Annotated in this window: 44 protein-coding genes; 23 read left to right on the top strand and 21 right to left on the bottom strand. The window is 50.5% G+C overall.

The features are described 5' to 3' along the window. Positions 1 to 121: 121 nt before the first annotated feature. The 3 genes from IV54_RS04700 to IV54_RS04695 all read left to right on the top strand — a co-directional run bounded on the left by IV54_RS04700 (position 122) and on the right by IV54_RS04695 (position 1,288). Positions 122 to 664: a hypothetical protein gene (locus IV54_RS04700; RefSeq protein ID WP_057878246.1), complete on the top strand. Its 543-nt coding sequence runs from the start codon at positions 122 to 124 to the stop codon at positions 662 to 664. A gap of 73 nt (positions 665 to 737) precedes the next feature. Further along, on the top strand, positions 738 to 905 hold the full coding sequence (locus IV54_RS11695) for a hypothetical protein (RefSeq protein WP_157054355.1): 168 nt from the start codon (positions 738 to 740) through the stop codon (positions 903 to 905). Positions 906 to 982: 77 nt separating this feature from the next. Next, entirely contained in the window at positions 983 to 1,288 is a 306-nt protein-coding gene (locus IV54_RS04695) for a hypothetical protein (protein WP_057878245.1), read from the top strand. Positions 1,289 to 1,367: 79 nt separating this feature from the next. Here the strand turns inward: IV54_RS04695 and IV54_RS04690 are convergent, their stop codons facing one another. The 5 genes from IV54_RS04690 to lepB form a co-directional block, all read right to left on the bottom strand. Beyond that, positions 1,368 to 1,907, bottom strand: a complete 540-nt coding sequence (locus IV54_RS04690) for a TetR/AcrR family transcriptional regulator (protein ID WP_057878244.1) — start codon at positions 1,905 to 1,907, stop codon at positions 1,368 to 1,370. A gap of 105 nt (positions 1,908 to 2,012) precedes the next feature. Next, complete coding sequence (locus IV54_RS04685) at positions 2,013 to 3,344, bottom strand: C1 family peptidase (RefSeq protein WP_057878243.1); 1,332 nt, start codon at positions 3,342 to 3,344, stop codon at positions 2,013 to 2,015. 166 nt (positions 3,345 to 3,510) lie between these two features. Beyond that, complete coding sequence (locus IV54_RS04680) at positions 3,511 to 3,966, bottom strand: MarR family winged helix-turn-helix transcriptional regulator (protein ID WP_057878242.1); 456 nt, start codon at positions 3,964 to 3,966, stop codon at positions 3,511 to 3,513. Positions 3,967 to 4,025: 59 nt separating this feature from the next. Next, positions 4,026 to 4,697: a YczE/YyaS/YitT family protein gene (locus IV54_RS04675; RefSeq protein ID WP_057878241.1), complete on the bottom strand. Its 672-nt coding sequence runs from the start codon at positions 4,695 to 4,697 to the stop codon at positions 4,026 to 4,028. A 273-nt stretch (positions 4,698 to 4,970) separates the two neighbouring features. Continuing rightward, positions 4,971 to 5,555 (bottom strand): signal peptidase I, encoded by a 585-nt coding sequence (gene lepB, locus IV54_RS04670; RefSeq protein ID WP_057878240.1) that lies wholly within the window; start codon positions 5,553 to 5,555, stop codon positions 4,971 to 4,973. 258 nt (positions 5,556 to 5,813) lie between these two features. Between lepB and IV54_RS04665 the strand changes: the two genes are divergently transcribed. Both IV54_RS04665 and IV54_RS04660 read left to right on the top strand, forming a co-directional pair. Continuing rightward, positions 5,814 to 7,028, top strand: a complete 1,215-nt coding sequence (locus IV54_RS04665) for a multidrug effflux MFS transporter (RefSeq protein ID WP_057878252.1) — start codon at positions 5,814 to 5,816, stop codon at positions 7,026 to 7,028. Positions 7,029 to 7,261: 233 nt separating this feature from the next. Continuing rightward, complete coding sequence (locus IV54_RS04660; protein WP_057878239.1) at positions 7,262 to 9,097, top strand: DUF5776 domain-containing protein; 1,836 nt, start codon at positions 7,262 to 7,264, stop codon at positions 9,095 to 9,097. 44 nt (positions 9,098 to 9,141) lie between these two features. On the opposite strand, the gene IV54_RS04655 is transcribed toward IV54_RS04660, so the two are convergent. Then, positions 9,142 to 10,353 carry a phthiocerol/phthiodiolone dimycocerosyl transferase family protein gene (locus IV54_RS04655; protein WP_057878238.1) on the bottom strand — a complete coding sequence of 404 codons (1,212 nt, stop codon included), beginning with the start codon at positions 10,351 to 10,353 and terminating at the stop codon, positions 9,142 to 9,144. Positions 10,354 to 10,510: 157 nt separating this feature from the next. Between IV54_RS04655 and IV54_RS04650 the strand changes: the two genes are divergently transcribed. Then, positions 10,511 to 11,035 carry an acyl-CoA thioesterase gene (locus tag IV54_RS04650; RefSeq protein WP_057878237.1) on the top strand — a complete coding sequence of 175 codons (525 nt, stop codon included), beginning with the start codon at positions 10,511 to 10,513 and terminating at the stop codon, positions 11,033 to 11,035. Between the two features lie 107 nt (positions 11,036 to 11,142). Here IV54_RS04650 and IV54_RS04645 read toward each other — a convergent pair whose 3' ends face one another. The 4 genes from IV54_RS04645 to IV54_RS04630 all read right to left on the bottom strand — a co-directional run bounded on the left by IV54_RS04645 (position 11,143) and on the right by IV54_RS04630 (position 15,078). After that, positions 11,143 to 12,639: a zinc ribbon domain-containing protein gene (locus tag IV54_RS04645; protein ID WP_057878236.1), complete on the bottom strand. Its 1,497-nt coding sequence runs from the start codon at positions 12,637 to 12,639 to the stop codon at positions 11,143 to 11,145. Positions 12,640 to 12,656: 17 nt separating this feature from the next. Continuing rightward, positions 12,657 to 13,097: a zinc ribbon domain-containing protein gene (locus tag IV54_RS04640; protein WP_057878235.1), complete on the bottom strand. Its 441-nt coding sequence runs from the start codon at positions 13,095 to 13,097 to the stop codon at positions 12,657 to 12,659. An 18-nt stretch (positions 13,098 to 13,115) separates the two neighbouring features. Further along, the gene (locus IV54_RS04635) at positions 13,116 to 14,234 is read right to left on the bottom strand and encodes a TcaA second domain-containing protein (RefSeq protein WP_157054354.1); all 1,119 of its coding nucleotides are present in this window, start codon (positions 14,232 to 14,234) and stop codon (positions 13,116 to 13,118) included. Positions 14,235 to 14,532: 298 nt separating this feature from the next. After that, positions 14,533 to 15,078 (bottom strand): GNAT family N-acetyltransferase, encoded by a 546-nt coding sequence (locus tag IV54_RS04630; RefSeq protein ID WP_057878233.1) that lies wholly within the window; start codon positions 15,076 to 15,078, stop codon positions 14,533 to 14,535. Between the two features lie 127 nt (positions 15,079 to 15,205). Here IV54_RS04630 and IV54_RS04625 point away from each other — a divergent pair, with 127 nt between their 5' ends. The 3 genes from IV54_RS04625 (at position 15,206) to IV54_RS04615 (ending at position 17,752) form a co-directional block, all read left to right on the top strand. After that, a complete protein-coding gene (locus IV54_RS04625) occupies positions 15,206 to 15,856 on the top strand; it encodes an NAD(P)-dependent oxidoreductase (RefSeq protein WP_057878232.1) in 651 nt (216 codons plus the stop codon). Between the two features lie 102 nt (positions 15,857 to 15,958). After that, positions 15,959 to 17,296 (top strand): branched-chain amino acid transport system II carrier protein, encoded by a 1,338-nt coding sequence (brnQ, locus tag IV54_RS04620; RefSeq protein ID WP_157054353.1) that lies wholly within the window; start codon positions 15,959 to 15,961, stop codon positions 17,294 to 17,296. 180 nt (positions 17,297 to 17,476) lie between these two features. Beyond that, on the top strand, positions 17,477 to 17,752 hold the full coding sequence (locus IV54_RS04615) for a hypothetical protein (RefSeq protein WP_237756663.1): 276 nt from the start codon (positions 17,477 to 17,479) through the stop codon (positions 17,750 to 17,752). A 60-nt stretch (positions 17,753 to 17,812) separates the two neighbouring features. Here IV54_RS04615 and IV54_RS11690 read toward each other — a convergent pair whose 3' ends face one another. Next, a complete protein-coding gene (locus IV54_RS11690) occupies positions 17,813 to 17,977 on the bottom strand; it encodes a hypothetical protein (protein ID WP_157054352.1) in 165 nt (54 codons plus the stop codon). Positions 17,978 to 18,079: 102 nt separating this feature from the next. On the opposite strand from IV54_RS11690, the gene IV54_RS04610 reads away from it, so the two are divergent. Next, entirely contained in the window at positions 18,080 to 18,766 is a 687-nt protein-coding gene (locus IV54_RS04610; RefSeq protein WP_057878230.1) for a YjjG family noncanonical pyrimidine nucleotidase, read from the top strand. On the opposite strand, the gene IV54_RS04605 is transcribed toward IV54_RS04610, so the two are convergent. From IV54_RS04605 to rpmH, 8 genes are all read right to left on the bottom strand, one after another. Further along, on the bottom strand, positions 18,763 to 18,972 hold the full coding sequence (locus IV54_RS04605) for a hypothetical protein (protein ID WP_057878229.1): 210 nt from the start codon (positions 18,970 to 18,972) through the stop codon (positions 18,763 to 18,765). The genes IV54_RS04610 and IV54_RS04605 overlap by 4 nt on opposite strands. 18 nt (positions 18,973 to 18,990) lie before the next feature. After that, the gene (locus IV54_RS04600; protein ID WP_057878228.1) at positions 18,991 to 19,371 is read right to left on the bottom strand and encodes a hypothetical protein; all 381 of its coding nucleotides are present in this window, start codon (positions 19,369 to 19,371) and stop codon (positions 18,991 to 18,993) included. A 286-nt stretch (positions 19,372 to 19,657) separates the two neighbouring features. Next, complete coding sequence (mnmG, locus tag IV54_RS04595; RefSeq protein WP_057878227.1) at positions 19,658 to 21,568, bottom strand: tRNA uridine-5-carboxymethylaminomethyl(34) synthesis enzyme MnmG; 1,911 nt, start codon at positions 21,566 to 21,568, stop codon at positions 19,658 to 19,660. Positions 21,569 to 21,625: 57 nt separating this feature from the next. Further along, positions 21,626 to 23,020 (bottom strand): tRNA uridine-5-carboxymethylaminomethyl(34) synthesis GTPase MnmE, encoded by a 1,395-nt coding sequence (gene mnmE, locus IV54_RS04590; RefSeq protein ID WP_057878226.1) that lies wholly within the window; start codon positions 23,018 to 23,020, stop codon positions 21,626 to 21,628. Positions 23,021 to 23,231: 211 nt separating this feature from the next. Beyond that, a complete protein-coding gene (gene jag, locus IV54_RS04585; RefSeq protein ID WP_057878225.1) occupies positions 23,232 to 24,020 on the bottom strand; it encodes an RNA-binding cell elongation regulator Jag/EloR in 789 nt (262 codons plus the stop codon). A gap of 148 nt (positions 24,021 to 24,168) precedes the next feature. After that, a complete protein-coding gene (gene yidC, locus IV54_RS04580) occupies positions 24,169 to 25,002 on the bottom strand; it encodes a membrane protein insertase YidC (protein ID WP_237756662.1) in 834 nt (277 codons plus the stop codon). An 11-nt stretch (positions 25,003 to 25,013) separates the two neighbouring features. After that, a complete protein-coding gene (gene rnpA, locus IV54_RS04575) occupies positions 25,014 to 25,370 on the bottom strand; it encodes a ribonuclease P protein component (RefSeq protein ID WP_057878224.1) in 357 nt (118 codons plus the stop codon). A gap of 98 nt (positions 25,371 to 25,468) precedes the next feature. Then, complete coding sequence (gene rpmH, locus IV54_RS11480; RefSeq protein ID WP_011668979.1) at positions 25,469 to 25,603, bottom strand: 50S ribosomal protein L34; 135 nt, start codon at positions 25,601 to 25,603, stop codon at positions 25,469 to 25,471. A 535-nt stretch (positions 25,604 to 26,138) separates the two neighbouring features. Here rpmH and dnaA point away from each other — a divergent pair. The 6 genes from dnaA (at position 26,139) to gyrA (ending at position 35,190) form a co-directional block, all read left to right on the top strand. Then, on the top strand, positions 26,139 to 27,512 hold the full coding sequence (gene dnaA / locus IV54_RS04570; RefSeq protein WP_057878223.1) for a chromosomal replication initiator protein DnaA: 1,374 nt from the start codon (positions 26,139 to 26,141) through the stop codon (positions 27,510 to 27,512). A 268-nt stretch (positions 27,513 to 27,780) separates the two neighbouring features. Next, positions 27,781 to 28,920 (top strand): DNA polymerase III subunit beta, encoded by a 1,140-nt coding sequence (dnaN, locus tag IV54_RS04565; RefSeq protein WP_057878222.1) that lies wholly within the window; start codon positions 27,781 to 27,783, stop codon positions 28,918 to 28,920. A 367-nt stretch (positions 28,921 to 29,287) separates the two neighbouring features. Continuing rightward, positions 29,288 to 29,515 carry a S4 domain-containing protein YaaA gene (gene yaaA, locus IV54_RS04560; protein WP_057878221.1) on the top strand — a complete coding sequence of 76 codons (228 nt, stop codon included), beginning with the start codon at positions 29,288 to 29,290 and terminating at the stop codon, positions 29,513 to 29,515. Beyond that, the gene (gene recF, locus IV54_RS04555; RefSeq protein ID WP_057878220.1) at positions 29,515 to 30,669 is read left to right on the top strand and encodes a DNA replication/repair protein RecF; all 1,155 of its coding nucleotides are present in this window, start codon (positions 29,515 to 29,517) and stop codon (positions 30,667 to 30,669) included. Before yaaA ends, recF begins: the two co-directional genes overlap by 1 nt. 3 nt (positions 30,670 to 30,672) lie before the next feature. Then, entirely contained in the window at positions 30,673 to 32,619 is a 1,947-nt protein-coding gene (gyrB, locus tag IV54_RS04550; RefSeq protein WP_057878219.1) for a DNA topoisomerase (ATP-hydrolyzing) subunit B, read from the top strand. Positions 32,620 to 32,694: 75 nt separating this feature from the next. Further along, positions 32,695 to 35,190, top strand: a complete 2,496-nt coding sequence (gene gyrA / locus IV54_RS04545; protein ID WP_420806170.1) for a DNA gyrase subunit A — start codon at positions 32,695 to 32,697, stop codon at positions 35,188 to 35,190. A 50-nt stretch (positions 35,191 to 35,240) separates the two neighbouring features. Here the strand turns inward: gyrA and IV54_RS04540 are convergent, their stop codons facing one another. Next, on the bottom strand, positions 35,241 to 36,644 hold the full coding sequence (locus tag IV54_RS04540) for an aminotransferase-like domain-containing protein (RefSeq protein ID WP_057878217.1): 1,404 nt from the start codon (positions 36,642 to 36,644) through the stop codon (positions 35,241 to 35,243). Between the two features lie 120 nt (positions 36,645 to 36,764). Between IV54_RS04540 and thiD the strand changes: the two genes are divergently transcribed. The 7 genes from thiD (at position 36,765) to IV54_RS04505 (ending at position 40,781) form a co-directional block, all read left to right on the top strand. Continuing rightward, positions 36,765 to 37,562, top strand: a complete 798-nt coding sequence (gene thiD / locus IV54_RS04535; RefSeq protein WP_057878216.1) for a bifunctional hydroxymethylpyrimidine kinase/phosphomethylpyrimidine kinase — start codon at positions 36,765 to 36,767, stop codon at positions 37,560 to 37,562. After that, positions 37,559 to 38,062: an ECF transporter S component gene (locus tag IV54_RS04530; protein ID WP_057878215.1), complete on the top strand. Its 504-nt coding sequence runs from the start codon at positions 37,559 to 37,561 to the stop codon at positions 38,060 to 38,062. Before thiD ends, IV54_RS04530 begins: the two co-directional genes overlap by 4 nt. Before the next feature lie 13 nt (positions 38,063 to 38,075). After that, a complete protein-coding gene (locus IV54_RS04525; RefSeq protein WP_057878214.1) occupies positions 38,076 to 38,633 on the top strand; it encodes a TIGR01440 family protein in 558 nt (185 codons plus the stop codon). A gap of 389 nt (positions 38,634 to 39,022) precedes the next feature. Beyond that, positions 39,023 to 39,319 (top strand): 30S ribosomal protein S6, encoded by a 297-nt coding sequence (gene rpsF / locus IV54_RS04520; protein WP_057878213.1) that lies wholly within the window; start codon positions 39,023 to 39,025, stop codon positions 39,317 to 39,319. A gap of 41 nt (positions 39,320 to 39,360) precedes the next feature. Then, positions 39,361 to 39,927, top strand: coding sequence for a single-stranded DNA-binding protein (ssb, locus tag IV54_RS04515; RefSeq protein ID WP_057878212.1), 567 nt, complete (start codon positions 39,361 to 39,363; stop codon positions 39,925 to 39,927). Positions 39,928 to 39,955: 28 nt separating this feature from the next. Then, complete coding sequence (gene rpsR / locus IV54_RS04510; protein ID WP_057878211.1) at positions 39,956 to 40,192, top strand: 30S ribosomal protein S18; 237 nt, start codon at positions 39,956 to 39,958, stop codon at positions 40,190 to 40,192. Positions 40,193 to 40,313: 121 nt separating this feature from the next. Continuing rightward, positions 40,314 to 40,781, top strand: coding sequence for a VOC family protein (locus tag IV54_RS04505; RefSeq protein ID WP_057878210.1), 468 nt, complete (start codon positions 40,314 to 40,316; stop codon positions 40,779 to 40,781). Between the two features lie 66 nt (positions 40,782 to 40,847). Here IV54_RS04505 and IV54_RS04500 read toward each other — a convergent pair whose 3' ends face one another. Next, positions 40,848 to 41,609 (bottom strand): MerR family transcriptional regulator, encoded by a 762-nt coding sequence (locus tag IV54_RS04500; RefSeq protein WP_057878209.1) that lies wholly within the window; start codon positions 41,607 to 41,609, stop codon positions 40,848 to 40,850. Positions 41,610 to 41,647: the final 38 nt, after the last annotated feature.

Genomic DNA, 41,647 nt, shown 5'->3' with positions numbered 1-41,647 from the left:
ATTGTGTATAAATATTTGGTTGATTATAAGGCACCTAGGAAAACTTGACACATACATAAAATGGCACCATTTGTACGTTACTGTAAAAACTGTTATCATTTTTAGATGAGGTGATTGGATAATGAAGAAGTCCCGGATGTTCACTGCCACCCTAGGTTTACTGGCGATTTTAACCATTGGCCTAGCGGGTTGCAGCAGTAAGAGTAGTGACTCAGGCAGTACCCAACAAGCAAGCTTTAAAAACAAAACCACTAAGAAGGCTGACGTGAAGTCTACCCTGACTCAGTCCAAACAACTTTGGTATGTGACCGGTTCGGTCAACGCCAAGAGCAATTCTGGCCTAGAAGCCTACAAGTTTAACAAGGACGGCAAGGTCACCGTCTACAACGTTAATAAGTTCTACAAGACTTTCAGCGCGGCTAAGAAGGCCGATGCCCTCAACAAAGAAGGCACGTTGGCCACGACGTTTAAGACCAAGGGTCAAAAAACTGAAATCTCCTTTAAGGGGAAGCTGTCGGATATTCCGATGACCCAGAAGTTTACGGTTAAGACGACCCTGACGGGCAAGAACAAGGCAACCCACTTGAAGGTTGCCGGCTATCACATCGCCCGTGACGTCGACGAAGACGTGACGAAGGCCGTGTTGGTTAAGGTTGCTGAATAACCAATGAATCATTGAGCCCGGGATGTTTCCGGGCTTTTTTCGTGACTGAGATCGCAGGAGGTGCCCCATTAAAATGCAAAAATTATTGGCCTGGATCGGTGGCGTTGTGGTTACGGGGAGCATCCTCGCCTACGAATACTATCGCCATCTGGGAATCATCCCCATGTTGGAAACGGTCGTTCTCGGAATCGCCGCTGTTCTCAGCATCTTACACCTGTTGAGCTATTGGCACCGGCGTTAATGCTGTTTCACGTGGAACAGGTTGGCTGACAGGGCCGCCCCTTTGGGTTATGATGAGTCAAAGGAGTGTGATTGCTGATGTTAAAGCATAAACTGATAACAGATGTTGCCGAACCACTAGCCACTCACCACGATGATATGAAAGCCCTCGTGACTGAGAATCCTTGGCTGATCCCCGCGACCCTGTTCATGGAAGTTCTGCCCGCCACGGTAATTATTCACGGTTATTGGAAGACTCGTCAACTCAAGAAGCAACTCCAAATCGAACGAGAACGTACGAAGCAGCTCCAGCTGGAACAACTTAACCAGCTACGTCCCGGCCACCACGCCGATGATCGCCCTCGGCCACTAGCTCATCACCGGCCATTCCATCACGATAGTTAAACCTAAAATCAAATCAAAAATCGGTCAACAGCCCTGGGTAACAACAGGTGGTGTTGACCGATTTTAATTTACGCCCCGACTACAGACCCTTTTCGATTAACCGCCAGATAGCGTCAAACCGATCCCCATAGTCCGGGTCGTTCCACGTTTCCTTAAAACTCGGTACCGTGAAGATGGCAAAGGCCGACATAATCGCCTCGGCTTTTAAATGAGTCGGATCGTCATAGCCCATGATGTCATTGATCTGGGCGTAGGAACCTTGAAGCAACTCGCGTAAAACCAACGGCCGTTCGTCGATATATTTGGTATTCAACGCGAACATCCTCGGGTCCTGATTATAGATGTTCTTTTTAAGCGTCACGAACTGCCACAACCAGTCCCGCAACGCTAACTTGGAATTTTCCGTCTGTTGCGTCACGTCAATCTGATTAAAAACTTCGGTGGTAAACCATTTCGTCAAAACGGCCGTCCAGAGTTCATCTTTATTTTTAAAATGCTTATAGAGCGCCGGATGCGTAATGTCTAATTTCTCAGCCAGCTTAGCGAGGGTCACCGTTTCATTATTTTTTAAAAGCGCCTCGGCCGTTTTAATAATGGTGTCATTAGTTACACGGGCCATCCTGTCACCTTCTTAATCTTTTCCATTTAGTGTAGCACAATCGACATCCCTCTCCCCAGCAAAAAACGATAATCACCAGACACTCGGCGATTATCGTTTTATTGACTATTGTAAGGAATCCCAAGCAGGCAAAACCTCTGGCGTCGTGGCCAACAAAGCTTGTTGGTCAGCGGTCAGGAAGCGTTTGTGCACGACGACTTCGTAGACGAAATCATCCATCCACTCGTCGGTCATGACAAAGTACCCTTTGTCGCCGTTCTTCTCGCCCCAACTGTTTTCAACTTTCCAGCGGGTCGATTCATCATCAACCAGGTCAACCCCGGTCAAGGTCATCGCGTGGGTCACCTCGGCCTCATGGGTAGCGAGACGGTCAGCTTTACTCAGACTCAGATCAACCCCGAAGAGTTCCGCCGTCCGATAAAGTTGGCTATCGAGGAAGCCTCGTTCCCGACTCATCTGTTGGAGGACATCATTCCCAAACCACACGGCTTCTCCGGCTTGGAGTTTCGCACTGGCGGCTTTCTTCAACACGTCCATCGGTTCGTTGAGGAAGGTAATGTTCTTCCCACCAACGACGTTATCCTGGCTAGGCAGGCTGTAGAAGTGATCAAAAGGCTTGTCAGGTGAGTTGGACAGCACCACGTAGTCATCTAAGTCGACGTCGAAGTACTGGTCGAAGAAGTCCTTAGGCGTGAGGCCCGGAACTCGGTGGTAACCTTGCTTGTCATCTTTGTATTCTAAATCAAAGGTGGTTGGTGGTTCACCGAAGGCATAGGCCGCCATCCGGTAAACTTCTTTCAAGGCTGCCTTCCGGGCGGCTGCAATGTCAGCCTCACTGGCATCATCGGCAACTAACTGGCGAAGATGTAAGGCATCCTTGCGCAGCTTCAAGTTTAAGGCCGCTGCAAAGGCCGTGGTGTTGTTGGCACTGAAGGATTCTGGCATGACGCTGGTAGGCACCACTCCGTACTTTTGAACCAGTGCCGCACCCATGGCCCATTGGCCACCGTCATCGTCGGGACGGCTCAGGTAGTAGGCCACCTCGCGGTCATCAAGAGGCCGGTCAGCTGTTTTCAAAATGTTGGCGTAGAACATATTGGCCCGTTCTACTTTATCCCAGAAGAAAAGGTAACTCTGAGATAATTCGAAGTCTTTTACGTTGTATTGGGCCGCGAATTGGTGGCGAATCGTGTTTAATACGGAGAAGAGCCAGCAACGACCAGAGTGTTTCTGGTTGGCGACTTTCCCGGTATCGAGTTCAACGGAAAAGGTCCGGTTTAATCGCGTGACAGCTTGTGGATCCTCAGCAGCCGCTAAGACCCCGTTTTTAATGACGGCGCGCCCAATGACATCGTGAGCGGGTTGTGTCTGTAAATCAGCATGTAAGGCCGCAATTTCGGCCGCCGTTAAAGGATAATTCGTTTGCGTTTCTGGCATAAAATAACTCCTCTCTCCTGTTTCATGAGAAATCTCATGAAAATCTCATAATAAAGCATGAATTCATTCTACCGCTTTCCGGTAGCGGACGCAACGGGGAGTTATCTCTAAAAAAGTGGGAAAACAAAAGAGACCCGGACAGCTGTCCCAGTCCCCCTACTACAACTTAATCTTGATCCGTGACCGTTTCATTAGCCACAGCCTGTAAGGCCACTTGCCGAATAGCCGCAACCAGTTTATCATGCTGGTCCGTTGGAAATTTCGCCAGCAGGTCATCGGCCACCGTCTGCCGCAGGCGTAAGATATCGGGATAAATCCGCTTCCCCCGTTTGGTCAGGGACAACTCGTAGACGCGTTTATCCGCCTTAGACTGTCGCTTACGGACATAGCCCAGGTCTACCAACTGGTTGACCGCCCGCGTCACATTACTGGGATTCAGGTAGGTCATACTGATTAACTTGTCCTGCGTCAGGCGAGGCTGCTCGTACAATCTCAAAATATAATAATACAGACTGGCATTCAACCGATACGGCTGTAAACACCGGTCTAGTGCGATTCTCGTATAGCGGTTGGCAATCGACAACCACTTAATAATATCCGAATCATTCCTCGTGGTAGCCAATGCCACCACCTCCCTTACTCTAATTACGTGCGCAAGCATATTCTAAATATCCTTAAAAGTCAAGCTGCTGAATGGGGCGTCATCCCCGTCGATTTCGTCTGAAAATTATGATGGAGCCGCGGCCAAACGAGGCGATCTGCCAGGCCAATCAGGACCCCATTGAAGAGTAACGTAAACAGCGTTCCCCAGTTAACAGCATACAATTGATGGGTATTCAGCCAACTCACCAGAATAATCACGACCGGTGGCGTAAAGCTCAACAGTTGCGCCTTCACAACATTCCCATGACAATACAGGAATCGAAGAATATTGGTGGTATCGTCGTTAGGATGCATCACCAAGTTGGCCCGCTGATAGAGCGAAATAGCCGTACAGAAGATACAAATCCCAGTAAGGGCCAGCAACAGGCGAACCCCTGCATTCAATCGCATGATGCCCAGCCGATCGAAGAGCCCAACGAAGAGATCCACGAATGAACTGAAGAAGAGAATGAACCCAATCTCCCCAAATAGGCGACGGGGATCCCAACGACGAATCAGAAATTGATTGGCGACCGCCGCTAGACTACTAATAATGGCGATCCATAGGCCGACACTGCCGCCGAGCCAGTGACTCAAGTTAACCTCAGACGCTGTCCAAGGGCTCGTTCCCATGTTCGAGGCTACCGAGAGACCGTTGCCAAAGGCATTGACCACTAATCCCAGGATCAGCGCCAGCCAACGTTGTTGCATTGAATTTTTAATGACGACTCATCTCCAACTTTCAAAACTTTTATGCGATTAGTTTAGTCCCGCTATTGGCTTGACGTAAAGGGTAAAACCAAAAAGAGTGGGAAAAAACGCGGTTAGTCAATGAGCATTAACGTCGATAGACGAATAATCTCGGTCTTGGATTGTTTATCTATCGGGGTTAAATGGAGTTGACTGCCTGTTGTCCCACGTTTCGACTATAGATATTCAAAACGCAAAAAGGTCCCGAGACTTTTGTCTCAGGACCTTCTAATTTTAGTAAGCCAGTGAATTCACATTGGCCCGTTTCGTCTTGCTAGAAGCCCAGACTGGCACCTTAACCACGCCTAAGACCTTATCTTTCTTGACAAAGCCCCAGTAACGAGAATCGTTGGAAACACTCCGGTGATCCCCTAAGACAAAGTACCGACCCTTAGGCACAACCGTGGTCCCACTGCCCCAGTGATAGGTCTTCTGCAAGCTAGCCAGCGTCCAATTCCCAGTGCCGGCAGTTCGTTCACTATCGCTGATGAAAGACTGTTTAATCTTCTTGTTATTAACGTAAATGTACCCGTTTTTGCTGCTAACCTTGTCACCAGGTAAACCAATGACCCGCTTGACATAGTTGGTTTTAACCTTGGCCGAAGGATCTTCACCATGGGCATCGAAAACGATGACACTCAGGTGTTTGACCTTGGATTGCTTCAAAGCAAAGACCTTTTCGTTGTTATTCAGGTTGGGCTCCATGGAAGGCCCATCCACTCTGACACGGGTAAAGACAAATGCTTTCAGTGCTCCAGCAATGGCTAACCCAATAATGATGGGGATGAGCCAACTGGCAACTTCCTTTAAGACTTTCATACTGGCACTCCTTATTTCTCAACTAGTTTATATTTGTTATCATCATACACCACTCCGGGAACTTGTCCCATCTCCCAGTTTAGCGGTCGCTTCTAATCTTACCATTTACACGGAAAAAATACCCCCGCTTTCCGCGAATTTAATCCATTTGATATGGAATTGCCAACTGACCGTAAGAACCACCTTGCAAATTCCCGAATTTCCGTCAATAATGAAGCATACGTGCCAACTTACATACTAACCACGACTTACTATGATATGAAAGGGCTGACCTATTTGAATCCTACTCTTACACGGCGCCGCCAACTCTGGCTGACCCTCCTCTTAGGGACAGTCAGTGCGACCGGTCCGTTGGCTATTGACCTCTATCTGCCGGCCCTGCCCCAGATGCGTACCCAATTCGGCACCAGCGCCTCGCTCATGCAGCTCAGCATCACGGCCTGCCTGATTGGTCTGGCCTTGGGCCAACTCATTGCCGGCCCCCTATCGGACCAATATGGACGACGGCGGCCACTCATCGCGGGCTTCATTATCTTCGGCCTGGTCTCGCTGGCTATGGCCTTTATTCAGTCGATTACGTTACTTATTATTCTCCGCTTCATTCAAGGATTAGCCGGGGCAACCGGCCAGGTCATGGCTAGAGCCGTGGCCCGCGACCTCTTCTCGGGGAAACGGCTGACCCGCTTCTATGCCCTGCTCAATACGGTGAATGGGGTGTTCCCCATCATTGCTCCAATTATCGGGGGCTTTATGATTCACTACGTAGACTGGCAAGCCATCTTCATGTTATTGGCCGGAATTGGATGGGTCATTGCGTTGGCTGTCGCCTTAGGACTCAAGGAATCTCTGCCAGTTGACCAGCGTCAAACTGGTGGCTTCCACGCCTCACTGACGTCGATGGCCCAGCTGGTGGTCAAACCCGCCTTCTGGCCGTTGATTCTCGCAACTGGCCTGGTCTACGGGGCCCTCTTCAGTTACATCTCGGCTTCGACGTTTGTCTTTCAAACGGGCTTCGGTATGGCCCCGCAGATGTTTAGTCTCCTGTATGCCTTTCATGGCCTGGGAATCGTCGTCGGCAGTAACCTGCCAGGACAGTTGGCCAAACGCTTCACCAATCGCCAACAGGTGACGCTCTTCCTATCACTTGCCTCTGGGTTCAGTGCGCTACTAGTGGGGACCTTGCTATTTCCAGCCAACGTCTGGGTCGTCAGCGTCTTCATTCTGATTCTAGTCGTCCTCATCGGAGCACTTCTGACCCTCACGGTAACCCTCATCATGGACCGTGCCACCAGCAATGCTGGTGGGGCCTCAGCCGTGATTGGTTTGGCGCAGAACGCCTGTGGGGGTCTCGCATCCCCATTGGTCGGCCTATCCGGTCAATCCTACGCGGCCATGGCTATCATGCTCTTCGTTTGTTCCGAAGGGGCCTTGGGTCTGGTCACTTATCAAGAAAAACATACACCGGAAGTTTAACAATTTTATGAAATAACTCCCCGAACGATCACCGATTGGTGGTCGTTTTTTATTGGTTGGATGACCGTTTCTAAACGTCATTAGTCACCACTGCCCAATTATGTAAATTGAATTTGTGAACTAAATCACGATATCGGAATTTATCGTTAATCATGTGTTATGATGAATGGTGTAAGCGCTTTATTTATTGCTACTATTTATTCATTTAAAAGATAGGATTGAGGGAGATCTCTATGAAAGCATGGTTAAAGTTTCGGGCACTTTTCTTGAGCCTCGGCATTATTCTCGGCATCTTCAGTTTGTTTTTGATTGCCACACCGCTCCCAGTCAAGGCTGCCACGGACCCCGACTATGCGGGGGTCATGACTCGTCAAAATGCCAGTGGGATCCCGGTTTCTTGGACGTTAACGGATGGGATACTAACTCTAAATAGTGGATTTCTAGGCGATTATGACAATAATTCTGTGGCCACTAGCACGAGCGGCCAACTCATTAAAAACCTAAAAAATTCGACCATGACTGGTGGAACATCTCTGCCAGTTGACGAAGACGGTCATCCAGTAACTAGTCTGGTTGGCACTGACTTCACTGACATGATTGATGCTATTACCAAAATCGAGTTAGCCGGTCCCATTCATTTAGGATTTAAGGGAAATAGCGATGGCAACTACGCCAGCTACCTCTTTGCGGGACTGCCCAACGTCAAGACCTATAGTGGCCTAGACAATCTTGACCTCTCTGCCGTAGACGGTACAACTGGACTCCAGTACATGTTTGCCAACAATCCCAGTCTAGTCACCTTTACGGCCCCAAAATTTAACGTCACGGCGGATCATACTATTAACGATATGTTTGCCGGCGATAGCTCACTAATATATGTTGATCTCTCCCAAATGGCTACTCAAAATATCACCACTTGTATGGGCTTATTTCAGGAAAACACCGCACTGGAAACAGCTAACCTAGCTAACTTTGGTGTATCCCCAACCATTGCTGCCGCAACTTCGGGCATGTTTGCCGGAACCGACAAGTTACGTCATCTTACCTTGAGCCCCCAGATTCACTTCGGAACCTCACTCTTGACGCGACCTGATTTAACACCAGACTTTCTACCGCAAACCGACTTCACCGGCACCTGGCAAGCCGTGGGTTCTGGCAAGGTCGACTTCATTAACAACGACCCGACTCAGGGCTACCTCAACTACAATCCCCAAGGAGAAAAAGATATTACTACCGATGACCTCCTGAGTCGTTATCCCGCAAGCGGATCTGACATTACCACCAATGTCACCTACGTCTGGCAGCCCGTTACGCCAATCATTGCGCCCGTCTCACCAGGGACATCAATACCAGAGGCTGATCCGGACCAGGGCGTTGACCTGGCTCCCTACGACGTCGTTGCCACACACAAGATTGGCCTGTATCGAACCAGCAACTTCACGGCGGCTTCCCGTCTACATTGGTTTGCCAAAAAGCCCCAGATGAAGCGCCCCACCTTTACCATTATTGGCACGGCAACTTCCGTCAACGGCAATCCACGCTACCAAGTTCGCGATACCAACCGGGGGTCCAATACTTATGGCAAGACCGGTTACATCACCGCCAAACCGACATTTGTTACGCCCAAATTTATTCAAAAGACCCCGGATCACATTACCGTGATCGCTATTAAGAGAATCAATGGCTATAACAATGCCCAGCTCGCTAAGAAACAGATTCACTATACCCAAGGGACAGTTCTCACAGTTAAACAGGTTATTACCACGGGGCACGTGACCCGCTTCCGTTTGACAAATGGTCACTACATCACCGCTAACCGCCGGCTGGTCACGACTAGCCAAGTTAAGATGCCAACGAAGGTTAGAAACACGGCCACTATCAATCGCTACACCAATGCCAATCTAACCACCCGTAACCATCACTACTCGCGCAAGGCTCCTCACGTGTTCACGGTTCTCGGTTGGGACTACTCCCAGGGTTCGAGCGCCAAGGTTGGTGGTACGTTGCGTTACCGCGTTGCCGGTGGGTACATTACCAGCAATCCTAAACTCGTCACGACACTTAAGTAATAAAAATCAGTCTAGCCGCTAAGTTTCACCGGTTAGACTGATTTTTAATTTTCCTGGCCCCACTGTGTGAGCTGAGCCACCATGTTCTTTAAAATTTTAATGCCCAGTTGATAATCTGGCTCAGACCCGACCATTCGAAAGGCCAATGTCCAGGCGTTGTGATAGGCGCTCACGGTTAGCTGGAAGTGTGGCATCGTCTTGTAGGCGCCGGCAAAGTAAATCTGCGTGACCGCAATGTCACCAAAACTGAGCCGTGTCTGGTCCACGTGACCGAAGTTAGCAAACGAGACTGCCCCGGGCTGGCGGCGTTTAGCGGCCAGCCGCCGTATCATTTCCGGTGAGAAGGCGCGATTCAACCGTCTGATTTCCATCAAAGGCAATAGGTAGGCCCGCGACTGGCGTAGGTCGCTGATCGTCTGTTGGGTCCGCTGTGCCAACGTCGCCAAGGTATCGCCATCACTCACCGTCAATGGGATTGGCATTTCACCAGTCAGGTTGGCCACCTGAACCACGTTAGCGGCCGCTACCGGCCCCTGAAGGCGCAGATCCACCTGATAAGGGATGACCAGCTTGCGTTCACCTGTAAGGGCAAACAGCGCCAAGGCATACGCCGATAACAAGACGGCGTTCATCGTGACCCCCTGCTGGCGGGCTCGTTGTCGCAGGCGTTTACTAGTGGCCCGGGGAATCAGGGCCTCGCCTCGGTGATGGTGCACATCCCCAGCGAGTTCCGGCATCGCCTTCTGACTCGCTAAAGCGAGATCGGCGAGTCGCCCGCGGTCCGGCCGCCGTAAATGCGTCAAGATGCGGCGACTACTGCGTTCATTCACAAAGTTTGATAAATCTGTCCCATCATAGGCCGCTGCTAGCAGATACAGGTAGTGTTTAAAACCCTCCCCATCCGTCAACAAGCGACTCATCAACAACCGTAGCTGATCGTAGTCTCCGTGATGGATGACCTGAATCTTCAGTTGGGGGCCGTGCAACACATCCAGTCGCCCACGACCAGGGTCGTGACTCGCCGTAAATTCTTCAATCACCTGGTCACTAGCCAAGCCATCAACTTCAAACCGATTCTTCCGTAAGTTATACCGTCCCAGGACTTGGGGAACGACCGTCTGGGTTGCCACAACCGCGGCCTTTAACCGATCAACATCAACTGACTGCATCAGACTCAACGTACATTCCAGTAACGGATAAGTCTGGGCCACGTCAAAAGTGGGCAGTAAGTCCATTGGTTCACCACGATAATTCAAACGATCACCCCTCCATCCTTAATTACGCTAAGTATAGCAAACTGGCCCCTGCCAACCCTACAAGTTCGTCTAGATATTGCGAAAAATTAATAATCCTGTAACGTGGCGGTCTGTTACACTGAAGGCATAACTAAATTCAGATGAGGTGACTGCTTCTATGGCTGATTCAAGAGCATCCGTATCCTGTAACGCAACACTTATTATGACCACCCACCGGGTCTTTCAACCCGATTTAAACGAGCACCAGTCCGTTTTTGGTGGCAAGATTTTATCGTTGGTTGATGATAGTGCCTCAGTGGCCGCCGTTCGTCTAACCCATAAGACCGTTGTGACGGCCTCGTTTGACCACGTCAGCTTTCTCCAGCCCTTTCATCTCGATGACTCCATGATTCTGACCGCTTACGTCACCGGCACCGGGACCCGCTCCCTGGAAGTCTTTGTCAAAATTGTCGGGGAAAACCTGACCACCGGCGAACGCTTCGTGGGCTTCACCTGCTTCATTACCTATGTTATTGACGATCGAAGTGTCACCACGCCATTGCCTGGGATAACACCGGTTACCGCAGAACAGCGCTACATCTGTTCCGGCTACGGCCATCGTCATGATCAGCGCGCCATCCGCCGTCAGGAACAGCGTGACCTCAATAGCCACGTGACGACCGACTCCCCGTGGACCGAATAATGTTTCATGTGAAACAACTGGTACTAAAAAATCGGCTGGCCGAATGCCAACCGATTTTTTAATTCAATGAGATCAACGCCCTGACTGATTAGTCATGGTATCTCGCCTTATTCGTCTTCATGCCGGTCATCAGTCTTAACCGCATGACCATACTTCACCAGCTCATAGTTTTGTGACGTATCATCATCGCCGGCTGGCTGAATCGTTGCGGTATATTGGAAGTCCTGAACGTGGTCATAATCATAGTCGGTCAATCCAAAGGTATATTCAACGGTAAAGACCACTTCACTTGTCCCATTCGGCCCTGGCTTGACAGATGACACACTGGTATCCATGTCAATCGTATCGAGATCATCATTATCATAGTAACCCTTGGCCATCTTTTTCAAGTCCGCGTAGTGAGCATTGTTCTCCCCATTCACGAAGAAGTCTGACATCGCATCACCATCATCATCGGTAGCGTCGCTCATATCGCCACTTCGCGAAAGGTTTCCAGCCGCTTCAAATAAGTTAGAAATGAAATCATCCGCATCATCTTCGCTCATCAGGTCCTTATAATCTAAGTCGACTGAACTCTGATCGTCGTCCTTGTGTAACTTGATGGTTGAAGTGGTGGCCTTCCCGGCACTAGACGTGTAGGCCGCATAGACACTCATATCGGACGTCCACGGTTCATCTTTAATCTGATACGTCCCCGAACTGTCCGCCGTTCCAGTTTTCTTGCCATTCAGGTAAATCGAAGAGCCAGGAACCGTATCCAATTCCACCGAAATCGTCGTCAATTGCAAATCGTACGTTTGACTCCTGGTAATGTGATAATCACTACTATTGGTCAGATTATGACCACCAATTTTTCCTTTGGACTGTAGGTGGTATTCACCCGGAACCATCGCGGGAAGCTTCTTTGTAAACTCATCGCTTGTGGCCGTTGCGATTTTCTTATTATCTAACGTAATGACGTTACCCGTATGATTCGTGGTGACAGTCGGATAAACCGGACTCACACTAATCTGATACTTCGGGAAGAACAAAAGATGATGGCCCTTTTGTTCGTACACAAAGTTGCCATCCGCGCTACGACCACTCGCCGTTAAATCTGCCTTCAATTTACTTAAGGCCCGTGCATGATCGGAATAGTACCGGTTAATTGGCAATAATTTTGCTTTGCTCAAGGTCAGGTCTGAACTGGCACTACTAAAGTCATCTGTCAGATGTTTGCCACTCTTGATATCACTAATCGTTCGATTCAAAGTCGCGGCGCGTGAATAATGTTGGCTCCCCCAAACAACGAAGCCTACCAGTACAGCTACTGCCACACCCACACTCACCGCAATTTGTGTTTTCTTCTTAGACCAAGGCTGCCGCGGCGCACGACTGGTCCGCTGTTGCGGTGTTACCTGCTGAGATTGCGTTTGCTGTGGTTGTGTGCTCTGTTGGCTCTGGCTTGGTTGTGTTGGGTCGCCCTGCGCCAATTGGAGATTGTACCCACAGTTTTCACAGAACGTGTCAGTCGCCGAGACTGGTTGCCCACAGTTGGGACAGAAATTTGTTGTCACACCGCCAGGTTGATTATTAGCTGGTGCTGCGTAATTCGTCAAATGCATCATGAAATCCTCCAATATTAATGCTGAGTATCAACAATTAAAGCTTCGCCGTATAGGCAGAGTTGACTAGGTTGCATCGGTTCTGGCTGAATGGAAACCCGCGTCACACCCGCATAACCTTTCGCCAGCAGTAAGCCGTAAACGTGTTTCATGAGGTCTTCCCAAGCCGCCTTAGCCCCGGCACGAGGCGTAACCGCGCTCTCCGCGAAGACTAACCCTGCCGACCGATAGCCAGCTGGAATATCACGACCCGCCGTAATTTTGAAATTCTTAGTTTGTGCCACTTCATCAGGCGTCAGTTCCAAATCAAACAACGGCACTGTCTGGTCAGCTGCATGGGGGATCAGGGCATATTCATCAGCCGAAGATAAGCTCGTGCCACACTTTAAACAGAAGTTCGCATCCCCGACGTTGGGATTCCCGCATTTGGAACAGATACGATAATAAGTTTGCTTCATTCGAAGACCTTCCTTCCCTTAATCATTGAAGTCGACCTCTTCAAATTTACCTTTAGATGAGTCATATTCAGCCAAAATATCGTGAATATCATCGTAACGATAAGTACTGTCATGATCACCAGAATCAGCGTCGTATAGCTTAATTTCAGTCACATGCGGCTGCGGTGTCGATTCTTTATAGGTATAGTCGTCCGTGTCCAGATCATCATTTTCACTCAATTCATCTAATGCGGTTTGTGCTTCGATCGATAAGTCATCGTAACTATCACTCGAATCCGAATCATCGTTATTCGTTGTGTTGTCTTCAACCTTACCGCCAGTCGCATCCGTTACGGTTGACTCATCTTCATTCTCATTTACCACGTCATGACCGCCCTTAGCGGCTTGAACAATTAAATCAATATGTTTATTGATCGTATTACCCGCTACTAAATCGGCCGTTGCACTTTTGTGAACACGTCCACCTGATAATTTAAACGTATATTGCCCAGGGAACAATGGACCAGCTTTATAGGAATAATGATCATTCTTAGTGGTAACCAACGCCTTCCCATTAGCTAGCAACGTTGCGTTAGCCACGTTACTCGTCAAAACCGGATGCATGGTCGTCACTTCTAATTTATAAACTGGAAAAACCAAGAAGTTATGACCAGCTGTTTCCAATTTAAACGTGTGGTCCCGCGTCTCGCCTGACTTTTGCAGGTCAGCCTTCATCGCCTTCACGTAGTTCGGATGCTTCCGGGCATAATTGAAGAAGGGTTGCACCGTATCGCCATCAATCTTTAGATTTGGATTATCACTAACCATCTTTTTGGCGAAATCGTTGCTCTGGTTGTCCGTAATATAATCCGTAATTGTGGCAATCTGTCTTTCCTTACCCGCTTGCTTATTGTAGAAAGAGCCAGCAAGTACGATGACCACAATCACAGCGACGGCAAGAATACACCAGATCCCGCGACTGAGCCATTTAGACTTCTTTTTCTCCGGTGTCGTGGACGGCCTATCCTTGTGATGTCGGCGTTCTTGACGCGTCTCGGTGGGCGGCGTTACCGGGGACGTCCGTAAGTCAAAACCACAATTCTCACAGAAAATACTATCGGACCTCACCGGGTGATGACAATTCGGACAAGTCTTCAATAGAGTTCACTCCTCGAAGTGGGGTATCAGGTTTTTAAACCAACAGTCGCTCACATACCGTAATCTTGCTGCTCTGCCGCGGCCAATAAGACGAATCAACGTTAGACTTCATCTGCTATAAATAGGCAGACATTTGCCACCCAACACCCTACTATTTTATTAAGTTTTTGCTATGTTTATTATTATACGCTAATACCTATTTAGTAAAAGGACTGTTTAATAAATCAGCTTATAAGTCGGCGACACTTACCTTATCTCGACTAAAAACCCTCGCAGACTTCATTCTGCGAGGGTTCTCTTATTGCTGACGTTGTCGCCACTCATCAACCAGAATGCCATACTGATAGAGATCCAACCACTGACCATCTTGAAAAACGGCCTCACGATTGATGCCTTCTCGGACAAACCCTACCGCGGCGTACGCGTGAATTGCGGGAAAATTATTGGCATTGACGTTTAGGGTCACCTTGTGGAGGCCCAACTCGTTGAAGGCAAATGACAGGATGGTATCGAGCGTATCGGTCCCAAAGCCTTGACCGCGATCGCTGGCCACCGGCAGGGCAATCCCGAGATCGGCCCGCCGGTTCTTGAACTGGACGTCATCAAGAATGACCCACCCCAACAAGCCATCGTCGGCATTTGCCCGCACCATAAAGAAGAACTTATCATCACGGTCGGGTTCAGCCGCCAATTCCGCGTATTCCGCGGCCGTCCACGGATGAAAGGCATCTGCGGATAAATTTCGCAGTAACCCCGGCTCCCACTGCGTGTCCTGGAGCCATTCGGCATCCCCATCTCGCATTTCAGTTAAATGAACCAATTGTCCTTGAACCACATCTTTCATCCGACAGACCTCCCATTTCTTTGCTCTAACTCTACCATAGACCCTCATGACGAACCATATTAATTGGCGAAACACTCGAAAACCGCTATACTAATCGCATCGTAACAAATAAGGGAGGAAACTATCTATGAAAATCACAATTATCGGGGCCACTGGAATGGCCGGCAGCGCCTTGGTTAACGAAGCTTTACGCCGCGGCCACCAGGTCACCGCGTTAGCCCGTTCCGAGGAAAAATTAGCCAAATTGCCAACTGACAACCCAGCCCTAACCACCCACGTTCAGGGTGCCTTTACGCTCAGCACCGCTGATCTTCAGGCAACGGATGTCGTCATTGATGCCTTTGCCACCGCACCTAGTCTTGCCTTCCAACACGTCGATTTAGCCGCTCACCTGGTGGCCCAACTTCGGGAAACCACCAGCCCTCGCTTAGTCTTCATTCTCGGTGCTGGTAGCCTCCAAACGGGGGATGACCACCATCTGTTCGTTGACGATATCGCCAAGGACCCGAACGCCGCTAGCTTCATCAGCGTGCCCCAAAATCAATTGAAGGAACTTAACTTCTTACGCGATGTCGACAATGTTAACTGGGTCGGCGTTTCTCCCGCAGCTAACTTCCATCCTGGAGATGCCGTTCCCGCCTTACTAGGCACGGATGAGTTACTGGTCAATGCGCAACAAGAATCTGGCACTTCAGCCGGAACCATGGCTGTGGCGATCCTCGATGAAATCGAACAACCACAACATCATCAGGTACGTTTCACCGTCGCTGATAAATAATCAAACGATCTAGAGTTCCGGGCTTTTGTCCGGAACTTTTTTTTGGTATGCTTACCGGGTGCTAAAATCTGAATTTAACTTTAAGAAAGTTGCGATGCCATCTTGAAAACACAGTTAAACCGACGCGAATTGCTCTTCATTGGCATGATGCTCTTTGGCCTGTTCTTCGGCGCCGGCAACCTGATCTTCCCTATCTTCTTAGGACAGCAGGCCGGTTCTTCCGTCGGCTGGGCGGCCATAGGCTTATTACTCGCCGGAATCGGGATTCCGCTTCTAGGGGTCACCGGGATTGGGATCACTCACAGTGAAGGTGTCTTTGACCTCGCAACCAAAGTCAATCGCCCCTTCGCCTACCTTTTTACCATCCTGCTGTACCTGACCGTGGGCCCGTTCTTTGCCCTTCCTCGTCTGGCGACGACGTCTTTTCAAATCGGCCTCGTGCCCTTTATCGCCCCACATCACCAGTCGCTCGCCCTAGGACTCTTCTCAATTGCCTTCTTTGGCCTTGCCTGGTGGTTAGCTCGCCGTCCCGGTAAACTCATGACCTACGTGGGAAAATGGCTCACACCGCTATTTCTCGTTCTCTTAGGGGCACTGATGTTAGTGGCCTTTCTGAAACCCCTAGGTGACTTGTCAGGTGTTCCGGTCCGTGGTAGCTACGTCCATGCACCTATTTTAAGTGGATTTATGGAAGGGTATAACACCATGGATGCCTTGGCTTCACTGGCCTTTGGGATCGTCGTCATCGATAGTATTCGCGACCTGGGGGTAACCGAACCCGGTCAGATTGCTAAAGACGTGATCAAGGCCGGAACCATCAGCATTGCCTTAATGGGGGTCATTTACACGCTGCTGGCCCTCATGGGAACCATGAGTCTGGGGCACTTCTCACTCGCAGCCAATGGGGGCATTACCCTGGCTCAGATTGCCAATTACTATTTTGGCACCTGGGGAACTGGCCTACTGGCCCTGATTGTGATTATCGCTTGCCTAAAGACCGCCATTGGCCTCATCTCAGCCTTTGGAGACGCGGGTCATGCCTTATTTCCTCGCATCCCTTATGCTGTTTTGATTGGCATTGCCGGTGTGTTGCCCTGCCTATTTGCCAATATCGGCCTGACCAAGCTGATTGCGGCTTCCACGCCGGTCTTGCTCTTTCTGTATCCCTTAGCCATTGTACTCATCCTGCTAGCCGTCTTGTCCCCGCTGATGGGGACCTCTCGTTGGCTCTTCGGAACTGCGATGCTTTTCACCCTTATTCCAGCCATTTTTGCTGGAATCACGGCACTCCCGACGGCCATTCAAAACGCGGTCTGGTGTCGTCCCTTATTAGCGCTGAACGCGTACCTCCCCTTAGCCAGTCAAGGCTTCGGTTGGGTGGTTCCCGCATTAGCTGGGACACTGATCGGCTGGATTGCTAGTCGCTTGACCGCAAATTAATGACCTATCACCTAGGTAGCCTTCGGCAATCTTGAGATTGCCGAAGGCTACCTTATTTTGTTCGAAAAGTCATCTTGCAATTTGAGTGTTTTGACCTCCCGTTGACGGAAAATTTCTGGTAGTATATATTAAAGCTGTAATCGAATTCTCATATTCTCATTTAATTTAAACGAGGTGAAAATGATGACGACTACCCGTTACCCTTTAAATATCGCTAAAATTTTCGTACCAATTATCACCGTTGTGCTCTTGTTACTGATGATGTCTGTCAGTGATCCCGTAATTGTCGCTTTTCTATGCTTTAGTTCCTTGATTACAACGATGCTTCACTTCAACGTTTTCGAAGATACCAGCGACACCCATCCGTTAAACCGGATCGACCTGGTTCTTCAAGTTGTTTTTCTACTCGCATCATTCTTCCGTGCCTTCATCTTGGGCTCGAGTGATTATCACTAGCTGAATTTAAGCCCGGTTGTCCCAGCAGACAACCGGGCTTTTTAAAACCCATACAATCCTTTACGGTTTTGTTTGATCATCGGTCAGGGCCAGCACCAACGTCACAACACCCAGGCTTAGTGAAATGCCACCCATGGCCAGATCGCGATTAGGGCGTAAGAACAGGATCATCCCCGCCACCAAGAACAGACCGGCATTTAACAAATAAATCTGCTTGCGGTTCATCCCTACACCTCCCCAAGAGTTGACCACATTTTAGTCGTAGGCTCGGCGCCAACCTCACATTCGTGGTAAGCTTTACAAAAACCACGAAGGGATCCCCTATCCATGAAAAAATATGTCATTCTCGATCTTGACGATACACTCCTCGACTTCACCCGCGGCGAAATCGAAGGGGTCACGACACTGCTTACTGAACACGGTGTCACCGATACCGTCCACGGCCTGCAGGTCTACCAAACGATCAACACAGCGGTCTGGCAACAGATCGAGCAGGGAGCGCCACGCGAGCCACTGTTGAATACGCGCTTTACCAAAGCCTTTGGTGCCCTGGGAATTTCGGTCGACGGAGTGACGCTCGAACGCCGTTACCATGCCATGTTAGATCATAATTTCTATGTACTCCCAGGCGCTCAGGACTTCCTGGACACCCTTCAAAAAGGGCAACTTACCCTGATCGTCGGCACCAACGGGACCAAGACTATCCAGCTCAACCGACTAGAAGGCTCCGGCATCGCTGGGTATTTCGATCGTCTCTTCATCTCGCAAGACCTCGGGGTCGACAAACCCGATCCAGCCTTCTTTAACGCCATCTTTGCTGCTTATCCCGATATGACGACCGCTAACACCATCATGGTCGGTGACCATCTCGCCTCCGATATTCAGGGGGCACTGAATAGCCACCTCGACAGTATCTGGTACAATCCACACCACGACACCAATTCCGAGGACATTCAGCCAACCTATGAGGTTGATTCCTATGCGGCCGCCGAGCACCTCTTGCTCAACGACTAGCCCAATTCCACCTCACCTAAATCGGTTTCAGGCGTCTGGGCCTTAGCGGCTTGTAAAACATCCCAGTCCTGTTTGGTAATGAGGACGATCGAATCTGTCTCGTGACCATCCGTGGGTGTCACGACGACTGTTTCTTGGTCATCGCGGACCTCGGTTAATATCTCTAGCAAAGCCTGTTGTGCCGCTGTTGGTGAATAACGCTTCATAATTTGCTCCCCCTCTATTTATCCGGCTAACCGTGCCAGAATCCCGGCTAAAACGGCCGCCAACAACACTTGACTCAACAACAGGTACTGGGTCTGACGGCGCCACCATATTTGTTGATCCTCTGACACCCGACGACGCCGTTGAATCCGTAACGCCACCACTCCGGAGGACAGATCGACCAACAGTAACAACCAAACCACGCGCTGATTTGTCCAGGTTGGTTGGACGACCGCAATCGCCGCATAGGCCAACCCTAAGTAGAGAAAGCTGTGACACATGATCTGATGCCGACTCAACCGCCAGCCATTGGCCGCCTGGATCCGCTTTAACAGTTGGCGATGCCACCACAGACTCACTAAGGCCAACCCAATACCCAGACCTAACAGAATCGTTTGCACGTTCAAGACTCCCTTATCCCGAGGTCGCCAATTTCGCAACCGTATTCGGCGTTCCGCTTGTCTTATCTCTTCTTCAAGGTTAACAAGACCACGTATTGTTGCTGCAAAGAACGTGTAAAGATTATGTGTTTTAATTATTAAGCATCGAATAACTACGCTACCATTACCATACTGTCAATCTTACGGCCATCGTTAATTATTTATCTTTCGAAAATTAATTATTAATAATTAAAAAGAGGGGTCCTCCCGGTTATCACAACCGCAAGGACACCTCTTTAAGTTTTAACTACTTCACTTTTGCAATTTTTCCTTGTTCAACGTAAACACTCAGGATGGCGATATCGGCGGGATTAACCCCACTGATTCGGCTAGCCTGGGCCAACGTCTCGGGCTGAATCTTCTTCAGTTTCTGATGGGCTTCGGTTGCCAAGCCATCGATCGCATCGTAATCGATGTTTGCTGGAATGGCCTTGGCTTCCATCCGCTTCAACTTCGCCACGTTGTCCTCGGCCTTCTTGATATAGCCGGCATACTTCAGCGAAATCTCAATTTCCTCGACGATGTGGCGATCCAGCGGTTGTTCTGGCGCTGGAATGAACTCAAGTAACGTCTGGTAGTCCACGTATGGCCGGCGCAAGAACGCTGCGGCCAACACACCATCTTGGAGTGGCTTGTCGCCGTGCGATTCAACAAAGGCGTTGATCGCATCGCTTGGCTTGATCCGGATGCTGTTTAACCGGTCCAATTCAACCTGAATGGCGGCCTTCTTAGCCAAGAATTCTTCATAACGGTCATCACTGATCAGACCCAGCTCGTGGCCCTTGGCGGTCAGCCGCAGGTCCGCGTTATCATGCCGCAAGATCAAGCGGTATTCGGCCCGGCTGGTCAACAACCGGTAAGGCTCCTTGGTTCCCTTGGTAACCAAATCGTCCACCATAACCCCAATGTAGGCATCCGAACGCTTCAACGTGAAGCCCGGCTTGCCTAACGCCCGTAAGCCGGCGTTGATTCCGGCCAGCAGACCTTGACCCGCTGCTTCTTCATAGCCGGACGTTCCGTTAGTTTGGCCCGCCGTGAAGAGGTTCTTCAATGGCTTGGTCTCTAACGTTGGCCGTAATTGGTAAGGGGAAACGACATCGTATTCGATGGCATAGCCGGGACGCATCATTTGGGCGTCTTCAAGGCCTTGGATGGAGTGCAAAATCTTCTGTTGGACTTCTTCAGGCATCGACGTGGATAGCCCTTGGACGTACCATTCATCGGTCTTGCGGCCTTCTGGTTCCAAGAAGAGTTGGTGCCGTGACTTGTCGGCGAAACGAACGATCTTGTCTTCGATTGATAGGCAGTAACGTGGACCCACCCCTTCGATGACTCCGGTAAACATCGGCGCGCGGTCAAGGTTTTCGCGGATGATCTTGTGAGTCGTTTCGTTCGTGTAAGTTAACCAGCAGGACAGCTGGTTCTTCAAGGCCAGGTAATCGCTGTCAGGGGTGGTAAAGCTAAAGTGGTTGGGCTCTGCATCCCCAGGTTGTTCCTCGGTCTCATCATAGTGAATGGTATTCCCATCCACTCGTGGTGGGGTCCCGGTCTTGAAGCGTTCGAGGTCAAACCCATACTTTGGCAGGTTGGCCGTCAGCTTGTTGGCCGGTTGCGAGTTGTTAGGGCCTGATGAGTACATCAATTCCCCAATAATAATCTTCCCACGCGCGGCGGTTCCGGCGGCGATCACCACGGCCTTAGCGGCGTAACGCGCCCCAGTATTCGTGATGACCCCTTTGCAGACGCCATCTTCCACGATAAGGTCGTCGACGATCCCCTGGCGCAACGTCAGATTGGGTTCGCGTTCGATGGTATGCTTCATTTCTGCGTGGTAGGCGTGCTTGTCGGCCTGCGCACGGAGGGCCCGAACAGCCGGGCCCTTACCGGTGTTTAACATCCGCATCTGCACGTAGGTCTTGTCGATGTTGCGGCCCATTTCGCCACCCAAGGCGTCGATTTCACGGACGACGATCCCCTTTGCGGGACCCCCGACCGATGGATTACATGGCATAAATGCCACCATGTCCAGGTTGATGGTCATGAGGAGTGTCTTGTTTCCCATCCGGGCAGCGGCTAAAGCGGCTTCGCTACCAGCATGACCGGCACCCACGACGATAACGTCGTAGTCCTGGCCGGGATATTCTTTTACTTCAGTCATGGTTTCTTTCCCTCCATGTCGGGTCACGGAACTACCCGCGGCCAAACGGTTTATGCGTTATTTTCCTAAACAGAATTGACTAAATAATTGGTCGAGTAACTCGTCTTGATAGCTATCGCCGGTAATTTCACCCAGCAGATCCCAAGCCCGCGTCATGTCGATCTGAACCAGGTCCACGGGCATCCCCGCAGCAATTCCACTCTGGACGTCATCCAAGGCGTCACTGGTCTGGTGTAACAGCCCAATGTGGCGGGCGTTGGTGACCATAACCGAGTGTGAATTTGACTCGATACCCTCGTCGAAGAAGAGGTGGGCAATCGTCGTTTCCAGCTTGTCTAAGCCGGCTCGCTGCAAAATAGACGTCTCAATGATGGGACTCCCATTGGCAGCCTGTTTGACGGCGTCTAAATCGAGCTTTTGGGGCAAATCGGTCTTGTTTAAAATCAGAATTCGTTGCGTGTCGGCTGTGGCCTTCAGTAGCGATTCATCCTCGGCGGTCAACGGTTCACTGGCATTGAGCACCAACATGACCAAATCGGCAGTGTTGATGGCCTTGCGTGAGCGTTCCACCCCGATCTTTTCAACCTTATCGGTGGTATCGCGGATCCCCGCGGTATCGATCAGCTTCAACGGCACACCCTTGACATTGACGTATTCTTCGATCACGTCACGTGTGGTTCCGGCGACATCGGTTACGATCGCCTTGTCTTCGTGTAACAGGTGGTTTAAAAGGCTACTCTTCCCAACGTTTGGCCGACCCACAATTGCGGTCGCCAAGCCTTCACGGAGCACCTTGCCTTGTTTAGCGGTAGCTAAAAGCGTCTTGACCTGCTGCTGAACTTCTTTGGACTTCTCCAATAACATCTTGGTCGTCACGGCCTCAACGTCATCATATTCCGGATAATCAATGTTCACTTCGACTTGGGCCAGGGCATCCAAAATATCCTGCCGCAGGTGACGAATCAAGTGGGAAAGATCCCCGTCCAATTGGTTTAAGGCCACCTTCATGGACTTATCGGTCTTGGCTCTGATCAGATCCATCACGGATTCCGCTTGGGTCAAATCGATTCGGCCGTTTAAGAAGGCCCGCTTCGTGTACTCACCGGGTTCCGCCAGACGTGCCCCGTAGCTCAGACATAACTGCAGGATCCGGTTAGTCGCCACGATCCCGCCGTGACAATTAATTTCAATAATATCTTCCTTGGTGTAGGTCTTCGGGGCCCGCATCACGGTAGCCATGACTTCATCAACCTCTTCACCATCTTCAGGGTCGACGATGTGGCCGTAATGAATCGTATGGCTGGCGGCCTTGCGCAGGTTGGCTCCCTTGAAGAGCTTGCCAGCGACATCAAAGACCTCTTCACCGCTCAGCCGAATGATAGCAATACCACCTTCACCAGGCGGGGTCGAAATTGCTGCAATCGTATCAAATTCTGTGGTTGTGACTGCCATGAGCCATCCTCCTTTTAAGTCTGTCAGTTGGTTCTTACCCCGGTTTACGCGGTCTAACGCCCCGGGCGTATCATTTTACGCCATAAAAAAAAGCACCCACTCCACGCCACCTAACTGTGCGTGGATAAAGTACTTTCACTACTTTATCGTAAACTTGATAAGAATGATTGTCTTCACTATAAGGGGTAAAGACGCTTTTGTCAAACGAAACTTAGGCCGGTTCGATCACCACGGCCCGGTGGGGTTCTCTCCCTGCCGAATAGGTGGTGACGTAGTGATTCTTCGCCAAAACCGCGTGGATCTGCTTGCGTTCAAACGCCGGCATCGGGTCCAAATAGATCGGCTTCCCGGTGGCCACGACCTCACGCGCCGTACTCTCAGCCAACCGGTTCAAGGTGGCTGCTCGCCGTTCACGATAACCGGCAACATCCAGTTCAACCATGACGTGCGCTGCCCCATGATGATTCAAGAATAACTGTGCCAGGCTCTGCAAGGCATTGATGGTCCGACCGTGCTTGCCAATCAGAAGACCTTCCTTTTCCGTCGTAAAGACCAGCTTAACCTGCCGCCGTGCCGTGGATTCGACGTCCAGTGTGGCGTCAATTCCAAGTTGATCGACGATCGTGGCCAGATAGTCCTGAACGGCCTCAATGGCCGCCTCGCGACGTTCCCGTCGTTCCTCTGGCGTTGTCTCCGGTTGCACCGGTTGGGCGGTCCCAGCCGCCTCAGGGGTGTCAGTCACGGCCGCTGCCGGCTTGGTTGCGGGCATCTGCGGTTGCACTGGCACAACTGCTTGTTTCTTAGGTGTTGGTTTCGACGGCGCGACCGGTTCAACGGGCTTCAAAGCCACGTCCACCATCGCGTCTCTCTGGCCAATTCCCAGCCAACCCTTACGTGGCGTGGTGACCACTCGGGTTGTCACTTGGTCCAACCGACAATTCAGAGCGGTCAATCCTGCCTGAATCGCCGCCTCTTCCGTTTTCCCCGTAAAGATTGTCATGTCGTCCATTCCTCCAATATGCTTTCAGTCATTTTTCAGTATACCATAGAACTTTCCGGGTCAGCTCATCTGCCATCACACGTTTCCCGGATAGAAAAAGCCGTCCCACCATTGCGGGACGGCCTAAAATGCATTTATTTAGCTTGCTTTACTTGCGGCGACTCTGCTTAGCGCGACGTACGGCCTTCTTCATAACCCGTTCGCGAGCGGCCTTTTCTTTGGCCTTCTCATCGCGTTCGGCTTGAATCTTCCATGGGTTTTGCAGTAACAGTGTTTGACCGACTTGGAAAATGTAGGACACGGTCCAGTACAATGACAGTGACGAGGCCACGTTTAAGGCGGTAAAGAAGACCACCACGGGCATCCCGATAACCATCATCGTATTCATGGAACTCGTCTCCGGTGCCGACTTGGTGGTTAACCACGAACTCAGGAACGTGGCAAATGCCGCCAACAGTGGCAAGATGAAGTACGGGTCCTTGTGGCCCAATTGCAACCACAAGAAGGTGCCGGATCGCAGAACGGCCGTCCGCCAGATAGCTTGATACAAGGCCCAAATGATTGGGAGTTGTACCACGGCTGGTAGGCATCCCATTAAGGGATTAATGCCGGCTTCCGAATACAGCTTTTGCTGTTCCGTCTGCAATTTTTGCATCGTGTCACGGTCCCGTGACGAGTATTTCTTCTGTAAAGCCTTTAATTGGGGCTGAATTTCCTGGGTCTTCCGCATGCTGCGCGTTTGGAAAACCATCAGTGGCAGTAAAATGATCCGGATGATAATGGTAAAGATGATAATACCAACACCATAATTCCCACCGAAGAAATGAGCCAACCAGATGATGGCACGCGAGAAGTTCAGAACGATTAAACCGTCCCAAATCCCGGTACTCTGGTTCGTGATTGGCTTATTACTACAAGCGGAAAGGATCAAAGTCAAGCCCACAATACCAAGCATCAGTAGGGTACGTTTGTACTTTTTCACGTTTTTCACGTTTATTCCTCACTATAGTTGGAATCCAGCAGTTTTGCCAGCTTCAAGACATGGATCAGGCTGCTCTTCGCATCGGGCATCGAGATGCCATCGGCACGCGGACGTGCGATAACTAGGAAATCCACATCCTGCTTGAGGTGCGGCTTCAGCTCGAGTAAACTCTGCCGAATCCGTCGTTTCACCCAATTCCGGTGAACGGCGTTTCCAATCTTCTTCCCGACCGAAATCCCAACCCGAAAATGCGGTTGATCCGGCTTCTCCATTGAATACACCACAAATTGCCGGTTAGCGACTGAATTTCTGGTTTCAAAGACCTGCTGAAATTCCGCTTCTTTCTTAATGCGGTAAGATTTTCGCATGGTGCATCTCCAAAATTCTCATATATGAACAGGCCGCGAGGGATTGGGGTCCCAGTCTCCTCGCAGATAAAATAAAAAGACCACTGACAGTCAGCGGCCTATGCAGACAATACTTTACGTCCTTTTTGACGACGACGTGCTAAAACTTGACGGCCATTGCTAGTGCTCATGCGCTTGCGGAAGCCGTGTACACGTGAACGGTGACGTTTCTTTGGTTGGTAAGTGCGCTTCATCGTGACACCTCCTTGAAATTTTTGAATTTTTTCATCTGGTTAATCCAGACAAATACTAAATGCATTTCCTGAACATATTAGCATAAATTTCGAACGAATGAAACCGTTAGTTGAAAATATCCATAAAAAGTTGTCCCCGGATAAATTTGTTTCATGCACTTTGGCTGTGGATAACTTGTGGATTCAGAAAAAGTTATCCTAGCCTTTCCCACCTGGTTATCCACCAATCCACAGCCTGTTTATTTTTAAAAAAAGCATTCCTGTTAATTCTGTGGATAACTTGTGAAACACTTATCCTTGAGCAATTCCTACTCCACAACTTCCTGTGGACAAGTTAAAATCACATTTATTATCCACAAGTTCCGCCCTACCTGTGGATAACTTTATTAACTCCCTGTGAAACAATTATGCACAGCGTCCATTACCCTGTGGAAAACTTTTTTTCTTCATGCTACACTGGACTTACGTTTTCGTTTGGGCGGCGTCCGTCCAAACCTACGATTACCATAATCTTAAATTTAGGGGGGCTACATCAGTGCCAGATATGTTAACTTTGTGGGCTGATATTACAAAATTACTCAAGCAAAACCTTGATCCGGCAACGTACGCAACCTGGATCGAAGCAGCTAAGCCAATTTCCCTCGTCGGTAACAAACTAACGTTGGAACTTCTCTCACCCCTACACCGTGACTACTGGACCCGGCGCCACCTCGATCAACAAGTCATCGAATACGCCTACCAGGTCACACATGAAGATATTCAACCTATTCTCGTCACGAAAAGTGAACTACAACCAGAGGTCTCCCGTAGTAAAACGGGAACCGGCGTGGTTACCGAGGAGCCTGGGGTTACTGATGCTCCCGACGCCACACCCACTTTTATGAAGGAAAATGCGTTGAACCCACGCTACACATTCGATACCTTCGTGATCGGGAAAGGGAACCAAATGGCCCATGCGGCGGCCTTGGTGGTTTCTGAAGAACCTGGTGTGATGTATAATCCACTCTTCTTCTATGGTGGTGTTGGCTTGGGTAAGACCCACTTGATGCACGCCATCGGCAATAAGATGTTGGAAGATCATCCCGACACCAAGGTGAAGTACGTGACCAGTGAAGCCTTCACTAATGACTTCATTAACTCGATTCGAACGCGGACTCAGGAACAATTTCGTCAAGAGTACCGCGACGTTGACCTCTTAATGGTTGATGATATCCAGTTCTTCGCCAATAAGGATTCGACCCAGGAAGAATTCTTCCATACTTTTAACTCCTTATATGACGACGGCCATCAGATCGTCTTGACTTCCGATCGTTTACCAAATGAGATCCCGAAGCTCCAAGACCGCCTGGTATCTCGCTTCGCCTGGGGGTTGTCCGTGGACATCACGCCACCAGACCTGGAAACGCGGATCGCTATTCTCCGCAATAAAGTCGACGCCGACCAAATCGACGCGCCGGATGACACGCTCAGCTACATTGCTGGTCAGATCGACTCTAACGTGCGGGAACTAGAAGGCGCTTTGTCTCGCGTTCAGGCCTACCACAACCTGACGCACAAGCCAATCACCACTGATTTGGCTGCCGAGGCGTTGAAGAGTCTCAACCTAGCGAATGCCAACGATGCCATTACCATTCCAGTCATCCAGGACCGAGTGGCCAGTTACTTCCACATTTCAATGAAGGATTTAAAGGGGAAGAAGCGTAAGAAATCCATCGTGACACCGCGCCAGATTGCCATGTATCTCTCGCGTGAGCTGACTGATGCCTCGCTACCGCGCATTGGGAACGAGTTTGGTGGTAAGGATCACACCACGGTCATTCATGCCTACGACAAGATCGGCGACGCGCTAAAAACGGATCCCGAACTGCAGAAGGATATTGACGACTTAAAAGAAGAATTACGGCGCTAGTCATTGGCCGTCTCCAAGGACCTCTGAGTGGGGGTGTTTGAGGCGGTTTTTTGGCCCCAACTGCGGTATCATGGAAATGAACGCCACAGCGTGTGTGGATAAGAAAACAAAAGTCGACGAGTTTTCCACAAGTTATCCACAGGTGGAAAAGCGTAGCCACAACATAGTTTCTCAAAGTTATCCACATTACCCACTGCGCTACTACTTCTTCTATCTTTTTTCTTTTAATTAAGTAAATTACGCACCAAATAAAGGAGTGTCATCACTAATGAAATTTACGATTAACCGGGCAGCCTTCATTAAGGAACTGAACAACGTCTCCCGTGCCATTTCTTCTAAAACCACGATTCCCATTTTGACTGGACTCAAGATCGTCGCCAGTGACGCTGGGTTACTTTTAACCGGATCCAATGCCGACATCTCTATTGAAACGTTGATCAGAGCCGACGATCCTGATATTGGCTTAACGATTGATGAACCAGGAGCCATTGTTTTAACGGCGCGGTTCTTCAGTGAAATCGTCAAGCGGTTACCAGAACAAACGATGACGCTAACTGTTAAGGATGGTTTCCAAACTGAAATCACCTCTGGTTCTGCAGCCTTCAACATTAACGGCCAAGATGCCAATAACTATCCCCATTTACCAGAAATTGATGCGGCCGATTCCGTGGTACTCTCGGGTACCGTCTTTAAGGAACTCATTGGCCAAACGGTTATCGCCGTTTCTAATCAAGAGAGCCGTCCAATCCTGACTGGGGTGCATTTCGTGTTGGCTAACAACCAATTCTTGGCTGTGGCCACGGATAGTCACCGACTCTCACAACGACAGATCGAATTACCAGATCCCACCGAAGCGGCCTTTGACGTCATCATCCCGGGGAAGAGTTTGACCGAATTATCTCGGATGATCGGCGACGATGACAGCACGGTTAAGATGCAGTTCTCCGAAAACCAAGTGCTCTTCTTATTAGGTGACACGTCGTTCTACTCCCGGTTATTGGAAGGCAATTACCCTGACACGTCGCGGTTGATTCCAAAGGAAGCCTCCACGACCGTCGAATTTGAGGCACCAGAATTATTGGCTGCCGTCGAACGGGCCTCGCTGTTGTCCCATGAATCACGGAACAACGTGGTTAAGCTGACCTTGACGCCAGCCGAGAATCACGTGACGATCTTCAGTAACTCACCCGATGTCGGGAATGTTGAAGAAGCCTTGGATCCTAAGGAATTGACGGGTGAAGATCTCGAAATTTCCTTTAACCCTGATTACATGAAGGATGCCCTGCGATCATTTGGGCAAACGACGATCAGAGTGGCCTTTACCTCCGCATTGCGGCCATTTACCTTGGTCCCAACCGAAGATACCAGCAACTTCATTCAGTTGATCACGCCGGTACGGACGTTCTAAAGTTAATCACCACAAAGTGTTGTCCCTTGGGGGCAACACTTTTTTTATGACTGGCCGTGGATTTCGGTAGTGGTCCAGTTATGAAAACGGGGGAAAACAGGCCTCAATTTGGGACATTTAACAGAAAATGCGTACGCAAATAACGGTGCCCAGAACGTGGATCGCGATTTAGGGTCGTCGAAACCGCCAAAAAACAAATAATTCGCTAAAAGACCGCTATTTTCGAATCTGAGCAAATTTACCGTCTTTTTACCAAAAATATCAAAAACACCCCAAATCGCCTCAGAACGCAAAAATCAAGGGGATCGTCTGTACTTTTCCCTAAAAAGCGGTATAATATAAGAGAAGAATATTAAGGGGTGAAATTGTGAAAAAAGACGTTTTCATTGACACGCCCTACATTACTTTAGGCCAGTTACTCAAAGAAGAATCCGTCATCAGCACTGGTGGCCAAGCCAAGTGGTATTTACGTGAAAACACGGTAAATATCAACGACGAGCCGGACAACCGGCGGGGCCGTAAGCTGTATCCTGGCGATACAGTGGCAGTACCTGAGGCAGGATTATTTTTTATACGCTCAAAGCAGGGTGAATAATGTATTTGCAAGAGTTGCAGCTGCAGCATTTTCGGAATTATCCCGAGGCCGATATTCGGCTGGGTCGGGGGATTAACGTCCTCCTCGGCGAAAATGCCCAGGGCAAGACCAATCTATTAGAGGCCATCTACGTGCTCGCGTTAACGCGCAGTCACCGGACAGCCAACGATCATGACTTGGTGAACTGGCAGGCCAAAACGGCCAAGGTCAGTGGCCGAGTCGTGAAGTCGGCGGGGACGGTACCACTGGAGTTAACGTTCTCACGCCAGGGCAAACGTGCTAAAGTCAATCACCTTGAGCAGGCTCGGTTATCACAATATGTGGGCCAGCTCAATGTGATTTTGTTTGCCCCGGAAGATCTTGCGATTGTTAAAGGGGCCCCGAGTATTCGGCGGCGCTTTATGGACATGGAATTTGGCCAGATGAATCCGCGTTATTTGTACAATTTAAGTCAATATCGGACACTGTTGAAACAACGGAATCGCTATCTGAAGGACTTACAACACAAACAGAAGCGCGATCTGTTGTTCCTATCGGTACTGTCCGATCAATTGGCATTATATGGTGCGGAAATCATCGCCCAGCGGCTGCGGATGTTACATAAGCTGGAGCACTGGGCGCAGGTCATTCACGCCGAGATCTCCCAGCAACGCGAGACGCTGACGTTTCACTATGCTACCCAGGTGCCCGATGAGGCGTTAACCGACGCCAAGAGCATCCAGGCGGCCTTGAGTGCGTTATATGAGAAGCAACGGGACAAGGAGCTTTACCAGGGGACGACCCTGGTTGGGCCCCATCGTGATGACCTGCATTTTTGGGTCAACGATAAGAATGTCCAGACGTTCGGGTCTCAGGGGCAACAGCGGACAACGGCACTGAGTGTGAAGTTGGCCGAGATTGACCTCATGAAGGAGGAGACCGGGGAGTATCCGGTCTTGCTTCTAGATGATGTCCTTTCAGAATTGGATGACGCCCGGCAGACGCATCTGCTGACGGCCATTCAAGATAAGGTGCAGACGTTTATCACCACCACCAGTCTGAGCGGGATTACCCGCCAGCTGATTAAGGACCCGACCATTTTTCACGTGGCCGATGGGACTGTGGTGGCGGATGGATCGCCCACTAGTGACGATTCGGCAACAAAGGAGGATTAAGCAGTGGCTGAAAAAGAATACGAAACCAAGGCGGAACGGGCAAGAGAATATGATGCCAGCCAAATCCAAGTTCTTGAGGGCTTGGAAGCGGTACGTAAACGTCCCGGAATGTATATTGGATCAACGAGTGCCCAAGGTCTCCATCACCTCGTGTGGGAAATCGTGGACAATGGGATTGACGAAGCCTTAGCTGGCTTTGCCGACGAAATTCACGTCACGGTTAACAAGGACAACAGTGTGACCGTGACCGATAACGGTCGGGGAATCCCTGTCGATATCCAAAAGAAGACGGGGAAGCCCGCCTTAGAAACGGTCTTTACGATCCTGCATGCCGGGGGTAAATTCGGCGGTGGCGGGTACAAGGTTTCCGGTGGTCTCCACGGGGTGGGGGCTTCCGTTGTCAACGCGCTGTCCACCGAGCTGGATGCTCAGGTTATCCGTGAAGGCAAGCGTTATTCAATCACCTTTGATCGGGGTCACGTGGTGAAACCGATGACTGTGGTTGAAGAGGGTCTGCCTAAGGAAAAACACGGGACCATCGTGCACTTCCTGCCGGATCCAGATATCTTCAGAGAGACGACCACTTTTGACATTAAGACGCTGACCACGCGGATTCGCGAACTGGCCTTCTTGAACAAGGGTCTCCGGATTACGATTCGTGACGAACGGCCAGAGAAACCAACGGAAGACGATTTTCACTATGAAGGTGGGATTCGCCACTACGTTGACTATTTAAACGAAAATAAAACGACTCTTTTCGAACCCCCAATCTATGTGGAAGGGGCCGAAAACGGGATTACGGTGGAAGTTGCCCTGCAATACACGGATGACTACCACAACAACCTGTTGACGTTTACCAACAACATCCACACCTACGAAGGTGGGACCCACGAAGAAGGATTCAAACGGGCCTTAACGCGAGTTGTGAACGACTACGCGCGGACCAACAAGCTGATGAAGGACAACGAACCGAACTTAACTGGGGATGATGTCCGTGAAGGCTTGACGGCCGTGGTTTCCGTAAAGCATCCGGACCCACAATTTGAAGGTCAAACGAAGACCAAATTGGGGAACTCTGATGCCCGGACGGCCGTGGATCACACGTTTGCCGATCACTTCATGCGGTTCTTAATGGAGCATCCTGATATCGCCCGTAAAGTGGTGGATAAGGGGACGTTAGCTTCCAAGGCACGGGTTGCCGCTAAGCGGGCCCGTGAAGTCACCCGGAAGAAGAGTGGGCTGGAAATCAGTAACCTTCCCGGGAAACTGGCCGACAACACGTCCAAGGATCCGTCGATTTCCGAATTGTTTATCGTCGAAGGGGATTCCGCCGGTGGGTCTGCTAAGCAGGGCCGTTCGCGGTTGACGCAGGCGATCTTACCCATTCGGGGGAAGATCCTGAACGTGGAAAAGGCCTCGATGGACCGGATTCTGGCGAACGAAGAAATTCGTTCCCTGTTTACGGCCATGGGGACTGGATTTGGTGATGACTTTGACGTTGCCAAGGCCAACTACCACAAATTGATTTTAATGACCGATGCCGATGTCGATGGGGCCCACATTCGGACGCTGTTGCTGACACTGGTTTACCGCTACATGCGGCCATTATTGGATGCCGGTTACGTCTACATCGCTTGCCCACCACTCTACCGAGTTCGGCAAGGGAAGATGCAACGTTACCTGGATTCCGATGATGAATTACAAGAATTATTAGGCCAATTGCCACCCGCACCAAAGCCACAGATTCAACGGTACAAAGGGCTGGGTGAAATGGATGCCGAACAACTCTGGGAAACGACCATGAACCCCGAAAACCGGCGGCTCTTACGGGTCGATGCCCAAGACGCCATCAATGCTGACCAAGTGTTTAGCATGTTGATGGGTGACAAGGTAGCGCCTCGACGCGAATTTATCGAGGACAATGCGACCTTCGCCGAGTTGGATGTTTAGTGAAGAACGGAGGGTAAAGATTTGGCTGATCAAGACTATATAGGTCGGGTTACCGACGTTGACCTCTCACAAACCATGCGGACATCCTTCTTGGATTACGCGATGAGTGTGATTGTCCAACGGGCCTTACCTGACGTACGGGACGGCTTAAAGCCCGTTCACCGTCGGATTCTGTACGATATGCATGAATTGGGCATTACGCCCGACAAACCATTCCGGAAATCTGCCCGGATGGTTGGGGACGTCTTGGGGAAGTACCATCCCCATGGTGACTCCGCCGTGTACGAATCCATGGTACGTATGGCACAAGACTTCTCATACCGCTACATGTTAGTAGACGGTCATGGGAACTTTGGGTCCGTCGATGGTGACGGGGCCGCCGCCATGCGGTATACCGAAGCGCGATTGAGTAAGATCGCGATGGAAATGCTGCGCGACATTAATAAAGATACGATTGATTTTCAAGATAACTACGATGGTTCTGAAAGAGAACCCGTGGTGCTCCCCTCACGTTTCCCTAACCTGTTGGTTAACGGGGCGTCTGGGATCGCCGTGGGGATGGCCACGAACATTCCGCCACATAACCTGACAGAAGTGATCAGTGCCTTGCACATCTTGATGAAGAACCCCGATGCCAGTCTGGCTGAGTTGATGGAGGCCTTACCAGGTCCCGACTTCCCAACCGGTGGGATCGTGATGGGGAAGGCTGCCATTCGCCGGGCTTACGAGACCGGGAAGGGCACCATTACCCTGCGTGCCAAGGTCGACATCGAAGAAGAAAAGAACGGCAAGCAACGCATCGTGGCCACGGAAATTCCATACATGGTCAACAAGGCCAAGCTGATCGAACGGATCGCCGAATTGGCCCGCGACAAGCGGATCGAAGGGATCACCGATGTCAACGATGAAACCGACCGAACCGGGATGCGGATCGTGATCGACGTCCGGCGTGATGCCAGTGCCGAGGTTATCTTAAATAACCTCTACAAGATGACGTTGATGCAGACCTCATTTGGGATTAACATGTTGGCAATCGTCAAGGGTGCTCCTAAGGTCTTAGGCTTAAAGGCCATCTTGCAGTATTACCTGGACTTCCAGCTTGAAGTAATTCAACGGCGGACAGCCTTTGAATTACGGAAGGCCGAAGCCAGAGCCCACATCCTGGAAGGGTTGCGGATCGCTCTGGACCACATCGATGCCATTATCACCATTATTCGACAGTCCCAGACCGCCGAAGTGGCGAAGAATGAATTGATGACGCGTTACAGTCTCTCCAACAAACAATCGCAAGCCATCTTGGACATGCGGTTGGTTCGGTTGACCGGACTGGAACGGGAAAAGGTCGAAAAGGAATACAACGACGTCATGGCCAACATCAAGGACTACAAGGAAATCTTGGCGTCCCGTGAACGCCAACAGAGCATCATTTATGATGAATTGTTGGAGATTCAAAACAAGTTTGGGGACGATCGGCGGACCGAATTAATGGTTGGCGAAGTCCTGAGCTTGGAATTGGAAGATGAAGACCTGATTGCCGAAGAAGATGTCATCATTTCACTCACTCATAATGGGTATATCAAACGTTTACCAACGTCTGAATTCAAGGCCCAAAATCGTGGGGGTAAAGGGGTTCAAGGCATGGGCGTGCACGATGATGACTTCATCGAACACCTCGTGGCGACCTCGACGCATGACATGCTGTTGTTCTTCACCAACACCGGGAAAGTTTACCGGATGAAGGGTTACGAGATTCCTGAATATGGTCGCACGGCCAAGGGGATTCCTGTCATCAACCTGCTGGGGATCAACAACAACGAACACGTTCAGGCGGTGATTAACGTGTCGAACGCCGGGAAGAGTGCAGAACGCGATCTGTTCTTTACCACGGTGCAAGGGACGGTTAAGCGCACGCCGGTCGATGAGTTTGCCAATATTCGGAGTAACGGTCTGAAGGCCATTAACCTGAAGGAAAATGACGAACTGATCGATGTGTCGATCATTGATGACACGGCCAACATTATTATCGGAACCCATCTGGGTTACGCCGTTAGTTTTGCGGCCAAGGACGTTCGGTCGATGGGCCGTTCGGCTACTGGGGTTCGGGGAATTCGTCTCCGTGACCAGGATTACGTCATCGGTGCCAGCGTGTTGAAGCCAGACAGCCAAGTGTTTGTCATTTCCGAAAAGGGTTATGGGAAGCAAACGGCCGCCGAAGAGTACCCAATTAAGGGTCGAGGTGGTAAGGGAATCAAGACCGTTAACGTCACCGCCAAGAACGGGCCGCTAGCGGGATTGACCACCGTTGATGGTGATGAGGATATTATGCTGATCACTGACAAAGGGGTCATGATTCGCTTTAGCGCCGCGGATGTCTCCGAGACCGGTCGGGCAACCTTAGGGGTTCACCTGATTCGTTTGGGTGATGATTCCGAAGTGGCGACGATGGCCAAGGTGGCCAAGGAAGACGATGAAGCTGAGGATGCGGACGCACCTGCCGGGGAACCCGACAAGCCAGCCGATGCCCCAACGACACCAGACGCCACCGCGCCAACGAACCATTCTGAAGACTAACTAAGACGAGAGGCTCACTGCCAAATTGACAGTGAGCCTCTTTTTTGAATTTAATTTTTGAGTCGTTCGCGTAACTGCTGTTGTTTCTTGGCGTCGATACCGGCAAAATTGAAGCGAAAGGATCGTTTGTCAGTCCCGTAGATGGGGCCAGGCTTGACTAGAATCTTCTGGGCCAGGAGCTGGTTAAAGATATCGGGATCGTCTTGCGTGACCCACAGATAGAAGCCTCCCTTGGGCGTGGTGAACCGCCAGTCGGGCCGGCACTCGCGGAAGATGGCGGTGACCTGATCACGGCGGTGAGATAGCTGGGCGGTTAATTTAGAAATCTCGGGTTCAAATGACGCGTTGTTGAGAGCCAAATTGGCCATGACTTGTGCCAACATGCTAGGCACGATGTCGAGTTTCTTCTGGACCTGCAGGAGGCGTTGGCCGATGGCCTGTGGCGCCACGATCCAGCCAATCCGCGTGCTGGATCCCAAGAGTTTAGAGAGTGAACTCAGATAGATGACATTTTCCGGTGCCAGAGATTTGAAGGTCGGGACCTCGTCTTGCTTGGCGACGAGCCAGCCAAAGACGTCATCCTCAACGATGGGGATTTGGTAGCTTTGGCACAGCTTTAAGATACGCTGTCGTTGTTCCAAGGTCAGGATGCTACCAGTGGGATTCTGGAAGGTGGGATTCATAATGAGGAGTTTGATTCGATGTTTTAAGATGGCCTCCTCGAGGGCCGCGAGATCTAGGCCATCAGAGGTCAAAGGCACGGGATAGGTGTGAATCCCCGTGGCTTGAAAGATGGCACTCGAGTTGAAGTAGGAGGGCCGGGCAAAGGCCACGGCATCCCCAACCTGCAGGAGACTTCGAAGAACCAGCAGGAGTGATTGCTGGGCCCCACCGGCGATGATCAGGGTCTGATTGGCCAGATGAAATTGCTTCTTATTGGTGTGAATTTGGCCAATCGTGTGAATCAGGGGCTGATAGCCGGCGTCTTGTTCCTGTTTTTGAGCCAGAAGAAAGCCATGCCAGTCCAGCTGTAACGCCCCCAGTTCGGGGATGAGGCCCATGGGGAGTTCATTGGCGGCACCGTCGATCAGGGCCCCGTGGTCCAGCGCTCTGGCCTGCAAGAGACGTTGTTGGTAGGCCTGATCACCGCGAGATTCCGTGTTCTCCAAGAAGAAATTCCAGTTCACTTTGTCGGCCTGACTGGCGATTTGGGGGAGTGTGGAAACGTAGGTCCCACTCCCGGTTTTTTTGATTAGAAGACCGTTGGCTGTTAACTCGAGAAAGGCGCGGGTGACCGTGGAGCGATCGACCTTTAGGAGCTGAGCCAGCTCGCGTTCGGCCGGTAGCCGTTGTCCCGGTAAGAGTTTATCGTCCTCGATGAGGCGCTTGATGAGTTGAGTAATGGCGCGGTACTTGGGTTTGATTGGCGGTAGGTCCGCGTACCAGTTAATCATGGGTAATCCCTCCAGTTGGTTTCCTTCAGTATAATAATTGGCTGGATTAAAAACAAGCCAATTGGCTGTTGTGATCCCGCCGTGAAGGGGCAATACTAGAGAGTGTTGGAGGGAGCGCTCATGGAAAATGTTTTAACCATTGCTGGTTCGGATAGCCTTGCGGGTGGCGGTATCGAGGCCGACCTCAAGACCTTCGAAGAGCTAAATGTGTTTGGGCTTAGCGCGCTGACGAGCGTGGCCAGCATCACCCCCGCAGGAGTGAATCTAAGCCAAATTCCACCGACCGTCATTGGGCAGCAGTTGGATTCTATTTTAGGTCAACTGCCGGTCCATTTTGCCAAAACGGGTCTCTTGGGTAGCCAGGCGGCCTTAATGATGGTCTGCGACAAGTTACAAGCCACTAAGCTCAAGTTGGTGGTCGATCCCGTCCTGGTCTTCAAGGAGGGCGAGACACAGCTACACACGACTTACATAGACGCAATGACCCATAACTTATTGCCTCTTGGTTACGTCACAACGCCAAACCTGGATGAGGCCCGTCAGTTGAGTGGCCTCGCTACTATCACGACTAAAGATCAGATGCGTGAAGCCGCACTGCGGATTCAAGCCTTTGGTTGTCCCAACGTGGTGATTAAAGGCGGGAGCCGCCTTGCGGGGGATGTGGCCCTGGATTATCTTCGCGCTGGGGATCAGGATTACTGGTTCACGGGACCGAAGATTAACCGTCAGACCACAGACGGTGCCGGTTGTACCTTCTCGGCGGCCATTACCGCCGAGTTGGCAAACGGGCAGTCGTTACCCGCTGCGGTCGCCGCGGCCAAGACATTCGTTCGGTTAGGCATTACCCATGGCGTGGCCATTAGCGCGACGCTCGGGAGCGTGTGGCAAGGGGCAAGCCGACAGGAGGAAACAAAATGAAAAAGGCAAAGGATCCAATTAAACAGATGACGTTAACCGCGGTGCTGACGGCGATGACGGTGGCCATGTCGTTACTGGTCATCATCCCCGTTCCAGCCACCAAAGGCTTTGTGACGCTTTGTGAAGTGGGCATTTATGCCACGGCGATTCTCTTTGGAAACCCGATGGGAGCCGTCGTTGGGGGGACCAGTGGCTTTCTGATTGACTTATTGTCCGGCCATCCCGAGTGGTGCCTGTTCTCACTGGTGATCCACGGGGCGCAAGGCGCCGCCGTTGGTTTCCTCACCCCCAAGCACAAAACGATTAAAACAACTATTTTTCCTTTGTTAGTTGGAAGCGTTATTATGATAGTTGGGTACTACTTTGCGACCGCCTTGCTTTTCGGTTGGGCAGCCGGATTGGCCTCGATCTTTGGTAACATCGTTCAAGTCGGGTTTGGGATGGTCGTAACACTTTCCATCGTGGAGAGTCTTGTGAAATTCAAGCCTAATTTAGTTTAAGGAGTGACATTTGATGGCAGTAGATACGAGTAAAATTGAAGCTGACCTGAACGTCATTGTTTCTGACGTTTTGGATGCGGCTCACTTACGTAAAGGTGATTTGTTTGTTCTGGGATGCTCAACCAGCGAAGTTGTTGGCGGGCACATTGGTAAGGATTCCAACCCGGCAGTGGGGATGGCCATTATCAAGACCTTAGTCGACAAGTTACGCCCACTGGGCATTCACTTGGCGGTACAAGGGTGTGAACACATCAACCGGAGCTTGGTGGTTGAACGCGAAGTTGCGGAAAAGAATCACTTTGAGATTGTCACGGTTGTGCCAGCCTTACACGCCGGCGGGGCCGCTTCAATCGCTGCCTTCAAGCAGTTTAAGGATCCCGTTGAAGTCGAACACGTTGTGGCACAAGCTGGTCTCGATATTGGGGACACGGCCATTGGCCAACACGTCAAGTTCGTTCAGGTTCCGGTACGGCCTTCATTGAAGGAATTGGGTAGCGCACACGTCACTGCCTTACGTTCTCGTCCTAAGTACGTTGGTGGTCCACGGGCAAACTACGATCCTATTAAATAATTAAGTGAGAAGAACGGCGCGAGTCGTTCTTTTTTGTAGGTTCGGGTAGAAAGTGCCGCTCAGAGGGCGTTAACGGCCTCTGACGAGTGACAGCTGGCCATTTCGATATCCGGGAAGTCGGCTGACTAATGACGCCGAGAGTGGTCGTGAGCCCTGATTTTGACGTGATGGCTTTTCTTTTAAAAAAATTGCCGGGATTTAAAATAACGGCCATGAAAATCCGGAATTAACCTTGTAACGTAAACAACACCCATCGGTCGGCCCCGATTTGCTTAACATTTCTGTTTATGCTATACTACTAGCTTGTGAGTATCTGGCTTACGCTAGTGTCTCTCCTTGCTTCCGCATTGTAGCGGGGGCCTGAAGTCCATAAGGAGGTGTAATGATTCATGGAAACTACTAAATACGAAATTACCTACATCATTCGTCCAGATCTTGACGATGGCGCAAAGACCGCTTTGGTTGAACGCTTTGACAAGGTTATCACGGACAACGGTGCAGAAGTTACCGGTTCAAAAGACTGGTCCAAGCGTCGTTTTGCTTACGAAATCGGTGGCTTTAACGAAGGTATTTACCACATTATCACGGTAAACGCTTCTGATGACGAAGCCTTAAACGAATTCGACCGTTTAGCTAAGATCAATGGCAGTATCTTACGTCATATGATCGTTAAGCGCGAAGATTAATTTAACTACAGACTTTTAAATTTGAGAGGAGTTATTCAGCAATGATCAACCGAGTAGTACTTACTGGCCGACTGACACGGGATGTTGAGTTACGTTATACCCAAGGCGGTGCTGCTGTTGCCACATTTACTTTGGCCGTTGATCGGCGGTTCACCAACCAGCAAGGTGAGCGGGAAGCTGATTTCGTTAGTTGTGTCATTTGGCGCAAATCCGCGGAAAATTTTGCGAACTATATGCACAAGGGGTCTCTTTGTGGCATTGAAGGCCGCATCCAAACCCGGAACTACGAAAACCAGCAGGGTCAACGAGTTTACGTGACTGAAGTTGTCGTCGAGAACTTTTCGTTCTTGGAACCACGTTCGAGCAATCGTAACGCAAACGCCAACGGTGGAAATGAAAACTACGGTGCACCCGTGAATAATGCTCCTCAGAATCAGAATCAAAATGCCAATCCATTTACGAGCGGGAACCCAACTTCGAGTGCCCCAACTCAAAATCAGAATCCAAGACCGACAACGCCAAATCAGAACGCCGGCAGTAATGCTAGCGACCCATTTGCGAATACCGGGGATTCAATTGACATTTCCGATGATGATTTACCGTTCTAAACACTAAAAAACGAGGAGGAAATTTCTCATGGCAGGACAACGTCGTGGCGGCCGTCGCCGTCGTAAGGTTGACTTTATTGCAGCCAACCACATCGAATACATTGATTACAAAGATACTGACTTATTACGTCGGTTTATCTCCGAACGGGGTAAGATCTTACCTCGCCGGGTTACTGGCACTAGTGCCAAGAACCAACGGAAGTTAACTATCGCTATCAAGCGTTCACGGATCATGGGCTTAATGCCATTTATCGGTGAAGAATAGTTTTTAAAAGCCATCCCTGCGGGGGTGGCTTTTTTATATAAAAAATTAGGCTATCGCATTCGTGAGAAGATTGCTACAATTAAGCCACAGTCGTATCCAAAACAGGAAAGGATGAATGGTTATGCAGTCTCGTTTGATTCCTAGTCTCTCATTTACTAGTGCCAAGGAGGCCCTCGCGTATTATCAAGAGGTCTTTGGCGCACAGGATGTTTATCGCTTCAGTCCCAGTGCCGAACAGGCCACCCAATTTGGGCTACCAGCCGATGCCGACTTGGAGGCGATGACCATTCATGCCGGCTTTAGTGTTCTGGGAACTAGCCTACAGTGTGCGGATGCCTTTCGCGGGGCACCCACGCCCAGCAACCAAATTGATCTGATTCTGGATATCAATGCGGATGACGCTGCCAGTGCGGCGGCCGCTGAGGCTTTCTATCAACGCGTCGTGGCCTCACAGACAGTTACCGTCGATATGCCCTTTGAATCGCAGTTCTGGGGCGGTAAGATGGGGCACTTCACCGATCGCTACGGGATTTCTTGGATGCTTCACGTGATGCCTTGGAGTCAAATTAAGGACCCCATGGCCAAATAATCTCGGATATAAAAAGGGAGACTGCCCCAGCGTGTGCTGACAGTCTCCCTTGTCGTATCCAGTTGGTTATTGGGCATAGCGGCGAATGATGGCAACGAGGGTTGTCGTGGCGTTAGGTAAGCCCACCCGATCGTTGTAGTAGCTGGCAAAACGCTCGTCACTCAGATAGAGCTCGGCGAGGCCGCGATGGGTTTCCGCGGAGTAATTGTTCCACGTGAAACATAGCCAGGTCTTGTGGTCATTAAAAACTTGCTGTGCCAAGTCACTAGTCAGATCGCCCGATTGGGCAACGGTCTTGAGATTGGTTAGTAAGCGTTGTTCGCAGGCCTGCATCGCCTGATAGTCCGTTTCGCTGAGTGCGGCAAATTTGCGTTGGCTCGTATCGACTGCCGCTGTGCCGTAGCGATCACGAGCCTCCTGGCCAAACTCGCGGTCATTTGTGGTGAGCTGCTCCTGTTTAAAGGCACTGAATTTTTCTGAATCCGTCATTTGCGGACCTCCATTTCTGGCCGCTAGGATGCGGTCCAGGGTAGTCAGCAACGTCGTGAGGTGTTCCCGTTCATCCAGCAAGCGTTGACGCTGTTGGGCAAGAGCGGCCGTTTGTCGAGCAGGCGACTGGTCCAGGAGTTTCTGGATGGCGGTGAGACTGAAGCCAAACAATTGAAAATAACGAATGATTTGTAACCGGTCGACGGCAGAGGCGTCGTATTCACGGTAGCCGTTTTGGGGATTGCGTTTTGCTGGCAACAGGCCAATCTGATCGTAATACCGCAGGGTGCGCGGACTCACCTTGGCCAGGCGCGCCAGTTCTTGAATGCTGGTAGTCACGAGACCCACCTCCTTTCGTGCTTACAACCTACTATAAG

The organism is Levilactobacillus paucivorans (genome assembly GCF_001437125.1).
Taxonomy (GTDB): domain Bacteria; phylum Bacillota; class Bacilli; order Lactobacillales; family Lactobacillaceae; genus Levilactobacillus; species Levilactobacillus paucivorans.
The sequence above is the reverse complement of the archived record's forward strand: the minus strand, read 5'-3'. Positions and strand labels throughout refer to the sequence as shown.

Coding starts and splice junctions, on each gene's coding strand:
- IV54_RS04685 (WP_057878243.1), bottom strand. CDS start 3,344: ATGCCAGAAACGCAAACGAATTATCCTTTAACGGCGGCCGAAATTGCG.
- lepB (WP_057878240.1), bottom strand. CDS start 5,555: ATGAAAGTCTTAAAGGAAGTTGCCAGTTGGCTCATCCCCATCATTATT.
- IV54_RS04675 (WP_057878241.1), bottom strand. CDS start 4,697: ATGCAACAACGTTGGCTGGCGCTGATCCTGGGATTAGTGGTCAATGCC.
- IV54_RS04505 (WP_057878210.1), top strand. CDS start 40,314: ATGCAGTCTCGTTTGATTCCTAGTCTCTCATTTACTAGTGCCAAGGAG.
- jag (WP_057878225.1), bottom strand. CDS start 24,020: ATGACAATCTTTACGGGGAAAACGGAAGAGGCGGCGATTCAGGCAGGA.
- IV54_RS04610 (WP_057878230.1), top strand. CDS start 18,080: ATGAAAAAATATGTCATTCTCGATCTTGACGATACACTCCTCGACTTC.
- mnmE (WP_057878226.1), bottom strand. CDS start 23,020: ATGGCAGTCACAACCACAGAATTTGATACGATTGCAGCAATTTCGACC.
- dnaN (WP_057878222.1), top strand. CDS start 27,781: ATGAAATTTACGATTAACCGGGCAGCCTTCATTAAGGAACTGAACAAC.
- IV54_RS04530 (WP_057878215.1), top strand. CDS start 37,559: ATGAAAAAGGCAAAGGATCCAATTAAACAGATGACGTTAACCGCGGTG.
- IV54_RS04690 (WP_057878244.1), bottom strand. CDS start 1,907: ATGGCCCGTGTAACTAATGACACCATTATTAAAACGGCCGAGGCGCTT.
- IV54_RS04660 (WP_057878239.1), top strand. CDS start 7,262: ATGAAAGCATGGTTAAAGTTTCGGGCACTTTTCTTGAGCCTCGGCATT.
- recF (WP_057878220.1), top strand. CDS start 29,515: ATGTATTTGCAAGAGTTGCAGCTGCAGCATTTTCGGAATTATCCCGAG.
- ssb (WP_057878212.1), top strand. CDS start 39,361: ATGATCAACCGAGTAGTACTTACTGGCCGACTGACACGGGATGTTGAG.
- rnpA (WP_057878224.1), bottom strand. CDS start 25,370: ATGCGAAAATCTTACCGCATTAAGAAAGAAGCGGAATTTCAGCAGGTC.
- IV54_RS04540 (WP_057878217.1), bottom strand. CDS start 36,644: ATGATTAACTGGTACGCGGACCTACCGCCAATCAAACCCAAGTACCGC.
- rpmH (WP_011668979.1), bottom strand. CDS start 25,603: ATGAAGCGCACTTACCAACCAAAGAAACGTCACCGTTCACGTGTACAC.
- IV54_RS04625 (WP_057878232.1), top strand. CDS start 15,206: ATGAAAATCACAATTATCGGGGCCACTGGAATGGCCGGCAGCGCCTTG.
- IV54_RS04665 (WP_057878252.1), top strand. CDS start 5,814: ATGAAAGGGCTGACCTATTTGAATCCTACTCTTACACGGCGCCGCCAA.
- mnmG (WP_057878227.1), bottom strand. CDS start 21,568: ATGACTGAAGTAAAAGAATATCCCGGCCAGGACTACGACGTTATCGTC.
- IV54_RS11695 (WP_157054355.1), top strand. CDS start 738: ATGCAAAAATTATTGGCCTGGATCGGTGGCGTTGTGGTTACGGGGAGC.
- IV54_RS04525 (WP_057878214.1), top strand. CDS start 38,076: ATGGCAGTAGATACGAGTAAAATTGAAGCTGACCTGAACGTCATTGTT.
- IV54_RS04630 (WP_057878233.1), bottom strand. CDS start 15,078: ATGAAAGATGTGGTTCAAGGACAATTGGTTCATTTAACTGAAATGCGA.
- IV54_RS04615 (WP_237756663.1), top strand. CDS start 17,477: ATGATGACGACTACCCGTTACCCTTTAAATATCGCTAAAATTTTCGTA.
- IV54_RS04640 (WP_057878235.1), bottom strand. CDS start 13,097: ATGAAGCAAACTTATTATCGTATCTGTTCCAAATGCGGGAATCCCAAC.
- thiD (WP_057878216.1), top strand. CDS start 36,765: ATGGAAAATGTTTTAACCATTGCTGGTTCGGATAGCCTTGCGGGTGGC.
- IV54_RS11690 (WP_157054352.1), bottom strand. CDS start 17,977: ATGAACCGCAAGCAGATTTATTTGTTAAATGCCGGTCTGTTCTTGGTG.
- IV54_RS04605 (WP_057878229.1), bottom strand. CDS start 18,972: ATGAAGCGTTATTCACCAACAGCGGCACAACAGGCTTTGCTAGAGATA.
- IV54_RS04695 (WP_057878245.1), top strand. CDS start 983: ATGTTAAAGCATAAACTGATAACAGATGTTGCCGAACCACTAGCCACT.
- IV54_RS04650 (WP_057878237.1), top strand. CDS start 10,511: ATGGCTGATTCAAGAGCATCCGTATCCTGTAACGCAACACTTATTATG.
- IV54_RS04645 (WP_057878236.1), bottom strand. CDS start 12,639: ATGCATTTGACGAATTACGCAGCACCAGCTAATAATCAACCTGGCGGT.
- rpsF (WP_057878213.1), top strand. CDS start 39,023: ATGGAAACTACTAAATACGAAATTACCTACATCATTCGTCCAGATCTT.
- IV54_RS04700 (WP_057878246.1), top strand. CDS start 122: ATGAAGAAGTCCCGGATGTTCACTGCCACCCTAGGTTTACTGGCGATT.
- gyrA (WP_420806170.1), top strand. CDS start 32,695: ATGCGGACATCCTTCTTGGATTACGCGATGAGTGTGATTGTCCAACGG.
- rpsR (WP_057878211.1), top strand. CDS start 39,956: ATGGCAGGACAACGTCGTGGCGGCCGTCGCCGTCGTAAGGTTGACTTT.